At 61.6% G+C, this 57,671-nt stretch carries 41 protein-coding genes (1 of these 41 running past the window's edge); 16 read left to right on the top strand and 25 right to left on the bottom strand.

The window, feature by feature from the left end:
* From ABAC460_RS50980 to ABAC460_RS46675, 5 genes are all read right to left on the bottom strand, one after another.
* A protein-coding gene (locus tag ABAC460_RS50980) for a beta strand repeat-containing protein (RefSeq protein ID WP_023455799.1) crosses the window boundary here: on the bottom strand, positions 1 to 1,732 show its 5' end (the start). The gene continues 3,596 nt to the left of window position 1, outside the view; 1,732 of the gene's 5,328 nt are visible here — the first part of the coding sequence; it begins with the start codon at positions 1,730 to 1,732; the stop codon falls past the left edge of the window.
* Between the two features lie 203 nt (positions 1,733 to 1,935).
* The gene (locus tag ABAC460_RS50975; protein ID WP_023455798.1) at positions 1,936 to 6,861 is read right to left on the bottom strand and encodes a calcium-binding protein; all 4,926 of its coding nucleotides are present in this window, start codon (positions 6,859 to 6,861) and stop codon (positions 1,936 to 1,938) included.
* Positions 6,862 to 7,233: 372 nt separating this feature from the next.
* Positions 7,234 to 10,959 (bottom strand): beta strand repeat-containing protein, encoded by a 3,726-nt coding sequence (locus tag ABAC460_RS50035; RefSeq protein ID WP_162150355.1) that lies wholly within the window; start codon positions 10,957 to 10,959, stop codon positions 7,234 to 7,236.
* Between the two features lie 252 nt (positions 10,960 to 11,211).
* Positions 11,212 to 12,327 carry a flavodoxin-dependent (E)-4-hydroxy-3-methylbut-2-enyl-diphosphate synthase gene (gene ispG / locus ABAC460_RS46680; protein ID WP_023455796.1) on the bottom strand — a complete coding sequence of 372 codons (1,116 nt, stop codon included), beginning with the start codon at positions 12,325 to 12,327 and terminating at the stop codon, positions 11,212 to 11,214.
* Positions 12,328 to 12,411: 84 nt separating this feature from the next.
* The gene (locus ABAC460_RS46675) at positions 12,412 to 13,644 is read right to left on the bottom strand and encodes a helix-turn-helix domain-containing protein (RefSeq protein ID WP_023455795.1); all 1,233 of its coding nucleotides are present in this window, start codon (positions 13,642 to 13,644) and stop codon (positions 12,412 to 12,414) included.
* Positions 13,645 to 13,809: 165 nt separating this feature from the next.
* On the opposite strand from ABAC460_RS46675, the gene ABAC460_RS50260 reads away from it, so the two are divergent.
* The 3 genes from ABAC460_RS50260 (at position 13,810) to ABAC460_RS46660 (ending at position 16,576) form a co-directional block, all read left to right on the top strand.
* On the top strand, positions 13,810 to 14,223 hold the full coding sequence (locus ABAC460_RS50260) for an acyl dehydratase (protein WP_023455794.1): 414 nt from the start codon (positions 13,810 to 13,812) through the stop codon (positions 14,221 to 14,223).
* 32 nt (positions 14,224 to 14,255) lie between these two features.
* Positions 14,256 to 14,732 (top strand): hypothetical protein, encoded by a 477-nt coding sequence (locus ABAC460_RS46665; protein ID WP_023455793.1) that lies wholly within the window; start codon positions 14,256 to 14,258, stop codon positions 14,730 to 14,732.
* A gap of 188 nt (positions 14,733 to 14,920) precedes the next feature.
* Positions 14,921 to 16,576 (top strand): GmrSD restriction endonuclease domain-containing protein, encoded by a 1,656-nt coding sequence (locus ABAC460_RS46660; protein WP_031237540.1) that lies wholly within the window; start codon positions 14,921 to 14,923, stop codon positions 16,574 to 16,576.
* 284 nt (positions 16,577 to 16,860) lie between these two features.
* Here the strand turns inward: ABAC460_RS46660 and ABAC460_RS46655 are convergent, their stop codons facing one another.
* The 5 genes from ABAC460_RS46655 to ABAC460_RS46635 form a co-directional block, all read right to left on the bottom strand.
* Complete coding sequence (locus ABAC460_RS46655; protein WP_023455791.1) at positions 16,861 to 17,055, bottom strand: LacI family DNA-binding transcriptional regulator; 195 nt, start codon at positions 17,053 to 17,055, stop codon at positions 16,861 to 16,863.
* Between the two features lie 72 nt (positions 17,056 to 17,127).
* Positions 17,128 to 18,468 carry a gluconate:H+ symporter gene (locus ABAC460_RS46650; RefSeq protein WP_023455790.1) on the bottom strand — a complete coding sequence of 447 codons (1,341 nt, stop codon included), beginning with the start codon at positions 18,466 to 18,468 and terminating at the stop codon, positions 17,128 to 17,130.
* Positions 18,468 to 21,503, bottom strand: coding sequence for a glycosyl hydrolase family 28-related protein (locus ABAC460_RS46645; protein WP_023455789.1), 3,036 nt, complete (start codon positions 21,501 to 21,503; stop codon positions 18,468 to 18,470). Before ABAC460_RS46645 ends, ABAC460_RS46650 begins: the two co-directional genes overlap by 1 nt.
* Before the next feature lie 16 nt (positions 21,504 to 21,519).
* Positions 21,520 to 22,065, bottom strand: coding sequence for a gluconokinase (locus ABAC460_RS46640; RefSeq protein ID WP_023455788.1), 546 nt, complete (start codon positions 22,063 to 22,065; stop codon positions 21,520 to 21,522).
* A 305-nt stretch (positions 22,066 to 22,370) separates the two neighbouring features.
* The gene (locus tag ABAC460_RS46635; protein ID WP_023455787.1) at positions 22,371 to 25,313 is read right to left on the bottom strand and encodes a TonB-dependent receptor plug domain-containing protein; all 2,943 of its coding nucleotides are present in this window, start codon (positions 25,311 to 25,313) and stop codon (positions 22,371 to 22,373) included.
* Between the two features lie 643 nt (positions 25,314 to 25,956).
* Between ABAC460_RS46635 and ABAC460_RS46630 the strand changes: the two genes are divergently transcribed.
* Positions 25,957 to 26,991, top strand: coding sequence for a LacI family DNA-binding transcriptional regulator (locus ABAC460_RS46630; protein WP_023455786.1), 1,035 nt, complete (start codon positions 25,957 to 25,959; stop codon positions 26,989 to 26,991).
* 22 nt (positions 26,992 to 27,013) lie between these two features.
* Here the strand turns inward: ABAC460_RS46630 and ABAC460_RS50970 are convergent, their stop codons facing one another.
* Together ABAC460_RS50970 and ABAC460_RS46625 are read right to left on the bottom strand one after the other, a co-directional pair.
* On the bottom strand, positions 27,014 to 28,738 hold the full coding sequence (locus ABAC460_RS50970) for a cellulase family glycosylhydrolase (protein ID WP_023455785.1): 1,725 nt from the start codon (positions 28,736 to 28,738) through the stop codon (positions 27,014 to 27,016).
* 19 nt (positions 28,739 to 28,757) lie between these two features.
* A complete protein-coding gene (locus tag ABAC460_RS46625; RefSeq protein ID WP_023455784.1) occupies positions 28,758 to 31,250 on the bottom strand; it encodes a glycoside hydrolase family 3 protein in 2,493 nt (830 codons plus the stop codon).
* Positions 31,251 to 31,473: 223 nt separating this feature from the next.
* Between ABAC460_RS46625 and mgrA the strand changes: the two genes are divergently transcribed.
* Positions 31,474 to 32,502: an L-glyceraldehyde 3-phosphate reductase gene (mgrA, locus tag ABAC460_RS46620; RefSeq protein ID WP_023455783.1), complete on the top strand. Its 1,029-nt coding sequence runs from the start codon at positions 31,474 to 31,476 to the stop codon at positions 32,500 to 32,502.
* A gap of 209 nt (positions 32,503 to 32,711) precedes the next feature.
* Here the strand turns inward: mgrA and ABAC460_RS46615 are convergent, their stop codons facing one another.
* The 4 genes from ABAC460_RS46615 to ABAC460_RS48680 form a co-directional block, all read right to left on the bottom strand.
* Entirely contained in the window at positions 32,712 to 33,731 is a 1,020-nt protein-coding gene (locus ABAC460_RS46615) for a LacI family DNA-binding transcriptional regulator (RefSeq protein ID WP_023455782.1), read from the bottom strand.
* Positions 33,732 to 33,923: 192 nt separating this feature from the next.
* Positions 33,924 to 34,712 carry a SapC family protein gene (locus ABAC460_RS46610; RefSeq protein ID WP_023455781.1) on the bottom strand — a complete coding sequence of 263 codons (789 nt, stop codon included), beginning with the start codon at positions 34,710 to 34,712 and terminating at the stop codon, positions 33,924 to 33,926.
* A gap of 136 nt (positions 34,713 to 34,848) precedes the next feature.
* Positions 34,849 to 36,819: a TonB-dependent receptor gene (locus tag ABAC460_RS46605; protein WP_031237538.1), complete on the bottom strand. Its 1,971-nt coding sequence runs from the start codon at positions 36,817 to 36,819 to the stop codon at positions 34,849 to 34,851.
* Between the two features lie 212 nt (positions 36,820 to 37,031).
* Positions 37,032 to 37,574, bottom strand: coding sequence for a response regulator (locus ABAC460_RS48680; RefSeq protein ID WP_023455779.1), 543 nt, complete (start codon positions 37,572 to 37,574; stop codon positions 37,032 to 37,034).
* 459 nt (positions 37,575 to 38,033) lie between these two features.
* On the opposite strand from ABAC460_RS48680, the gene ABAC460_RS46600 reads away from it, so the two are divergent.
* Positions 38,034 to 38,516: a Fur family transcriptional regulator gene (locus ABAC460_RS46600; protein WP_023455778.1), complete on the top strand. Its 483-nt coding sequence runs from the start codon at positions 38,034 to 38,036 to the stop codon at positions 38,514 to 38,516.
* A gap of 134 nt (positions 38,517 to 38,650) precedes the next feature.
* Positions 38,651 to 39,847, top strand: coding sequence for a pentapeptide repeat-containing protein (locus ABAC460_RS46595; RefSeq protein ID WP_031237536.1), 1,197 nt, complete (start codon positions 38,651 to 38,653; stop codon positions 39,845 to 39,847).
* Positions 39,848 to 39,954: 107 nt separating this feature from the next.
* Here ABAC460_RS46595 and ABAC460_RS46590 read toward each other — a convergent pair whose 3' ends face one another.
* Complete coding sequence (locus tag ABAC460_RS46590; RefSeq protein WP_162150354.1) at positions 39,955 to 41,106, bottom strand: glycoside hydrolase family 88/105 protein; 1,152 nt, start codon at positions 41,104 to 41,106, stop codon at positions 39,955 to 39,957.
* Positions 41,107 to 41,283: 177 nt separating this feature from the next.
* Here ABAC460_RS46590 and ABAC460_RS46585 point away from each other — a divergent pair, with 177 nt between their 5' ends.
* The 3 genes from ABAC460_RS46585 to ABAC460_RS46575 are packed head-to-tail and all read left to right on the top strand — an operon-like array spanning position 41,284 to position 42,670.
* Positions 41,284 to 41,598 carry an ArsR/SmtB family transcription factor gene (locus tag ABAC460_RS46585; RefSeq protein WP_023455775.1) on the top strand — a complete coding sequence of 105 codons (315 nt, stop codon included), beginning with the start codon at positions 41,284 to 41,286 and terminating at the stop codon, positions 41,596 to 41,598.
* On the top strand, positions 41,595 to 42,035 hold the full coding sequence (locus ABAC460_RS46580; RefSeq protein WP_023455774.1) for an SRPBCC family protein: 441 nt from the start codon (positions 41,595 to 41,597) through the stop codon (positions 42,033 to 42,035). The genes ABAC460_RS46585 and ABAC460_RS46580 overlap by 4 nt, the downstream gene beginning before the upstream one ends.
* Positions 42,032 to 42,670, top strand: coding sequence for a glutathione S-transferase family protein (locus tag ABAC460_RS46575; RefSeq protein WP_023455773.1), 639 nt, complete (start codon positions 42,032 to 42,034; stop codon positions 42,668 to 42,670). The genes ABAC460_RS46580 and ABAC460_RS46575 overlap by 4 nt, the downstream gene beginning before the upstream one ends.
* A gap of 19 nt (positions 42,671 to 42,689) precedes the next feature.
* Here the strand turns inward: ABAC460_RS46575 and ABAC460_RS46570 are convergent, their stop codons facing one another.
* Positions 42,690 to 44,042, bottom strand: a complete 1,353-nt coding sequence (locus ABAC460_RS46570) for a pyridoxal phosphate-dependent decarboxylase family protein (protein WP_031237533.1) — start codon at positions 44,040 to 44,042, stop codon at positions 42,690 to 42,692.
* A 185-nt stretch (positions 44,043 to 44,227) separates the two neighbouring features.
* Here ABAC460_RS46570 and ABAC460_RS46565 point away from each other — a divergent pair, with 185 nt between their 5' ends.
* Positions 44,228 to 45,091 (top strand): LysR substrate-binding domain-containing protein, encoded by an 864-nt coding sequence (locus ABAC460_RS46565; protein WP_023455771.1) that lies wholly within the window; start codon positions 44,228 to 44,230, stop codon positions 45,089 to 45,091.
* 139 nt (positions 45,092 to 45,230) lie between these two features.
* On the opposite strand, the gene ABAC460_RS46560 is transcribed toward ABAC460_RS46565, so the two are convergent.
* Together ABAC460_RS46560 and ABAC460_RS46555 are read right to left on the bottom strand one after the other, a co-directional pair.
* Positions 45,231 to 45,482: a hypothetical protein gene (locus ABAC460_RS46560; protein ID WP_023455770.1), complete on the bottom strand. Its 252-nt coding sequence runs from the start codon at positions 45,480 to 45,482 to the stop codon at positions 45,231 to 45,233.
* Between the two features lie 6 nt (positions 45,483 to 45,488).
* Positions 45,489 to 45,794 (bottom strand): helix-hairpin-helix domain-containing protein, encoded by a 306-nt coding sequence (locus tag ABAC460_RS46555; RefSeq protein WP_023455769.1) that lies wholly within the window; start codon positions 45,792 to 45,794, stop codon positions 45,489 to 45,491.
* 265 nt (positions 45,795 to 46,059) lie between these two features.
* Between ABAC460_RS46555 and nhaA the strand changes: the two genes are divergently transcribed.
* A complete protein-coding gene (nhaA, locus tag ABAC460_RS46550; RefSeq protein ID WP_023455768.1) occupies positions 46,060 to 47,268 on the top strand; it encodes a Na+/H+ antiporter NhaA in 1,209 nt (402 codons plus the stop codon).
* Positions 47,269 to 47,409: 141 nt separating this feature from the next.
* Here the strand turns inward: nhaA and ABAC460_RS46545 are convergent, their stop codons facing one another.
* Positions 47,410 to 48,312 (bottom strand): hydrogen peroxide-inducible genes activator, encoded by a 903-nt coding sequence (locus tag ABAC460_RS46545; protein ID WP_023455767.1) that lies wholly within the window; start codon positions 48,310 to 48,312, stop codon positions 47,410 to 47,412.
* Positions 48,313 to 48,457: 145 nt separating this feature from the next.
* Here ABAC460_RS46545 and ABAC460_RS46540 point away from each other — a divergent pair, with 145 nt between their 5' ends.
* Positions 48,458 to 49,408, top strand: a complete 951-nt coding sequence (locus tag ABAC460_RS46540; protein ID WP_023455766.1) for a calcium/sodium antiporter — start codon at positions 48,458 to 48,460, stop codon at positions 49,406 to 49,408.
* A gap of 17 nt (positions 49,409 to 49,425) precedes the next feature.
* Complete coding sequence (locus ABAC460_RS46535) at positions 49,426 to 49,764, top strand: hypothetical protein (protein WP_023455765.1); 339 nt, start codon at positions 49,426 to 49,428, stop codon at positions 49,762 to 49,764.
* A 177-nt stretch (positions 49,765 to 49,941) separates the two neighbouring features.
* On the opposite strand, the gene ABAC460_RS46530 is transcribed toward ABAC460_RS46535, so the two are convergent.
* A complete protein-coding gene (locus ABAC460_RS46530) occupies positions 49,942 to 50,328 on the bottom strand; it encodes a hypothetical protein (RefSeq protein ID WP_023455763.1) in 387 nt (128 codons plus the stop codon).
* A gap of 336 nt (positions 50,329 to 50,664) precedes the next feature.
* Here ABAC460_RS46530 and ABAC460_RS46525 point away from each other — a divergent pair, with 336 nt between their 5' ends.
* Positions 50,665 to 50,874: a cold-shock protein gene (locus ABAC460_RS46525; protein ID WP_023455762.1), complete on the top strand. Its 210-nt coding sequence runs from the start codon at positions 50,665 to 50,667 to the stop codon at positions 50,872 to 50,874.
* A gap of 206 nt (positions 50,875 to 51,080) precedes the next feature.
* Entirely contained in the window at positions 51,081 to 51,455 is a 375-nt protein-coding gene (locus ABAC460_RS46520; protein WP_023455761.1) for a hypothetical protein, read from the top strand.
* Between the two features lie 99 nt (positions 51,456 to 51,554).
* Here ABAC460_RS46520 and ABAC460_RS50965 read toward each other — a convergent pair whose 3' ends face one another.
* From ABAC460_RS50965 to ABAC460_RS46510, 3 genes are all read right to left on the bottom strand, one after another.
* Positions 51,555 to 53,510 (bottom strand): pectinesterase family protein, encoded by a 1,956-nt coding sequence (locus tag ABAC460_RS50965; RefSeq protein WP_023455760.1) that lies wholly within the window; start codon positions 53,508 to 53,510, stop codon positions 51,555 to 51,557.
* A gap of 247 nt (positions 53,511 to 53,757) precedes the next feature.
* Entirely contained in the window at positions 53,758 to 56,757 is a 3,000-nt protein-coding gene (locus ABAC460_RS46515) for a TonB-dependent receptor (protein WP_023455759.1), read from the bottom strand.
* A 69-nt stretch (positions 56,758 to 56,826) separates the two neighbouring features.
* A partial coding sequence (locus ABAC460_RS46510) for a FecR family protein (RefSeq protein ID WP_023455758.1) occupies positions 56,827 to 57,671 on the bottom strand: 845 nt, incomplete at its 5' end.

The raw sequence follows: 57,671 nt of genomic DNA, 5'->3' as shown, positions 1-57,671 counted from the left end.
AAGAGGTCGTGTCGAGCGTATCGGTACCGTCGCCGCCGGCAACCGAATCGGTCCCGTTGGCGGCATAGATATAGTCGTCACCGGCGCCGCCGGATTGGGTCGAGCCGCCCAACGCCGTCAGCGTATCATTGCCATCACCGCCGGAAAGCGAGGAGCTGAACCATGCCGTGATACTGTCATTGCCGGTGCCGCCGTCCAGCGTGGCATTCCCGTCCAAGCCGTTCAAGGTATCGTCGCCGCTGCCGCCGATGAGCGAATTGACACCCGCGCCACCCGTCAGGGAGTCGTTATCTTCCGCGCCATTCAGCGTGTCATTCCCGTCGCCACCGTTCAACGTGTCATTGCCGGTGCCACCGAAAAACTGGTCGAAGCCATTGACGCCATTGATCAGGTCGTTGCCGTCCTCGCCAAACCCTATCGCATGGTTATCTGTGCTGCCATTGAGCGTATCGTCGCCGGCACCGCCGACCAGCGAATTCAGACCGCTGTCGCCGTTGATCAGGTCATTGCCGCCGCTGCCGAGCAGTGTATCATTGCCGGCGCCTCCGTTCAGCGTATCATTGCCGTCACTGCCATCGACCGTGTCATTGCCGTCACCGCTGGTGATATGATTGGCCCCGACCGTCCCGGTCAGCGTATCGCTCCCGGCGCCCGAAACGAGATTTTCCATCTCCAGGAAGCTCTCATCGAAGAATTGCGACACCCCCGTCGTCAGGTTAATCGAATAATTGCCGTTGTAAGAGGTGGTATCCAAGGTATCGGTGCCATCACCGCCGACGATGGTATCGGCGCCAAACACGGCATAGATATAGTCGTTTCCGGCGCCCCCCAATTGCGTATCGTTGCCGCCACCGTCACCGTTCAGGGTGTCGTTCCCGTCGCCGCCGACCAGCGAGTCGCTGCCGCTCCCGCCATACAGCGTATCAGCCGCGCCGCCGCCTTCCAGCGTGTCATTGTCCGTGCCGCCTTCCAGGAAGTCGAACGACGCCCCGCCGACCAGGCTGTCTGCACCGCCCTCACCCAGGATGTGGTTGTAGAACTGATCGGGCGGATTCTGGAATTGCAGGACGGTCAGATCCGTATTGGCCGCAAAGACGGTGTCGTTGCCCAGCCCCGCGCTCAGCAGCCGAATCTCGGCCGGCAGATTGAACGTGGGCGAAAACATATTGAAGGGCCGGAAATCGTAGCTGTCGGCGCCTGCCGTGCCGACGAACTGGGTCAGGTAGCTGTCGATATTTTCGATGGCCACGAACGGCAGGCTGGTCCCCAGTTGCAGCACGCCCTGGATCAGGTCGATGCTGTCGGTGCCGGTACCGCCGTCGATGCTCCATCCGGCGATGTTGGTGACAGCGTTGAGATCGTATCCGTCATTGCCGTTCTCACCAGACATCGTGTCGGTGCCGCCAGCGCTGATCAGCAGATCGTCACCGTCATAGCCTAACAGGTAGTCGTTGCCTGCCCCCCCGGTCAGGGTGTCATTGCCATTCCATCCGTCGAGCGTGTCGTTGCCATCGCCGCCGTCGATGCTGTCATTGCCGTCACCGCCGAAAAGGTCGTCATCCCCGCCCAGCCCGGAAATCGTGTCGGGGTCCGCGCCGCCGTTGATCGTGTTGTTACCCCCGTCGCCGGTGAGCACGGCGCTGCCGGGTCCACTGTTGACCGCAGCCGAGGGCGCCAGGAATACGGCGGCCAGATCGGCGTCGAGGATGCTGTCGGCGATACGGGTCTTCATGGGGGCGGCTCCTGGCAGCAGGGATCAGGGCTCAGCCGGTCTGGCCGCTGCCCGTCCATGGAAAATGACGAAAAAGGAATAATAACAGCGGTACGAAACCACCCTACCGCAGCTTAGGAAAAAATTAACTACAAATTTGCGCGCACGACGAAATTTCTATCCGCAAGGCGCAGCGGCAGATGACCGCCACGCCTTGCTAAAGATTACCACACCATATGGCTGAGCACATCGGCCTGGGTCGCGCCCAGGACCGTCACCGTATTGCCGCCGCCCAGATTGATCAGCACGTTCGCGCCCGACTGCGTCACCATCCCGGCATTCGCCACACCGTTCGTAACGGCATGGATGTCGATGCTGTCGTTCTGCGCCGCGCTGAAGTCGGTCACCGTGTCCGCCCCGCTGCCAGTGGCAAACAGGAAGACATCTGCTCCCTGCCCCCCCGCCACTGTGTCGTTTCCAGCGCCTGCCTCCAGCATATTGTTACCGGAATTGCCGGTGATCATATTGTTCAAACCGTTACCGCCGCCGTTGGTATTGCCGTTTCCAGCAAGCAACAGGTTCTCGACATGCGCGGACAGATTATAAGTGCTGGTCGCTATAACCCAGTCAGTTCCCTGCCCCGCCATTTCGCTGACGACGTCACCGGCACTAACGAAAAAGCTGTCGTCACCGAACCCGCCATTCAGCGTATCATTGCCGCCGCCGCCATCCAGCCAGTTCCTGCCGGAATTACCAACGATGATATTGTCACTAACGTTACCGTTCCCTGTAAAATCGCCACTGCCCGACAGCAGCAGGTTCTCGACATTGGCCGAAAGGTTGTAACTACTGATCGCAACGACCCAGTCACCCCCCTGCCCTGCCGCCTCCACGACAACGTCACCGGCATTGACGAAAAAGCTGTCATTGCCCAGTCCGCCGTTCAGCGTATCGTTGCCGCCGCCGCCATCCAGCCAGTTATTGCCGGAATTGCCGCCGACGACATTGTCACTAACGTTACCATTCCCGGTAAAATCGCCACTACCCGACAGCAGCAGGTTTTCGACATTGGCCGAAAGGTTGTAACTGCTGGTCGCGACGACCCAGTCCACGCCCTGCCCCGCCGTCTCCACGACAAAGTCACCGGCATTGACGAAAAAGCTGTCATTCCCCAGACCGCCGTTCAGCGTATCGTTGCCGCCGCCGCCATCCAGCCAGTTGTTGCCGGAATTGCCACCGATCAGGTTGTCCAGGACGTTACCATTGCCAACAAAATGGCCACTGCCCGACAGCAGCAAGTTCTCCACATTGGTCGACAGGTTGTAGCTGCCAGTCGAAACGATCCAGTCGCTTCCCTGCCCGCCCGCTTCAACGACCACATCTCCGGCATTGACAAAGTAGCTGTCATTGCCTTGCCCGCCGCTCAGTGTGTCGTTGCCGCCGCCGCCATCCAGCCAGTTGTTGCCGGAATTGCCACCGATCAGGTTGTCCAGGACGTTACCGTTGCCAACGAAATGGCCGCTACCCGACAACAGCAGATTCTCGACATTGGCGAACAGGTTGTAACTGCTGGTCGCGACGACCCAGTCGCTCCCCTGCCCCGCCGTCTCCATGACAACGTCACCGGCGTTGACGAAGAAGCTGTCATTGCCCAGTCCGCCACTTAGCGTATCGTTACCGCCGCCGCCGTCCAGCCAGTTGTTGCCGGAATTGCCACCGACGACATTGTCACTAAGGTTGCCGTTCCCGGTAAAATCACCACTGCCCGACAGCAACAGGTTCTCGACATTGGCCGACAGGTTGTAACTGCTGGTCGCGACGACCCAGTCCACGCCCTGCCCTGCCGCCTCCACGACAACGTCCCCGGCATTGACGAAGAAGCTGTCATTGCCCAGTCCACCACTCAGCGTATCGTTACCGCCGCCGCCATCCAGCCAGTCGTTGCCGGAATTGCCGATAATGACGTTGTTACCACCATTGCCGTTGCCTGTAAGATGTCCACTGCCAGTCAGGGTCAGGTTTTCGACAAAAGGATTCAGGTTATAGCTGATGCTGGCCATTACCAGATCCACGGGACCGGAATCGGCATATTCCAGAATTCGGTCGCCGGCATTGTCGATGACATAGGTGTCGTTACCGTACTCACCGAACATCTGGTCCGCCCCGGAACCACCGTCGAGATAATCACTCCCCAAACCGTACAGGCGGTCGTCGCCGCCGAATCCGTAAATGTCACCGCTGGTTATAATCGTATCGGCGTATTCGCTGCCCCAAAAGACCTCAATGCTCGAATAACCATCAAACCAGGCGTAGCCGTAAAGTTCGGGATGGACGAGATCCGTCACCCCCACCTCCAGATAAATACCCCCGGGGGCAGCAAGATAGGACACAGTGTCCTTTCCCGCGCCGCCCACGATATTGTCACCGCCAACGCCAGCTTCGATAAAGTCGTCGCCATCGCCACCATAAAGCTCATAAAACAACGGACGGCCATACTGATCCACCGGTGTGTTATTCCCGCTCACGAGATGATCGTCACCCCCCTCTCCGTAAAGGTGACTTGCGACACCGGACGCATAGAGCGTATCGCTATAGGCGCCCCCACGGACGCCCTCCATGTTGAACAGGATGTCTCCTGCGGCCTCGCCCGTATTGCCGCCTGTGTTGTCGAGATGAACGACGACGCCCGTCAATGCGGTGCTGTAGTCGGCGATATCATAGATTTCTTCGCCGGCCCCACCGTCCAGAAAATCACTCCCGATTCCACCACGCAGCACGTCGGCGTCGCTGTCTCCCAGGAGCGTGTCGTTGCCATCAGCGCCGATCAGCACATCCTCACCGGCACCGCCGGCCAGGCTGTTATTGCCAGCATTGCCGACGATCAGATTATCCGACGCGTTGCCCGCGCCAGTGAGATGCCCCACCCCCATGAGTCGAAGATGCTCGACATAAACGTCCAGACTGTAATTCACCGAGGCGTAAACGACGTCATAGGCGCCGCCGTCATTAACACCCGCGGTCATTTGTTCGCTGACTACGTCACCCGTATTATCGACATTGTACACGTCATTACCGCCGCCGCCGTACATGGTATCGGCTCCGGCGCCACCGTTCAGCAGGTCGGCTCCGCTCCCGCCCAGCAGGGTTTCATTGCCACCCTGCCCTTCCAGCGTTTGGCCGGCGCCTTCGCTGCTAAAGGCAATGCGCTCGATCGGATTGAATAGGCCGCCGGCGATTCTGACACCGCCTTCCCACTCACCGAAATAACGGCCTATATTGACCACCAGGTCATCGCCCCTGACAACCATGTACAGGTCGCCGGGCAGGGCCGTTCCATCGATCAGCAAGGTGTCTGTGCCCCCCGTATCCACCAGCAGGTCATCCCCGCTGGATAATCCGAAGCCCATATTGTCGTGGATGCCTGACACAACATAGGTGTCATTGTCTTCACCGCCGATCAGCCGGTCGAAATCCGCGCCGCCGGTCAAGACGTCGTTGCCGCGACCGCCTTCCAGAACATCCCGTCCGCCCAAACCGGACAGGGTATCGTTGCCATCGCCGCCGACCAGCCGGTCATCGCCCCCTGTCGTGAACGGCGTGGCCATATCAAACACCAGAACCTCGGACAGGTTGTTGGTATCGCCACGGATGAGCGATCGTGGCAGGTTGTTGCTGTCGGAAAGGTTTACCGAAACGATTGCGCCGTCATCAGAAAAGGAAATGCCCCAGCCGCCTTGCGGCAGGCTTTGCGAACTGGTGAGGTCGTAAAGGATCGTTCGCGTCTGCCCCGTAGCGGGGTTGTAGATCATCAGGTCATAAGACCCGGTATTGGCACCAGACACCGTACCATCCCGGTCCACAAAAGCGACCAGATTGGTAGCGCCGACGAAAACCGGCGGATTGATCTCGAGATTGAAATTGTCGATACCCGATCGAATCCGGGTGATGGCGCCTGTCGCCACGTCCATAATAAAGATGTTTGCGTCGCCGAAAGGATCATCAGGGGTCAGGTTCGGCGTCTCCGTCACAAAGAGAACCTTGGTCCCATCGGAGGAAATCTGCGGCGGCGCCGGAGCCCAAGACAGGCTGAAATAGTCATCGCTGTGGCCGATTAAACGGACCTCGCCCGTCCGCAAATTCTTGAGAAACATGTCGGTGCGCGTGCTGGAAAGTCCCTCACCTGTCAGGTTCGGTGTCACACCGACGTAGGTCATCCATTGTCCGTCGGCCGACAAGGTATAGGAGGTTCCACCGAAAATTCCGTACTCACCTGGCGGCGTCAGCAGCGTCCTCTCACCGCTGGCTACATTCTGCGAAAAGACTCCGTAATCCCAGTAGAGTCCATGCTCGTAAAGGCCTTCGTAATACAGCGTGCCGCCATCGGCCGAAATACTGATATTGCGATAGGTAGCGCCATGCGGATCCGTTCCGGGCGCATACGCCGACACGGTTGTCAGGGCGCCGCTGATCAGGTCTTTGCGGCATACCGAATAGACCGCATCCATGTTGGGATCCGACGGCCAGTCGACACGAATGAAATAGGCGGCCTGACCGTCAGCCGAAAACACATAGGATTTTCCGGCATTCAGCGGAGTATCCGTCAGGATGCCGACACGGTTGCCGTCAACGTCCGCATTGAGCCGGACAATCTGTCCGGTCGCCATGTTGCGAATGAACAGATCTTCCGCGGCCGTCAGGTTCAAACCCGTGTCTGCGATGTCACCGGGGACAATGTCGGACGCCGCGCTGCGGAAAATAATGTAGCTGCCGTCCGGCGAAACAGAGGGTCTGGAGGCGCTGCCGTTGGCGAAACCGCCGTTCGTGGCCGAACTGACGAGGCGGGTATGTTCCTGGTACGAATTGTCGCCGGTCAGGGCGTCGTCAAAGGCGGATCCGATAATGACTTCGATCGAACTGAGCTGGTCGTTTCCGGCGGCACCTGAGCTGTTGGGAACAGTTGCGCTCAGATCGACAGTTACGCCACCGGATGACGTCGAATAGTCCGCTGTGTCCGTTCCGGTTCCGCCTGACAAGGTGTCGTTACCGCCGTTGCCGGTCAGCCGGTCGTTACCCTCTTCACCCTGAAGCTGTTCAGCAGCGTCGTTTCCCCGCAGAACGTCGTCCGCCTTTGTACCTTTGATCAAGTTCATGGTCGCCCCCCGCTCCGAAATTAATACAACCCTTAGGTGGTAGCGCCTCTACCGACCGCTGTCGAGATCCTGCCTCTCAAAACCATGCAAATTACAGCTTCGCCGCATGGGCCTGGAACAGTTCGACAATGTGATCGATCATCCGGCATTGCCGGAAATGGAATCGACGCTGGCGGTGCCACCGTAGGTGACGTTACCTGATGCGCTATTATAATTGGCCTGGGTCATAGATCCCTGGACCGCCAGGGCGGAGCCCCCGACAACATACCCAGTTGCAGAGCCGATGCGTGCGCGTCATCGCGCCTGCCGGAAAGTACGGACATAGTGCAGTCCAGAGATTTGAAAACAGTGTTTCTGGGATATCCCGCCGACTTACCACACCATATGGCTGAGCACGTCGGCCTGGGTCGCGCCCATGACCGTCACCGTATTGCCGCCGCCCAGATTGATCAGCACGTTCGCGCCCGACTGCGTCACCATCCCGGCATTCGCCACACCGTTCGTAACGGCATGGATGTCGATGCTGTCATTCTGCGCCGCGCTGAAGTCGGTGACCGTGTCCTTCCAGGTGCCGGCCATGAACACGAACACATCCGATCCCAGCCCGCCGGCTAGGGTGTCGTTGCCAACGCCACCATCCAGCCGGTTGTTGCCGCTGTTGCCGGTCAGGATGTTGTTCAACGAATTGCCGGTGGCGTTGATGTTGCCCCCGCCCGTCAACGTCATGACCTCAACCGCACGCCCTAACAGCGAGTAGGTCACCGAGCTGAACACCGTATCGGTGCCCTGCAAATGCTGTTCCTGGACGTTGTCGCCGGCATTGTCGACATAGTAGGTATCGTCGCCAAAACCACCAACCAGCTTGTCAACGCCGGCGCCGCCGTCCAGCACATTGTTGCCGGCATTGCCGGTCAGCGTGTTGTTCAGCGAATTGCCGGTGCCGTTCAGATTGCCCGTCCCGGTCAGGGTCAGGACCTCGACCGCCCGTCCAAACAGCGAATAGCTCACCGACGAGATGATGGTGTCGGTGCCTTCGAGATGGTTCTCACCAACACTGTCAGCAGCATTGTCGACATAGTAGGTGTCGTCACCCAGCCCGCCCAGCAGGCGGTCGATGCCCGCGCCACCGTCCAGAACGTCATTGCCGGCCGCACCGTCCAGCGTGTTGTTGCCGCTGTTGCCAGTCATGACATTATTCAGCGAATTCCCGGTGCCGGTCAGGTTCCCCGCCCCCGTCAAGGTCAGTATCTCCACTGCCCGTCCGAAAAGAGAATAGCTGACCGACGAAATGATGGTGTCAGTACCTTCCAGATGGTTTTCACCGACGCTGTCGCCGGCATTGTCGACAATATAGGTGTCATTGCCCAGCCCGCCGATCATCCGGTCACTACCCGCGCCGCCATCGATGCGATTGGCATTGGCATCACCCGTCAGCCGATCGCTGAACCCCGAGCCGGTCAGGTTTTCGAAACCGCTGAGCGTGTCCCAGCCCGCACCAGTCACCTGCCCCGATGTGATGGCCAGGCTGACGGTAACGCTCGCTGCCGCATCGTTGAAGCTGACCGTATCGGTACCGTCCCCTCCGACCATCCCATCATTGCCGGCGCCGCCCAGCACCAGATCGTCCCCGCCATTGCCGACGAGGTAATCGCTCCCGCCTTCACCTCTCAGGGTATCGGCACCTGCCGCGCCGTCCAGATAGTTCCCGCCCGAGCCACCCGTCAGTTGGTTGGCCTGCGCGTTACCGGTGCCCGCATAGTCTCCGCCGACGACCAGATTCTCGACGAAGGGCATCATGGTCATGTCAAGACCGAACGAGCTGACAATCGTATCCACCCCTTCGTTTGCAGCTTCGGTAACCGGAACAGCATAGTTGTATCCCAGCCAGGACACGTTGTAGTAGGTGTCGTTACCGGTCCCTCCCGAAAGCCAGTTGCTGGATGCGTTCGCATAAAGAATATCGTCGCCGGCGCCCCCTTCCAGAGTGCTCGATACGCCGCGGCCGATCAGGACATTGTTGCCATCGTTGCCGATCAGATGATTCCAGCCGGCGCCGCCGGTGACATTTTCAATCCCGTCGACCGTGATCAGGTTGAAGCCTGTATTCTGCTGGACGGTAAGTGACAGGTCGATTGTCAACACCTGCCCGTAGGCCAGCCGGCTGAAGTCGAGCAGATCAATGCCCGCACCGCCATAAACAATGTCCTCGCCACCGCCGACGGCGTAAGCCGTGTTGAACGGCGAGCCGAACACGACCGTGTCGTTGCCCGCACCGCCGGAGAGAATTTCACGCCCCTGGCCGGTCTTGAAGAAGGTATCGTCGCCGTCGCCGCCGTCGACCACATTGTCGCCCTGCCCGGCCGACAACCAGTCATCACCGGCGCCCCCCCAAAAGGTGTCGGCGCCACCAAGGGCACCATCGGCTTCATACAGCTTGTCGCCGCCAGCCGTCCCGGTCAGACGGTCGCCGTAGGCGCTCCCGTAGATGGCGCCGATCGCTTCGAAGCCACTGCAACTGCCGCCTGTAGCGGCGGCGATACCGGCATAGGGATCGGCGCCCGAAAGGTCCAGAGTGACGCTCGCCGTTGCCCCATTCAGCAGGATGAACAGACGGTCGATCTCTCCAGCGCCCTGACCGCCGCCATGGGCGCTGTCACCGATGCCGGCATAGATATCGTCCGCCCCGGCCCCGCCGGTCAGGAGGTCCGCGTCAGTGTCACCTTCGGCGCCGACACCCTGTCCGGCGTGCCAAAGCTGGCCGCCACCGTCACCGGCGGTGACCGTGTCCGCGCCGAGCCCTCCGGCCAGTATGTCGCGTCCCGCCCCGCCGTTCAGTACGTCATCGCCGGCCTCACCGCTGAGCCGGTCATCTCCCGCCACGCCATTGAGCGTATCGGCAGCCCCGCCTCCGTGGATCTCGTCTGCGCCTGCCGCCCCGTCGATCGACTCCGCGGTTACGTCGCCCAGGATCACCATATCCTGCCCTTCCGTGCCGACAAGGCTGAAGTGGCGCTCGAAAACCTTAAGCCCGTTAGGGGTCGTCGACGTCCAGGTCGCAACAAAGCCCCCACCATCGAGCGGCGCCAGGTCGACGGCAAAGAAGCTGCCCTGGGTAAGACGGAAGGCATCCCCTATAGCGTTGCCCATCGCATCATAGTGCTGGGCCCATAGAACTACGGCGGCTCCGTCATCTGAGCTCCAGGTAACTACCAGACTTCCGTCGGTGAGCGTCGTTGCCTCGCCGACATAGGACGTCCCGTCGGTCACGGCACCAATCCGGAACTCATTTCCCAACCGCGTTCCGTCGGCGGCGAAGCGCTGTGCCCGTACCGAGTTACCGCCGAAGCTGACATTCCAGACATCCGCCGTCAGCCAGGTGACAACATACCCGCCATCATCCAGCGTGGTAATGCTCGGCGCATATTGATCCCCTGCCGTCTGCGCGTTCACCAGGAATTCCGTTCCCGCGGCCACGCCGTTGGCATCGAAGATCCGCGCCGTGATGCCCAGCCCGTCCCCGTCATGGGCATTGCTGGCCCACACGACGACAAACCCGCCATTGGCCAGTGCCGCAACCTTGGGCGCCACGATAGTAAAGCCCCGATAGAGTGGATCGAGAACAGCCAGAGACGCAACATCTATTCGCGTTTCGACACCGGACAGGGCGCCTGAAGCCGTATATCTCTGGAAAAGCAGCTTGGGCGCGCCGAGACCATCGTCCTTGGACACCCAGGCAATGACGACGTCACCATTGCTCAACTCTGCCATGGATGGATTGCCCTGGTCGCCGGGACGGGTGGTATTGACAATGAACTCGCCGCCAACAGCATTTCCGCTGGCGTCGTACCTTCGCGCAGCCACGTTGAACGTATAGTCGCTGACTGTCCAGTCGCTGGTACCGGAATACCAGCTCAACATGAAGCCGCCGTCACTCAGCCCGATAACAGTGCTGTTGAAGACCCAGTAGCCGGTTGTGTTTACGGTGATTTGTTCGCCGACCTCATTACCCTGGGCGTCATAGCGTTGAGCCAGGATAGTTGCGCCAGCAGCGGAGTCACTCCAAGTGATGATATAGCCACCGCCCTCCAATTGGGTCACCTGGCTAAACCATTGGTATGCCGATGTCCCATCCGGCAAGGGTTCAATCCAAGTGGCAGGATGTGTGTAATAAGCGGTCGCCATCGCAGTTTTCTCCTCCGTCTCGTCTGAGGATCAGGTGGAAAACCAGGAAGCGTCTGAATCCAACGCCCCAGAACGCCCCCCTTGGTGTCCCCCCTCTCCGCTTCAGGCGGCAGATTACCCCAACTCACACTGCTGGAAAACGGCTATTCGTCGACAGCCAGCAGGTTTCTACAACTTCGCCGCGTGCGCCTCGACCAGATCAACGATATGGTCGATCATGCCGTCATTGGACAGCTTATGGTCCGGCTTACCGCCCAGATAGACCATGCCCGACCCGGCCCCGCCGCCGGTGAAGCCAACATCGGTATACAGCGCCTCGCCCGGCCCGTTGACGACACAGCCGATGATCGACAACGACATCGGCTTGGCGATATGGGCCAGCCGCTCTTCCAGCTTCGCCACCGTCTCGATGACGTTGAACCCCTGGCGCGCACACGACGGGCAGGCGATGATGTTGACGCCGCGGTGGCGTAAGCCCAGCGACTTCAAAAGGTCGAACCCGACCTTGATCTCTTCGACCGGATCGGCCGCCAGGCTGACCCGCACCGTGTCGCCGATCCCGGCCCACAACAAATTCCCCAACCCGATCGCCGACTTGATCGTGCCGTTGCGCAAGGGCCCGGCCTCGGTGACCCCGATATGCAGCGGGCAGTCGATCGCGTCGGCCAGGGCGGTATAGGCGGCCACGGTCAGGAACACGTCCGACGCCTTCACTGAAATCTTGAACTCATGGAAGTCGTGATCGCGCAGGATATTGGCGTGGAACAGCGCGCTTTCGACCATGGCTTCAGGGCACGGCTCGCCGTACTTTTCCATCAGGTCCTTTTCCAGCGACCCGGCATTGACGCCGATGCGCATGGAGCAGCCATGATCCTTGGCCGCCTGGACGACTTCGCGCACCCGGTCGGCCGAACCGATATTGCCGGGATTGATGCGCAGGCAGGCTGCACCGGCCTGGGCGGCCTCGATGGCGCGCTTGTAGTGGAAATGGATGTCGGCGACGATCGGCACATTGGACTGCTGCACAATGGCCTTCAAGGCGGCGGTCGATTCAACATCGGGGCACGACACACGGACGATATCGGCGCCGGCCTCTTCCAAGGCACGGATCTGCGCCATGGTGGCTTCGACATCATGCGTCTTGGTATTGGTCATCGACTGGACGGTAATCGGGGCGTCGCCGCCGACGGCCACCTTGCCCACCATGATCTGGCGGCTCTTGCGCCGCTGTATCATCCGCCAGGGACGAACATGGGTATGGTCGGAAGGGTGGTAGCTGTCCATGAGAAATCCGGGTTACGCGCGAGCCCGCCTTATATCAGGCCTGACGCCGCCTGTAACAACCGCCGTCAGGAAAATTTGTCGCACCTACTGCGCAGCAGGGTTATCAACGGCTGGCAACACCGCCGGTGCCGCCGAACTGCTGGCCGGCGCCGTCTCGACCACAACCGGCTTGGGCCGCACGGACGGCAGGTACGGAATCGGATCGGTCGGCCGCGGCTCGACCTTTGGCGCTTCCGGCTTCGGCGACGTCTTGTAGACCACCGCCACCTGGCCTTCCTGGGCCTGACGCGCGTCCAGCACCGCGGACATCTGCGCCGCACGGCCATTCACCTTGCCGACCGTGGTGACTAGGCTGTCCATCTGGCCGGCATATTCGCCGTTATAATAGACCTCGATATATTTCAGGTCTGAAATCTGGATCACCTTTTCCTGCCAGTCGGTCGCCGGCACGCGATAAGCCTCGCCGGCATTGAGCTGGGTGGCGAAGGAAATGGCGCTGCCGCTGGCGTCACGCACGATCAGGTCAACGCTGCGCGTCGCCTGCAGCGTCACATTCGACGACTCCGGCGGCGCGCCATACACCGCGCCCTGCGGATTGAAGGCCTTGCGCGCCTGCAACACCTCGGTCACCGGCACCACCGCGGCGCTGGCATTGTCGGCGGCCATCATCGAGGAAAAGCCCTCTTCCAGGCCAGGCGTGACATAGGCCTGAGGCACGTCCTGATCTTGCGGCGCCGGCGCCGCGCGCGTCAACTGCATCTGGCCGTCGTGCAGATTGGGCACCGCCCACTTCCACTTCGCGTTTTCGTTCAGCGCCTGGGCGTTGCGCCCGGCATGCGAGACGGGCCTGTGCTGGACGACGTTCCAGATGGCAACGGCGCCGACCACGCAGGCGGCGGCGATGATATAGGCGCGGTAATTCGGCTTGGTGTCCTCGACCGAGGCGCCGGACGGGGCGTGCAGCCGCACCGCCGGTTCCGTCGCCTCGCGCTTGTACATCTCGGCCAGGCTCTCCTCGTCCAGGCCCAGGGCCTTGGCATAGGCCTTGATATAGCCGATGGCGAACGCCCGCGGCGGCAGCACATCATAGGCGACCTGTTCGAAGGCTTCGAGATAGGCCCGGCGCACCCGCGTGATCTCCGAAACCTCCTCCAGGCTCAGCCCCAGCTGCGCCCGCCGGCTCTTCAGCAGTTCCGCCAGGTCGAATCGATCCGGCAGACGGCCGTCGTTCTGCATCGCGTGGGGCTGGTTGCCGCCGCTATACAGGCCCTGATAGGGTTCGTCTTCGATGATGGGGGGATGGTCGCTGGTACTCATGGGATTCGCGGTTTACTCCGTCGGGACAGAACCATAACGGGCGGGAATAATCAATCGGCCCGCGCATGGCAGTTGCGGCGGCAACGCAAATTTTACCGCCAGTTGCGCAACCGCGGAACTCGGTTTATGACGGCCCCCTGTTCGCCACTCAACCCAGGACCTGCCATGCCCGCCGCCTTCGATGACCTCTGGATCGGTCAGGTCGCTTCCATCGGCGCCGGCGTCATTTCCGACGAGGAACTGGCCAGCTTCTGCAAGAGCTATGCGCCGACGTGGAATCCGGCCGACGGCGTGCCGGATGCGCTGATCTTCACCCTGTGGTCGCGCTTGGAAACCGAAGCGGCCTTGCAATGGCCGCAAACCAAGCGCCTGGCGGTCGACGCCCTGCGCTGGTCGCGCAACCCGCCGCCGGGCGAGCTGCTGCGCGGCCGCATGACGGTGATGGGCAAGGACGCGGTGGGCGACACCAAGGGCGTGGTAATCGCCCAGCACGACATGCTGGACGAAGCTGGCCGCCTGGTCTTTTCGTGCCTGACCCGCTCTGTCTTCCAGCGCAACCCCAAGGCGCCGTCGAATTGACATAACGCGCCGTATGCCATGGTACTTGCCAAATGAACGAGGACCAATACAGGCTGATTTTTAATCGCCGGGGCGCCCAAAATCAACTTCTGTGGCAAGTGCCGACGATATGCACCGCCTCCGAGGCACTGCTGCTTACGACAGCTTTTAATCCGCTTACGACGCCGACCACAGCGCTCATTTTCTCCATTTTCGCCCTATTAGTCAGCTTTTCGGCCATTCACCTGATGACAAAACACCGTCATCTAGAAGTCGCAGACTCCCACGCCTTGATCGACTTTGAAAAGTCGAATTCGGACAAGGGGTACTCCGTCGTGCATGGAAATTACAAAAACACGGGATGGGCTCCGGGCAATGGGTTCGCCAAACTTTCCGCATTCTGGATGTGGATGATTGTCCTGTTAGGCTTCCTGGGCGTTTCCACCTATGCTGTTTACATAAGTGCCGAAAGAACATTTTCGCCAACTCGGCTTGAAGGCAAAAGTTCTATCTCAATTCAGTTTAATTAATAACGAAATTTTTTCTATTATATTGCCATCATAACAATAAATCCAGACTCCATATATCAATAGCATAAATCCAATGCTATTTGAGAAATACGCAATGCTATTGCATCACCAAATTTTCATGCATTTTTTGGTTGCCTCGATTAAGCGCTCGCACTACCATCAGTTGTTGCAAATTTCGAGGTCACTTGATGCCTTCTTTACGTCCACAGCCAAAACCAGACTCACGTAAATATAGCGATCTTATTGGAGATATTGAGAAAGGTGTCATCAAAATTCCCAAATTTCAGCGCGAATTTGTATGGCCTATTGAAAAAACTGCGATACTCTTGGACAGCATTCTTAAGGGGTATCCAATCGGAACTTTTATACTTTGGCGAACAAACCAACGCATGTCTGATGTGAAGAACATCGGAAATATTTCGCTTCCTGAAACACCCGAGGGGCGCCAAGTTGAGTACGTATTGGATGGTCAGCAGCGTCTTACCTCTCTCTTCGCCGCCTACATGGGCGCAAAAATTCGAAGAGGGGGCGATGCAAACGAGACAGACTACCGCGAAATCTATGTTAGCCTTACGCCCAACCCGGGGGATGAAGACCAACTAGTTACAGTTTGCCGCAACAATGACTCTACCTCCGCCTCTCACCTCATGCCCCTTACAGATGTCCTGAGCTTGACACGAAGCAGCGGCACCGCGCTCCAGAAACAGTTCGGATATACCAACGCTCAGCTAGATCTTGCGGACATATACCGCCAGGCATTTACGACCTACGAATTCTCAACGGTGACGCTGACACGCGAGGATATAGACAGCGCGATCGAAGTTTTCACGCGCATTAACACCGGCGGCTCCATACTTACGCTCTTTGAAATTATGGTTGCAAAGACTTACGATGAAGAGCAAAAATTTGACATGCAAGTAAAATGGGCGAGCGTCGAAACAACCTTGAGTAAGGTTGGATATGACGGCATTCCTCAATCGCTGATCCTTTCTCTATTGTCGCTTATACTAAGCCCAACTAAGGAATGCAAAAGGAAGACTATTCTCGACCTTGAAAAACAAAGAATCATTGACACTTGGCCGCTTGCAGTGGAATCCATTAAGAGTGCGGTAGACTATTTTCGAACAACTTTTAATATTCCTGTATCTGCTCTATTACCTTATGACGTCATGATCGTTCCATTTGCATATTGGTTTTATAAGAAGAAACATGCCCCCACAAACAGGGCAAAAGTTCGAATGCAGGAGCTTTTCTGGCGTTCGGCCCTTTCGATGCGCTACTCATCAGGCAGTGAATCTAAATTAGCTGCTGACATCAAAAATGTAGAAAATATTATTGACGGGAAGAAGTCTTCTTCGACCGATCTTTCTGACGACTTCCTTTACATCGACAACGCAGAATCGCTAATAAATACAAATTTTTCGACTGGAAATGCTCTCTGCAAAGCGATCTTGTGCCTCCTTGCTTATCAGGAACCCAGAAATTTTGATGACAATGGCAAAGTGTTGCTCGACAACAGTTATCTCAAAATCGCGTCATCGAAGAACTTTCACCATTTTTTCCCAAAAGCTCATCTCGCGAAGCAAGGGATCGACAATGCGAATTCGATCGTCAACATTACTCTAATTGGTGCAGATCTGAACAAGCGAAAAATTAGTGCTCGGCCGCCAAAAGATTATATTTCTGAATTTGAGGTTGCGAATCAAAATATAAAAAAATCGTTGGCAACACATTTCATTGATCGCGACAAAATGGGCATCGATGAAGACGATTATAATAAATTCTTGAAAAGCCGGGCCAAGAAGCTTTGGGCACAAATCGAAGAACGCATATATCCCGAGTGAGTATTGCGAAATTGAGCCATTCAAAGTCAAGAAGAACTCCAATGGTGCAATATTTCTAGGTGACGTCCCATGGCGTTGCGTAACTCATCGTCCGTGAGGAAGTGGTATTAAGCTTCGTTAATCCGCGTCCAGGTATAGATCGGCCAGGCGTGCGGGTGACCGCAATAGAGCGCATCCCAAAAAGTGTGACGCACTTTTTGGATAAAGATGCGCGTCAAAACAGAAACTTAGAGCGCCGATCCGATTCTTCCGGATCGAAACGCGCTCTAGGAGGCGAACGTCGCCTAAAGCCCCGTCCAGTAGCCGGGATAGTGCCGGGCAAAATTGTCGAAGGTCGGCATCCGCAGGGGGTTCAGCGCCGCCGCCTTGAGGATGGCCTGCAGGGTGTCTTCGCGGACACCGGGACGGTTGTTCAAAACACGGTCCACGGTGGCTGTCGAATGACGCGTCGCCCGGGCAATATCGGCAATCGTAACCATCACGAATCCCGGCCCGATTGTCTCCGCCGGAATTTCTTTATGCGTTTACCACCAGGCCGACACGCCCAGGAACTATGAAACCACCTGGCTGAGCAGCAGGGTAAAGATCAGTCCGCAGATACCGACCAGACCTTCCATCAGGGTCCATGACCGCAGCGTATCCTTCACCGACAGCCCGAAATACTCCTTGAACATCCAGAAGCCCGAGTCGTTGACGTGGCTGAACATCAGGCTTCCGGCGCCGATAGCCAGCACCATCAGGTTGGGATCGACCCCACTGGCCGCCACCAGGGGCGCGACCAGGCCGGCTGCGGTCAAACCTGCCACGGTCGCCGACCCCAGCGCCAGGCGAATGACACCGGCGATCAACCAACCCAGCACCAGCGGCGGCACCGGCAGGCTCTTGAGCATATGCCCGAGTTGGTCATTGACGCCGCCATCGACGAAGATCTGCTTCAACGCCCCCGCCCCGGCAATGATCAGCAGGATCGGCGCGATTTCACGCAAAGCCGTGCCTGAGCCGGCCATCAGGTCGCCCAGCCGCATCCCTCGCCCAAGGCCCAGGGTCACCACGGCCACCACCACGGACACCAGCATGACGATCATCGGGTGGCCGAGAAAGGCGATCAGTCCCTTTGCCTGAGCGTCCAGACCGTCGTAATAGCCCAGCAGAGTAAAGGCGCTCAGCAGGATGACCGGCAAAAGCGCCGTCAGAAAGCTGTTGGCCGCCGACGGCAGCTTGTCGTCGGCCACCTCGTCCACCACGAACAACTGGGGCGGATTGGCCACGATGTGTTTGGCGCTCAGGGCGAACACCGGGCCGGCGACCAGGGCGGTCGGGATACCGACAATCAGACCATAGATCAGGGTCAGCCCCATATCGGCGCCGAACATCGGCACGATGGCCGCCGGCGACGGATGCGGCGGCAGGAAACCGTGCGAGATCGACAGTCCCGCCATGACCGGCAGCGCCAGGTAGACGATGGGCTTGCCCGACTGGCGCGCTACCGAAAAGATCAGCGGCACCAGCAGCACGAAACCGACATTGTAGAACAGCGGAATCCCGACGATGAACCCGGTCAGACACAGCGCCAGGGCGATGCGCTTGTCGCCGAAGGCCTTGATCAGCACGATCGAGATCTTCTTGGCCGCGCCGCTGTCGGCGACGATCTTGCCGAAAATCGCCCCGAACGCCAGCAACACGGCCAACGACCCGATCATACTGCCTATGCCGGTCTCGATCGACTTGGCGACCTTCTCGAGCGACATCTGCAGCAACAGGGCCGCCAGGATCGACGCCACCACAAAGGCCAGCAGCGGCTGGACCTTCGCCCAGGCAATCATGGCGATCAGCGACAGGACTGCAATCAGCACCACGGCCAGGACGGCCGTCTCGGCAGACAAAACCGGCATCAGAAGCCCTTCACGCTCAGGCTGTACAGGCTGTGGTGCGTCAGGATGAACAGCGTTTCCTGGTTTTCACCGCCGAAGATGAGTTGCAGCGGCCGTTCCGGCGTATCGATGCGGCCCAGGGCCTTGCCGTCGGCGTCATAGACGAAGACCTGCCCGTTGGCGACGAAGAGCCGCCCCTTGGCATCGACGGCGACGCTCTCGCCACCGCGATCGGTCAGGGCCTTCACGTCGGTGATGCTGCCGCCCGGTCCGACCAATCCGCTGTAGATGCGCTGTTCCGATCCGTTGCTGACCGTCACCCGGTCGCCCACCTTGGCTGTCACGAAACCGTAGGTATCAAGCGTGTCGGAAAACCGCCAGCCCTGGAAGTTGGTCTTGCCCTGCTTGTAGACACGGAAGGCCGGCAGAACCAGGCTGCCGTCCGGCGAGACATATTCCTGCGCCTTGGGCACGGCGACGTCGCGGGCAAACATCTGCGCCAGGGTGGTGAATTCGTAGGTCTTCGGATCGAGCTGGTCGCGGAATTCGCCGTTGTTCCAGAAATGCCCCGGAAATGCGACGACGGCGCCCGGACGCGCCACCACCGGGGTCGGCGCGATGCGCGTGATCGGCGCCGTCGCTACCCACGGATCGAAACTGTAGACCGAGGCCTCAGGCCCGTCCGACGACAGCACCATCAGATGCCCGGACTTATCGACGGCCAGGTTGACGGGATCCAGCCCCTCGTCGCTGACGACCTCCAGGCCGCGCGCCTTCGACCAGCGATAGATGCGGTGGAAATGCTTGTCGACGAAGTAGAGATTGCCCTTGGCGTCGACCGCCCCACCGCTGATCGAATAGAAATCGCCTTCCAGCTTCTCGACCTTCGCCGCTTCCAGACCGGCCGGCACGGGCGTTGGCGGCACGGCCGGCGGCGTGGCGGTGACGTCCAGCACGGCGAACTGGCGCTCGCGCAGTTCCAGCTTGTGCGTCATGTCGGTGATGGCGTTTTCGAACGGGAACTTGCTGGCGCGCAGATAGGTCCCGCAGCCATTGTTGTCGCAGGTGGCGTAACCGCTTTCGGCATTGGTCGACATGTTGCGGAAGCGGATATTGTCGACGTTGTAGAGCTTCACCGCCGTCGTCGCCGGCTTCAGGCTGCGCGTCACACGATAGGCGTGATAGTTGGCGAACAGGATGTTCTTGGAGTTGCGCACCTCAAGCGGCATCGATTCCAGCCCGTCGATCACCTCCTGCTCGGTCTGCGGCGCCAGAAACTCCCAGTTTTCGACGCCATCCAGAACGATCTCGTGACGGTTATGGTGCTCGGCCGACAGCTCATAGACATGACCGGGCGTCTTGGTGTTGCTGACGTAGAAGCCGGTGTCGGACATGGTATTCGGCGTCCAGTTGGCGACGAAATAGCCGCCGCCGCCATCGGTCACCCAGATGCCGGGATGCTGGCCGTCCATGCGGAACTTCGGATCGGAAAAATCGACGCGCTTGCCGTCGGGCAAAAGCGTGCCATGGCCGCCATGGATGCGGACATCCTCGACCAGAGAGCGCTCACCGGCCTTCCACAACAGCACCGTCGCCCGCGGATTGACCCCGCCGGTAAACAGCCCCAGGCCGAAGACGATGGCGTCGCCGCCCTTGTCGCTTTCGATCAGAGCCTTGGCGCTACCGACGCCCTGAAAGGCCGGTGTTTCCTCGGCCAGGGTGATTTGCGTCACGCTGGGGTGCAGTCCGATCAGCACCGTGTCCTTGCGCAGCCGCAAGGTATCGCTGACCAGGTAATGCCCGGTCGGGAGGTAGATGACCCGGTGCGTATCGATCGCCTTCTGCAACGCCGCCGTATCGTCGGCCACGCCGTCCCCCACGACACCCAGCGTATGCACATCGACCCAATCACTGACCGGCGGCAGTGCCGGCAGCACCGGCCCGCCCCATTTCGGCATCTGCGCTAAAGCCTCGGCTTTGAAATTCGTATCGAAGTGGCCGATCTGGCCCAGCCCGTCGATCTTCAGACCGTAATTGAATTCCCGGACACGATAGTTCGCCCCCGGCGCCTTCAGCGTCTTCCCGGAATCCCGAAACCTAGCGAACACCGGCGTGCCGGTGGCGACGGCGTTGTCGAAACCGATCTGGGTGAAGGGGCTGTTTTCGTTGCTGATGACCACGGCCGCCTTCGACACATTCTCGAAGCGGACATCCTTGCCCCAAAGGCTGTCGCTGTAGCCGCGGTCGATATCGATACCGGTCGGCGTATTTTTAATGGTGATGTTGATCAGCGTCAGGTCGACCTCATGCTCGCGGATCGCAGCCTCGCGCTGGCCCTCGAAGGTCGAGTCGATCAGGGTAAACTGCCAGGCGGGCGAGGTCTTTTCGGTCACGATGCCATAGCGGCCGCCATAGAAATGCAGGTCCTCGGCCTCGTTGCCGGCCTGATAAATCCCGGCAAACCCCGAATCGAGATGGAAGTCGATATGGCTCAGAAAGGCGTGCTGGGCGATGCGCATGCGCACCCCGGCCGCGGCCGGATTGCCCTTGCCCATCTCGAAATCGACATTGGACAGCGCCGAATAAAACGTTCCGGAATTGGCGTCGCGGACAATGGCGCTGTACGGCCGCGCCGACGGAACCGGCACAGGCACCGGTCCGGTCGAATACTGATCGGCGCCGCTGAAGATGACCATGGTCGCCACGCCCTTGTCGAAGCCCGGCGTATGGTCGGCCAGCAGCAGGACGGGCCGCGTCGGGCCGACCCCGAACAGGCGCACGGCCGGCGGGATGACCAGGGTTTTGGTGATGCGGTAGCGCCCGGATGGCAGCCAGACGATACCGCCGGCGCCGGATTTGGCCGCGGAATCGATGGCGGCCTGGATTTCGGCGGTGTCGTCGGCCTTGCCGTCGCCGACGCCCTTGACCGTTATGGCCCTGGGGTCGCTGGGCGCGGTCAGGAAGACGGAGCCCCGTCCCTCGCCGGCCCAGGCAAACGAGGTGCCGAACGCCATGGCCGCCAGGCAGGCGGCGATCATCAAGGTCTTACGTGCCATCGGATTAGGCCTCCGGTCAGATGTGGCTGAATGTGGGTCTGGGCGTTTCGGGAACGGTCGACAGATAGCTCATAACCAGGTCGACGCAGCGCGCCGGATCGGCATCGCCATCGATGGTCAGGACGTGCTCGTCCGGCCGGGGCAGTTCCAGCGTCGCCATCTGGCTGTCGACCAGGCTGGGCGGCATATAGTGATTGGGCCGGTTGCGCAGACGCGCCCGCACGATATCGGCCGAAAGCTTGGGAAAGACGAACAGGATCGGTCCGCCCGACCGGGTCCGCAACAGTTGGCGGTAGGCATAGCGCAGGGCGGAACAGGACACGACGCGGCCGTCGCCTTCCCTGGCCGTTTTCAGTTCTTCGGCGATCCGTTCCAGCCACGGCCAGCGGTCGTCGTCGGTCAGGGCGATTCCGGCCGACATCCGGGCGACGTTCTCGGCGGTATGCAGGTCGTCGCCTTCGACGAACCGGTAGCCCGTCGCCTCGGCCAGGCCCTTGCCCAGCGTGGTCTTGCCGCAGCCGCTGATACCCATGATGACGATCGCATGTGCCGAAAAGGTCAAGGTCTGGCCTCTGGAGCCTCATACCCAAAAGTGGACGCCACTTTTTGGATAAACATGAGGCGTTGCAAAAAATGAGAGCAACGAAGCACGTCTGCTCGGCGCACGGTGCTCTAACGGAAAAAAGAAAACATGCTTCCAGGTCGCGCTCGGGAGAAGGCTTTTAAGCCTGGAAGCATGCGGCCGGGACGTCACTGCACGTGTCAACAGCGCCGCCGGGCCAAGTCAGGTATATCCGCCGCCAGGTGCGGCGGATATCCGGGGTACGAAACTCAAAGACTGCTTGGAAATCCGTTTCCAACAAGCCCTTAGTAGTTGAAGCGAACACCAACCCGATAGAAGCGGCCGAGGGTGTCGTAGAGGGCCGGGTTCACGTCGAGACCGGTATTGGTCTGGGGCGACGGTTCCGGATCGGCATTGAGCAGGTTGTCGACCTTGAAGTAGGCCTGCACGCCCGGACGGACATTATAGGTGCCGCCGATGTCGATATAGGTCATGCCCTTCATGGTGTTGTTATCCAGGGTCGGACGGTTGCCGGTCGAAGCCGGGCAGCCGGAGCTGCAGACCACGTACTGGTTGCCGATGACGCCGTCGCTGAACCAGCGTTCCTGGATCAGGAAGCTGAACTTGTCGTTCGAATAGGTCTGGACGAACAGCACCTTCCAGTCGGGCGTAGCGCCCGAGTTCTGGCCGGCGGTCTGCGACGGCACCGTGCCCGGCAGGCCCGGGGTCGTGGTGAAGTCCTGGACGTTGGTGGCCAGGCCACGCAGCACCAGGTTGCCCGGCAGGCCGAACGGCTTGGACGCCTGATAGCTGAACTCGTAGTCGACGCCGTGGGTCTTGATCGAGGCGGCATTGATATTGCCGACGTTCACATAGGGGTTGGCGCCGGTCAGGTTGAAGGCGTTACAGGCCGACGGCACCGATCCGTCGAAGCAGTACTGCACCAGTTGCGTGGCGTTCGGACCGCCGGCGATCGCATCCTCCATCTCGATGCTGTAGTAATCGACCGAGGCGTTGAAGCCCGGCAGCCAGTCGGGATTGGCCAGGACCACGCCAAACGAGAAGTTCTGCGCGATTTCCGGCACCAGGCCCGGGTTGGAACCCTGGTTCTGCGACACGGTCAGGGTCGTGTTGGTGAACGGGTTGGTGAAGTTCGGCAGGTTGGTCGAAACGATCGGACCGAACAGGTCGTTCAGGTTCGGTGCGCGCACGTCCTGCGACCGGACCGTGCGGATACGGATGCCGTCCAGCGGCGTATCCCAGGTCAGGCCGACCTTCCAGGCTTCGACGCCGCCCGACGTGCTGTAGTTGGTGGAACGGCCGGCGGTGTTCAGGTTGACCTGCCCCAGTTGCTCGCTGTTGAGCAGCGGCACGTTGAATTCCAGGAAGGCTTCCGCCACCGTATAGCTGCCGCGGCCGTTGCGGTAGTTGCCGGCGTAGAAGTTGCCACCGCCGGTGCTGAGCAGCGGATCGGCCGGATACTCAGCCGTATAGGGGCTGCTGATGCCATTGCCGTACGGGTCGGCGACCGCGCGATAGGTTTCACGGCGGTATTCGGCGCCGAAGGCCATGGAAACCGGACCGGCCCACAGCGAGAAAGGCTCGCCCGAGAAGCCGACGCTGGCCACATTCTGGGTCTGGATGGTGTGCTGGAAGGCGCCCACGGCCGGTTGCAGATAGGCCAGGGCGGCGGCGCTGGGGGTCTGGTTGCCGATGACATTGACGGGCACGCATCCATTGGCGCGGGCGACCGGGTCCGCGCAGACGATGACGTTGTTGATCGTCGTCGCGTTGATCGCCGCCGTGAAGCGTGCCTTCAGAAGCAGGTTATGGACGTTGATGTCCGAGGTTTCCTTGCCGGCCTGGTAGTAGGCGTTGTAGCTCCAGTCCGTACCGAAGGCGTTGAACCTGCCGTTCGAACCGACGACGAAGCGCTCCTGCTTGCGTTGCGTGTTGACGCGGATATTGGGCAGCCACGGCGTCACCGTCCCGAAGCGGAAGCTGGTGATGTTGTTGTCGGTACAGGCCTGCTTGATCGCGCCCGGCACATAGGGATTGGCGCATTGGATGGTCAGGCCGGCCTGGGTGGTGCCCGGGTTCGGCTGGTTATGGGTGTCGACCTTGGCCAGGTTGACGGTGAAATAGATTTCGCTGTCCTCGTTCAGGTCGAAGGAGGTGCGGTTGTAGAAGTTGGTTCGGGTGATGCCCGACTGAAGCGTGGCGCCGACACCGACATTGGCTGAGGTGTCGCCGCCAATGCAGAAGCCGGTGTAGCAGCCGGCGACCGTGCCATTGGCATCCTTCTGCGGCACACCGGCGGGGCCACCCAGACCATTGGAGCCGTAGACGAATTGATAAGGGTTGCCGCTCTGGTCGAAGGCGATGCCCTGCAGCGGGCCCGCCGTGATCAGACCGTACTTGCCATAGGTATAGGACTGGGCATGGTCGAGATAGCGGAACTGCGGCGAGCCGTTATTGGTCTGGCCGGTATTGACCAGAGTCGACGAACGGTACCAGTCGCGGCCATTGGCGGCCTTTTCACCGAAGTCGCCGGGCCCGACGCCGTCTTCCTTGTGATATTCCAGCGCAAAGGCCGTATGCAGCTTGTCATCCAGGAAGGCCTTGCCGAAGGCCACCTGGGCCACGCCGGTCTTGTCGTCGCCATAGGTGGTCTCACCCAGCGAGAAATTGGCCTTGAAACCTTCGAAGCGGGTATCGGTGACGAAGTTGATCACCCCGCCGACGGCATCCGAGCCCCACGACGCCGAGGCGCCGCCATTGACCACGTCAACGCGCTTGATCAGCAGTTGCGGGAACAGGCTGATGTCGGCGGCCCCCGTGCCGATATTGGCCGGGACGACGCGCTGGCCGTCCAGCAAAGTCAGGGTACGGCTGACGCCGAGGCCGCGCAGCGCGAACGAGCTGAGGCCCTGCTGGCCGCTCGAGGTGCTGAAGGTGTTGGTCGTCGTGCCGCTGGAGCCCTGCAGCGACGGCAGCTGGGCGACCGTGGTGAAGATGTTCGGCTGGGCATTGTTGGCGATGTCATTGGCCCCCAGCGAGCTGGTCGGCGTCGGCGCCTTGAACCCGCGTGTGGTGATGCGCGACGCGGTGATGATCACGGCGCCGTCGTCGGCCGTCGTGGCTTCCGGAGCGGCCGCAGTCGTGTCCTGCGCATAGGCGCCGGTGGCGAGAACGCCCAGCACAAGTGCGGAAACCGAACAAACGATCTGACGTTTGAATCTAAGCATGTGTCTTTCCCTTCACGATCGGCAAATGACAGCGCTAACATTCAACAATCCAGCAAAACGCACACAGGCCGGCCCTTGCAAGGCTCATGCTCTACATTCGTCCCGATCGCGATGACAGCGCTAACACAAAACCGTCAATATGAGCGTCCTGACTTCGTACCAGGCACCCGGCGTTATTCCCAATTCATTATTTTTGCCGATGACAGCGCTAACATTTAGCCATGCGCCTATCGGTCAGACTAGACCTAGGTCCAAACCGCCGATATGTCAAGCCCGCATCATAAGTACGACACGCCGGGACAACGCCTTCCGCCCACCACCGCCCCGTCCGGCGGATACTGGAACCACGCCCCCGTGACGGAATGCGCCGGAGCATTGGCAGAAATTTTCCACTAATATATTGAATAATATGTAAAAAACTTTAACCACTCCACGCCCCTGGCAAGCCGGAAACCCAAAGAGCACACCCACACCGCCACATCCACCTTCGCGCATCACCCCGAATTTTCTCGCGCCCAATCATCAGACCGTATGCGATATATATCCAAAGCGATAATGACAGCGCTATCATTGCATTTTCCCAGGATTCGGTACAAGAAGGGATAAGGGACTTCGGGGCGAGCAAAGGTCGGGTACGCACATCTTGGACAGGGCATCAAAACTGGCGTCGCGCGCCTCCAGCACCGGCCGGGCGACCCTTGACGACGTTGCGAAACAGGTGGGCGTGTCGACGATCACGGTGTCGCGCGCCTTCCGCTGGCCCGACAAGGTGTCCGAAGACCTGCGCAAACGAATCCATCAGGCAGCCGACGACCTGGGCTATGTCCGCAACCGGGCGGCCAGCGCCCTGGCCTCGAACCGCTCGATGAACATCGCGGTCCTGGTCCCCTCGCTCAGCAACTCAGTGTTCGTCGATACGGTCACCGGCATCGAAAAGGTCTTCCGCACCCACGGTTACCAGATGCTGATGGGGGTCAACCACTACAACTCGGAAGAAGAAGAAGCCCTGGTCCGCGCCTACCTGGCCTTTGCGCCCGACGGCATGCTGGTGACCGGCTTCAATTACCGCGAAGCGACGCGGCAGCTTCTGGACCAGGCCGGCATCCCCATCGTGCACATGATGGAGCTGGCCGACCGTGAGGGCGCCTACAGCGTCGGCTTCTCGCAGGAGGCGGCGGCCCAGGCCATGACCGAACACCTGCTGTCAAAGGGCCACCGCCGCATCGCCTTTGTGGCGTCTCAGCTCGACCCGCGGACCCTGGCGCGGAACCGCGGCTACCGCGACACGGTGATCAAGGCCGGGCTCTATGAGTCTCACCGCGAAGTCCTGGTCCCGGACCAGTCCTCGGTCGCCCTGGGCGGCGCGCTGCTGAGGCGGCTATTGGAACAGGCGCCCGATACCGACGCGGTCTTTTTCTGTAACGACGACCTGGCGCAGGGGGCTTTGTTTGAATGCCTGCGCCGCGGCATCCAGGTGCCGGAGCAGCTGGCGGTGGCCGGTTTCAACGACCTGCCGATGTCGGAATGCACGGTGCCGTCCCTGACGACGATCGCGACGCCACGTTACGAGATCGGCGTCCAGGCAGCGCATATGCTTTTGTCGCTGATCGAGGGCCAGACGGTGCCGCGCAACATGATCGACCTGGGCTTCCAGCTTCGCGCCCGCGAAAGCGCCTGACCCGGTTGGCGCGTCCCGGCCGTCACTGACAATCCGGCTTGAAGCGCTCGGGCGGGGCGACGACGCAGCCATCGTCCATGCAATCGATCAGATCATTGCCGAACCGGTCCGTGGCGTGGTCGTAGACCTGAAACCAGCCGCCGTCGTCCCATACGGCGGTCGGCATGGCCATCGTCGCGGCGTGGCGCGGAAACTGCGCATACCACTGACGGATATTGTTGCAGTTCATGGTGGCGTAGCGGCTTTTCCAGCCGACACCCCACTCACCGATAAAGACAGGCATGCCGCCGCCGACCGTGCCCGCCCAATCCGCCATGGCCTGCATCGGCCGGGCTATATCGGCCGCGGTCCACGCGTCGGCATAGTCGCCCTGGTTGTCGCCGCTGAAGGTCCAGGGATCATAGTGATGAAAGGTCGCCATCACATAAGCGTCCCTGCCGCCGCCAACGGCTTCCAGATCCGGCCAGGTACGCGCCATCTCCGCCGCGGCGAACCACTGGTTGCCGCCGATGATCACGATGCGCCGGGCATCCGCCGCGCGAATCCGGCGATAAGCCAGGCCGGTCATGTGACGCAGGCGCTCCGGCGGCATCGCATCCCGGTTGCTCAAATGCGGCTCATTGAGGATTTCAAACAGCAGGCGATGGTCGCGATCGCCGAAAATCTCGCTGATATCGGACCACAGGGCTTCCAGCACAGCAGCGCGGTCGAAATCCTTCAGATCCGTCTCATGGTGGGCGTTGAGAACGACATACAGACCCGGCTTGCTGAGGGCATAGTCGACAACGGCCTTCAGCGCGGCCAGCCGGCCAGACCCGCGATCCACCCTGCCCGTCAATGGGTCTGCCATCACGACGCCGCCAACCGGTTCCGTCCAGGTCACCGGGATGCGGACAACCCGAAAGCCCCGTTCGTAATAGGCGTCGATCTTCGGTTTGGCCGCCGCCAGGGTCGGCGGATGCTGGCTGTTGTCAAACATCTGGCCCAGATTGAAGCCCATCCCCATCGCCGCCGCGGCCTGACGGGCGTCCGGCGCCACCGACGCCTCGCGAAAGGTCAGGGTCGCGAAGTTCATATTGCCGCCGGACCGGACGTGCACGGTCAGCCGGTGTGCGCCTGCCGTCAGTCTGAGCCGGATCAGACCCTTCGCTTCATCCCAATGGTGCCAGTGCCGCCAGGCCACCGCATCCGCCGTATCGGCCGTGACCGACAACGTCAGGTCCCCCGTCGCCGGCGCGCCATCGACGTCGATGGCAATCGTGCCGCCACGCTGGGACGTGTACAAAAGGTCGCCGACATAGTCGCCGTCGTGCGCCACATCGACCGTCAGGTTGAACCACTCGCCGGGCTCGGTCCAGCCGACATACAGCTGATCGGCGGGCGGGACGACGCGGTTGAACGGACTGTCATCGACGGCGACGGACGGATTACCGAACTTGGTGAACGAGATATCGACGCCTTCGCCCGCCCGAAAGGCATGCAGATAGCTGCCATCGAGCGGATTGAGCGCCCCGCTGCCGTGATTCACACTGTCCGTGTCGTGATAGGCGACGCCTTCCCCCCCGGCGTCATAGTAGGCGGCATGCACCGTTCCGGGGATCTCCTGCGCCCCGCCGGTGTAACGGCTGTCACCAAAGGCTATGCCGGCCCTGTCCGCCCCGACCGCAAACCCCGGCGCCGCAAAAGCGGACATCACGGCAACAAGAAGCCAGGCGAGCCGCCGGCCGTGAAAAAGCATCGCCTTCATGTCCAAACCTTTCCTGGGATCATTGCGTCGGGCAGGTGGCGCCGGGCCTCGTCTCGGCCAGGCGGATATCCTGGATGGAAATATCGAGCGCGCCTTCGGTCGTCAGTTGCATCACGGTCGGGGTCACCGCCAGGTCCTGACTCACGAAACATGTCAAGGGCACCGACAAGACCCGGTAGGCGGACGATGCCTCCGCCAGCCACGCCGTGACCGGCACGGAGGCACTGCCGACACCCAGGCGGACCGCGTTCGTCGGCGCCGCATTGACCCGCAGGGTGATGGACAGGACCATCGCCCCGTTGGCCTCGCGGGCGATGTCGGACGGCGTCGCAGCTCCAACGGCCAGGGAGGCCTGCGTCTTGCCATTCCACACAGCCCGCAACCCGGCGTCATCCTGCGGCGAAACCGTCAGGGCCGCGGTGCCGTAAAGCGTCGCCTGGGTGCCGACATAGTCCATGCGATGGTTGTCGTTGTCGCTCAGCGTGACGCCGTAGCCGTTCCACACCGTGCCCTTGCTGAAATAGACGTTCTTCTCGCCGTATTTGGTGGAGCTGGCCACCTCGGGCAGTTGCGCCGTCTGCGCCGGCCGGGCGTAGCTCAGCCCGAACCCGTAAGCGAACTGCGGATCGTAATTGGCATCGCCGACGTTCAGCGGCGTCTGGTCCGGCCGCTTCGGCCACGAAAAGCTGAGCCGTCCCTGGAAGTCCTTGTCGCCGACCAGAACATCGGCGACACCGGCGCCCTCCGACCCGGGCAGCCAGGCGGCGACAAAGGCATCGGCGGCATTGATGTGCGGATTGACGTACAGCGGCCGTCCGGACAGCAGAACCGCCACCACCGGAATGCCCCTCGCCTTCAGAGACCTGAGCAAGTCCAGCGACTCGGTGTTGCCATAGTGCAGGGCGACGTCGGACTGATCGCCCATGAATTCGGCATAGGGCGTTTCGCCGAAGACCACGATGGCGACATCCGGTTTTTGCGGCGCGGTTGCGTCCGGGCTGAACAGCACCTGCCCGCCCTTCGCCTCGACCTGGGCCTTCAGGCCCTCATAGATCGAGGTGGCGCCGGGAAAATCATTGTTGCTGTTGTCCGCCCCCTGCCAGCTCAGGGTCCAGCCGCCTGACTGCATGGCGATATTGTCGGCCCCGTTTCCGGCAATCAATACCGTTGCACCCGGCTTCAGTGGTAGCACGCCGTTATTCTTCAGCAGGACCATAGATTTTGCCACGGCTTCGCGGGCGATGGCGCGATGCTGCGGCGTGCCGATCGGCTGAAGGGTGGCGGGACGGTTGGCCGGCGAAGGCTGATCGAACACCCCCATGCGGAACTTGACCCGCAGGATGCGCCGTACCGCATCGTCCAGACGGGCCATCGGAATGGTGCCGTTGCTCACGTCGCGCACCAGGTTGGCATGGAGCAGCTTCCAGTCCTGGGGCTGGTTATAGATATCGAGGCCGGCATTGAAAGCGGCGGCACAGTCGGACTTGGTGCAGCCGGGTATCTGACCATGGGCCAGCCAGTCGCCCATGATGAAGCCGTCGAAACCCATGCGGCCTTTCAGGACACCGGTCAGTAGCGGCTTGCTGGCGTGCATCTTGACGCCATGCCACGAATTATAGGAGGCCATGACCGACTGGGCGCCGCTGTTGAGGGCGTCGACATAGGGCGCCCCGTGATGGCGAATGAGGTCGGCTTCGGAGACCGACGACTCGCCCTGATCGCGCCCGCCATCGGTACTGCCGTCGCCGAGGAAGTGCTTGGCGGTGGCCACAACATGCCGGCCATCCAGGAAGGTCTCGCCCGATCCCTGCAGGCCGGCCACCATGGCGGCGGCATACTGGCTGACGATGGCCGGGTCTTCCGAATAGCTTTCATAGGTCCGCCCCCAGCGGTCGTCGCGCGCCACCGCGATGGTCGGCGCAAACGACCAGTCCATGCCGGTCGCGCGCACCTCAGCCGCCGTCGCCTCACCGATGCGCCGCAGCAGATCGGGATCGCGCGCGGCGCCCAGGCCGATATTGTGGGGAAACAGGGTGGCGCCATAGACATTGTTGTGTCCGTGCACGGCATCCGACGCCCAGATCAGCGGTATGGTCACCGTCTGACCGGGCGCGACCGAGGCCTGGTAATAGGGTTCGATCAGGTCGACCCAGTCCTTGACCGTGGCGTGCTTGTTGCCGCCCGGCACGGCGCCGCCGCCGTTTTCGATCGACCCGATGTGATACTGAGCAACCTCTTCCGGCCGGATCGTTTTCCATTCCGGCTGGATGACCTGTCCCACCTTCTGTTCGACGCTCATCTGCGCCAGCATGGCGGTGATTTTGGCCTCGGTCGCCGCATCGAGGCCGACCGGCGACCGGGCGGCCGGCCATTTTGCCGGATGGACGGCCGGACGGACAGCTATCTGGGCAGCCTTCGGCGGCGTTGCGGCCCACGCGGGAGATGCCGCGACCATCAGGGCCAGTCCTGACACCACAAAGGGATTGCGGCAGATTTTCGGGTCGATCGTCACGGGCCATCCTCCAGAATAATGGTAACGTTTTCATAAAAGATATCATCGATCCAAGGCCACATGCAAACGACATTTAGCCAAGCTTGGAAAATTTGACCAATACTCCAGCTCACAAATTGACAACGTTACCATTTTCAATAACAAGGACTTCACCGCGTCGCGGCTGCGTCAGGCCAGCGGCGACCTGGCCGACCTGAACATCCCCCTGCCCACGAGTTGACCCATGGCCTTTCCTGTTCCCTATAGCGCCGCCCCCACGCGGTACGACACCATGCCCTATCGCCGCTGCGGCAACAGCGGTCTGAAGCTGCCGGCGATTTCACTGGGGCTTTGGCAGAACTTCGGTGGTGACGATGTGTTCGAAACCGGCCGGGCGATCCTCCACCACGCGTTCGACAACGGCATCACCCATTTCGACCTGGCCAACAACTACGGCCCCCCGTTCGGTTCGGCCGAAGAGACGTTCGGCCGCGTGATGGCCGGCGACTTCAAAAGCCATCGCGATGAACTGATCATCTCGACCAAGGCGGGCTGGGACATGTGGCCCGGCCCCTATGGCGATGTCGGCGGATCGCGCAAATACCTGATCGCCTCCTGCGACCAGAGCCTGAAGCGGATGGGCGTCGACTATGTCGACATCTTCTATTCGCATCGCATGGACGCGGAAACGCCCCTCGAAGAAACCATGGGCGCCCTGGCCAGCCTGCATCAGCAGGGCAAGGCGCTGTATGTCGGCATTTCATCCTACTCGGCAGAGGTAACGGCCAGGGCGGCAGAAATCCTGGAATGGTGGCAGGTCCCCCTGCTGATCCATCAGCCGTCCTATTCGATGCTGAACCGCTGGATCGAACGCGACCTGCTGGCGACGCTGGATGTGATCGGCGCCGGCTGCATCGCCTTTTCGCCGCTCGCCCAGGGCCTGTTGACCGACCGATACCTGGACGGGATCCCGGCCGACGCCCGCGGGGCAAAAGGCGGATCGTTCCGCAAGGAATGGGTGACGCCGGACACGCTGCGCCGCGTACATGCGCTGAACGACATCGCCCGCCGGCGCGGCCAGAGCCTGGCCCAGATGGCCATCGCCTGGGTCCTGCGCCATCCGGGCGTGACCTCGGCCCTGGTGGGCGCGCGCACCGTCGCCCAGTTGGCCGACACACTGAAGGCGCTGGACAACCTGGCCTTCAGCCGCGAGGAGCTGGACGCCATCGATGGTTACGCCGGCCACGATGTCGACATCTGGCAGGCGCCCTGACGGGGCTTAAGCGCAATCCGATAAGGTGTGCCGCACTTTTCGGATAATTTGCGCGTCAAAACAGAGATCTGGAGCGGCGTTTTGACTCTAGCAAAACGCATCTCGCTCCAGAGCGCAATCCGATAAAGTGTGCAGCACTTTTCGGATAAATTGCGCGTCAAAACAAAGATCTAGAGCGGCGTTTTGACTCTACCAAAACGCATCTCGCTCTAGCGCCGAAGCGCGGTCGAATCGCGAACAACGATGCGGTGGGGCAGGATTTCTGTTCTGGGCGCATCGTCGTCGGGCCGCTCGATCGCCTGCAGCAGCTTCTGTGCGGCCTTCACCCCGATATCGCGCGCCGGCTGCAACACGGTGGACAGGGCCGGATTGGTCAGAGCGGCGTAGCGCGTGTCATCGAACCCCATGACCGACAGGTCTTCGGGCACGCGAAGCCCGCGCTTTGCGGCGACACTCATCACCCCCATGGCGACATCATCATTGGCGCAGAAGATGGCCGACGGCCGCGTCGGACGCGCCAGGATTTCAATGGCGCTGTTGATGCCGCCGTTCGCGCTGAGATCGGAATGGATCACCCGGTCGCCGTCCATACCAAGCCCGGCATCGCGCATCGCCGCAATGAACCCCAGTTCCCGATCCTTGGTGACGTAGGAATTCTTCGGGCCGGACACAAACAGGATCTCAACATGGCCCAGGCGGATCAGATACTGGGTGGCATCGTAGGCGGCCTGGTGATTGTCGATGTGCACGCTTGGGAACTGCCCCAGGTCGTCGCTGACCGGCTCCAGACCGATGACGATCGGCAGGGGTTTCGACTTGGCGAGTTCGATCAGTTTGCGGCTGAACGGCAGCGGTGAGCACAGCAGAATCACGCCCTCGACCTGCCTGGCCACCAGCATGTCGATGAAGGTGCCGTTTTCCGTCACGTCCGGACGCGACTCGGTCAGGATGATCGAATAGCGCCCGTCGACGACAGCGCGGATCCCTTCCAGAATGTCGGCAAACAGCCAGCTCCCGATCTCATGGACGACGACCAGGATGATATTGGTCCGCCCGCGGCGAAAACTCTGGGCCAGGACATTGGGGCTGAAATTGATGTCATGAATGACTTTTCGCACCTTGGCGAGGGTCTTCTTGCCGACCTTGTCGGGAGCATTCAGGCATCGGGACACCGTAGTGATCGAAACACCGGCAAGCCTGGCCACTTCGACGATCGTAGGATTTGTCAAACAGGTCTCCGATAGCGGCTGGCTCTTTCGTTCGGCTTAAACCAACTTGGAGGCCTTTAAAACCCCCGAGTTTGCCGTGTGCGGAACGGATAAGGAGGCCAGGCGTCGCGACAGCCATGATGACACCACACCGCCAGCAAAAAAGCCCCGGATCGCTCCGGGGCTTTTCTTCATCTCAAACCGTCGCCAACCTTAGTTGACGGCAACCGGCGCCTGGTTGCGCTCGATGGTCAGGGCGATCAGCTTGTCCCAGGCCAGCAGCGAGTTCAGGTGTGCATAGATATGTGTCAGGGCGCCGTTGTCGCGCAGCTCGGCCAGCTTTTCGGGCGACAGCTCGTTCAGAACCTTGTCGTCGACGGCGAAATATTCGGCGATCTTCTGCGGCTCGCCCGGGGTGCCGTCCGAATTTTGCGGGCGGTACAGGGTTTCGCGCGGCGCCAGCAGGTTCAGCTCGCGCAGCAGGCCGACAAAGCTCTCGGTACGGCGACGCTCGGTTTCGAAGTCCGAGCAGAACTGCATGGCGTTTTCGACGTACGGCGTGGCCTTGCCGTTTTCGAAGAACGGCACATCCGGATTGGAAGCCTTGACCATCGGCGCCGAGGTATCGACGCACAGGATCATGCGCTCCTGGCCTTCGTCATTGGCGAAGACGAACGGATAGCGGCGGGCGAACGCGGGCAGGTAGCTGTCCGACTTGAAGACGCCTTCCGGCGACACGAACACGTTCTGGCCGGCCGACAGGCCCATGGCGGCCACCGGCATGTAGTTCTCACCGATGAACACGATCGGGTAGCTCAGCGACGCGGCCGGGAATTCCGACACGGTCAGCGGCACCACATTGGTTTCGGCGACGAAGCTGTGCGGCGACGGGATCGCGCTGATGCCCAGCGCGCCGTGAACGTCCGGGTTCAGCGGTTCGGGCGACTTGTAGAAAAGGACGTTTCCGGTCAGTACGGCGTCGTTGTTTTGTTGTTCGGCCATGGTTACCAAGTAGGCTGGGTTAAAAAATGAGCCTCGCTTCTAGCCTAAGCGCCAGCCATGGGCAAGTCGCGTAACACAATAAGCGAACCCGTCGCGATTTTGTGTATGGGCCAAGCGAAAACCGTGCCGGAATGGCTCAAAAGTTCCACACCAGCCCCGCCCGCACATTCCGTCCCGGCCCAACCACCAGGTCCTTGGTCGCCGAGGTCGCCTCGCGCATTTCGGCGTCGGTCAAGTTGCGCACCTCGGCATAGACCGTGGCGCCCGACAGCGACGACAGCTTGTACGAGGTGAACAGGTTGACGGTAACATACCCCTGTGTCGCCGTCTCGAAATCGCCCAGCTCAGCGTCACGATCGGCGACGCCGCGGACCTCGAGATGCGACTTCCACCGCGGCCCGGCGCTTTCCAGCTTCACGGTCAGGGCCTGTGGCGGCAACCGCACCACCGGCCCCAGACCGGTTTCGCCGTGGACATAGTCATAGGCCGCCTCCATCCGCACCGTCTGGCCGCGCCAGTCGAACAGCCGCGTCGACGCCTCCAGCTCCAGCCCGTACAGATCGGCATCGGTCTGCACATACTGGAATACCGGCAAGCCATCTTCTTCCGCACCCGTCGGGCGCAGGTCGATAAAGTGATCAAACCGGCTGGCGAAAACGTGGGCATCGACCGCGAACCGGTTGTCGTGATCGATCAGCCAGTGCCCGGTCAGCTCCAGCGACGAACCCGTCTCGATGCGGAAACCGGCATCGCCGATCACATATTCGCCCGTCCCTTCGTGCGGCCCGTCGGCCAGAAGTTCGACTTCCGACGGCGCCCGCTCGGCCCGTGTCAGAGCCAGGCCGATAAAGCCATGATCGTTGGGCCGGTAGAACCCGCCAACCGAAGCCGACACAGCATCGAAATCGCGGTCGAAGCCATCGGCGCTAATCGACGTCCGGTCCACCCTCACCCCGCCCTCGATGCCCCAGACGCCGGCGTCGTAACGATACTGCGTAAAGAGCCCGGCCTGCGATGTCCGGGTCGACGGCACGAAGGCCTCGCCCCCCACCGCCTGGAAGTCGCGGTCGAAGCCCGACACGCCCAAGGTGCCGCTGACCTTGCCGACACTGTCGCGGACCAGGGCGAAGCGCGCCTCGCTGCCCTTCGAAAAGAACTGCGTGCCGATCTCGCCGTCCTCGATCTCGGCGTGGTGATAATCGGAATAGCCGACCGCCGCATCCAGCCGGTTGAACCCGGCCAGGTTTACCGCCACCTGGCCGCGCGCGTCCCACCGCGCCTGGTGCAGGTCGATCTCGACCGCGTCATTGACCGCCACGCCGTAGGTGTAATCCGTGGTCTTGTAGCTCAAGCCGCCATAGCCCTTATCGCCGATATAGCTGACGCCAGCGCCCAGATTGCGCATGTCGGTGGCCGAATTGGTCTGGCGCGTGCGCGTGTCGGCCGGATCCAGCGACGGCGCCACCGGCGTGTCGTAATCCTCCGACGTACGCTTGAAGGCATCCACGGTAAAGACCCACGGCCCCGTCCCGGTCTTGAGGTTCAACGATCCCTGCAAACCCTGATCGACGCTGGACGCCTGGGCGGTCAACGTGCCTTCGACGGGCTTCAGCGCCGCCTGGCTGGGGATACGGTCGTCGACAATATTGACCACCCCGCCGATGGCATTGCCGCCATAGGCCAGGGCCGACGGCCCGCGCAGCACCTCGATGCGTTTGGCCTCGGTCGGCGAGGTCGCAACCGCATGATCGGGCGACAGCGACGACACGTCGACCGCCCCCATGCCGTTGTTCAGGACCAGAACCCGAAACCCTTCCAACCCGCGGATAACGGGCCGGCTGGCGCCGGGCGCGAACCCGGACGAGCGGATACCGGGACGGTAAGCCAGTGTGTCACCGATCCCGCCGGCGGGCTTTTGCCCCAGCTCGGCGCGGGTCATGACATCGACGTGCGACATGACGGCGTCCTTGGTGACGCGGTAGCCGCTACCGGTGATGACGACCTCTTCCTGGCTGTCCTGCGGCGCTTCAGCCAAATCTTCAGCATGAACGGCGGTAGCCAGGGCCAGGAGGGACAGGCTGGAAAACAAAAGGGTTCGGAAGTGCATGGCGGCCTCGAATGCTGCGATGCACATGTGTTATGTAATAACATCCACGCCGTCAAGCGCTTTTGTTATAATATTACATATCGCAAAAATTCTCCAAAAACGCGGCACTTACTTCTCCTCCCCACTCTGTGGGGAGGGGGACCGCGGAGCGGTGGAGGGGTATTCTTGCTGTCAGAGCCAAGTCGACTAATTCGTCCGGACTGCCGGTAACGTCAAGCGGGCCAGTAGTCCGGCGCTATGGTCATCAGCCTCAGCCCGTCCTCATCCTCTTCAACATCGAACAACGGCAGGCTTTCCAGCACGCCGCGGATACCTTCCAGCGACGCCGGCTTGACGATATAGCCCACAGCCCCCAGCAGCCGGGCATGGCTGCGGTCGAGGTCGTGGGTCGAGCCGGTGCACATGATGGCGGGGGTCCGCCTCAGACTGACATGACCGCGAATATGATCCAGCAGCACGAAACCGTCATGCTGCGGCATGTTGATGTCCAGCAGGACCAGGTCGATCGGCTGGGCGCGGGCGTGGGCGCGCAACATGATATCCAGCGCCTCGTCGCTGGACTGGGCCGTCACCAGTTCGCAGCCCAGGCCTGAGCGGCCCAGAAGGCACCGCTTGGCCAGCAGAAGGTCGCCGCGTGAATCGTCGACTAGAAGTACGCGCGCCGGTCGCAGGGGGCTGGCGCGCCTGGCAAAACCGGCCGCCGGATGAAAACTCGGCATGGCCTGCCTCACCGAATAGGAAAGATCGTCTCCCATGGGGTCCTCCACTTATAGGTGTTACCCCGGCCGACGGCGGCATTCTTCCATCTCGTGGATGGCCCGGACAACGTGTTGTAGCTGCAACCTTCGATATATATTTAACAAAAGGTTAACGCTATCTCGACTCACCGATACATGTCTTAATTCTATAAGACGTTTTATTTAGGAATTTATCCCTGTTATACTTCCCAATGTAATCGCAAAACAAAAATACAGCAATATACTTTCACGTGATGCCGCAACTGCGTTAGGTCGGACAATTGCAATCGATCACTACCCGTAAATCTCCTTCGACAATTTATAAATATGCCATAAGAGCCATGCACCAACTGGCCCGAAACGTGTTACCGTTAACATAACGCAGTTACAACGATGTCAGCGTTGTCATTATCACTCGCGCTACGGTATAGTTTGCCATCGGTTGCGCAAACGCTCAAGTCATCCTACCTTGTGCACATGAGTCACGCCTGCGACCACCACGATCATCACCACGGCCTGACGGCCGACACCAAGGCCTCGCGCCTGGCCGAAGCCGAGGCTCTGTGCGCCGACGCCGGCGAGCGCATGACCACGTCGCGCCTGCGCACCTACGAACTGATTCTCGAGGCCAGCGGCCCGATCAAGGCCTATGACGTCATCGACCGCTTTCATCCGGAAGGCGCCGCCAAACCGCCCACGGTTTATCGCGCGCTCGGCTTCCTGGAGCAGATGGGCCTGATCCACCGCATCGAAAGCCTGAACGCCTTTGTCGCCTGCCACACCCGCGACCACGCCCACACGGCAGGCTTCCTGCTCTGCGAATGCTGCGGCCAGAGCGTCGAGATCGCCATCCCCAACACCGCCGACATCGAGGCCAGCGCGGCGCGGTCGCATTTCCAGATCAAGCACATCACCCTGGAAGCCCGCGGACTGTGCGGCGCCTGTCGCGGCCATAACTGACCTCTACTTTCCAAGGCAAACGTTTTCACAAACGCTTGCAACCATATTGCAGTGCACCTATACCAGCGGGATAGTTTGTTAAGCCTGTTTCTGTTTCCGTGCATTTGACTCTAACCCGCCCTGGTCGCGCGCCCATGACAGCCGCTACACTTCAGATGCTCGACAAGACGTCGCTGCACAACATCCTGAACCTGCATGTCTGGTTCAAGATGGGCAAGCCCGGCGGCCGCCTGGCCAATCTCAGCTATATCGACCTGACCGACATGAAGCTGGAAGGCATCGACCTGTCGGACGCCAACCTGACCGGTGCCCGCCTGTACGGCGCCTCCCTGCGCGACGCCAACTTTACCCGCGCCAACCTGTTCGGTTCCGACCTGCGCAATGCCGATCTGCGCTTTGCCCGCCTCGACCGGGCCGACCTGCGCGGCGCCTGCCTGCGCGGCGCCAACCTGACGGCCGCCTCGCTGATCGGCGCCGACCTGCGCGAGGGCCAGATCGCTTTCAAGGACGAGGACCGCGGCCTGCGCCTGATGAAGCACGAACGCCGCCCGGGCGAGCTGGACTACGCCATCCTCAGCGGCGCCGACCTGTCGGGCGCACGCCTGACCGGCGCCATGGCAATGTCGACCGACTTCCGCAATGCCAACCTGGCTGGGGCGATCATGTCCCAGGCCAAGCTGCGCAACGCCCATATGGACGGCGCCATCTTGACCGGCGCCGACCTGTCCTCGGCCGACGTCACCGGAGCTTCGATGCGCGGCGCGGTCATGGTCGAAACCAAGCTGGTCGGTGTCGACCTCAAATCCGCCGACACCACCGGCGCGCTAAATGGACCGATCAGCGTCTTCATCGACGACCAGCCTCTCGAAGAGGTTCTGGCCACGCATGAAACCTGGGTGAAGACGAACGGCGCTTCGGGTGCCCGCCAAAAGCTGTCCGACGCCGACTTCCGCTTGGTGCGCGAGCTGCGCCGGCGCCTCCTGACCACGCTGGATGCCGAAGGCTCGTGCTTCTACGGCCTCGACATGGAAGGCGTCCAGCTCCAGGGCGCCAACCTGGTCAATGCCGATTTCCGCCGCTGCAACCTGAAAGGCGCCGACATGCGCGGCGCCCGCCTGATCGGGGCGCAACTGACTCATGCCTGCCTGGAAGGCGCGAAACTGGGGCCGCTGGATCTGGGCGGCGGGCGGCTGATGCGCTCGGACCTGTCGCGGGCGGTGCTGGCCTATGCCGATCTGCGCGGCGCGGACCTGACACGGGCGCGGATGCTGGAAGCCGACACCGACCACGTCCAGGACAAGGGCGCGAACTACACCCTGGTCGAACGCTAAGCAGCAAAGCAGCGCTGTTCATCCTCCTCTCCACGAAGTGGGGAGGTGCCGGCGAAGCCGGCGGAGGGGTACAGGTAAGACCAGTCGCCGCTTGCCTGCCCAACCTCTCACCCCACCTCTAACCTTAACGCTTCCCCCAGAGACATAAACAACGGCCCCACGCCCTTGGGATCATTGGCCACGACTTTTTCCGACAGATAATACTCGTAACTGCCATCCCGGTAGGGCGTCCCGCCCAACCCAGCCACACGGCAGATCCCATTTAACGCGTCAGGCCCCAGAAACCGCCCGACACAGGCCGCCAAACTCTCCATCCCGGCCGCCCGCGTATCCGCCACCCCCAGCCTGGCCGCCTTCAACAGCGCATAACTCGCCATCAGCGACGCCGACGCCTCTTCATAATTGCCGTCACGCCCGCCTTGGTCGACGACCTGATACCACAGCCCGTCGCGCGACCGCACGGCCAGCATAGCCTCCAGCGCCGCACGGGTGATCCGGCCGATCTCCGCCCGCCCCTGCGGATCAAACCCCTCCGACGCCTCATAACAATCCACCAAAGCACACAGCCACCACCCCATCCCCCGGCCCCAGATGTTCGGCGACAACCCGGTGTCCGGCTGCGCCCAGCGCTGTTGCCGGCTCTCGTCCCAGCCATGATAGTACAGCCCCGTCCCCGGCTGACGCATCACCTTCTCCACCGTGCGGATCTGCTGCAGCGTATCGGCAAACAGCGCCGCTTCCCCCGTCACCCTGGCATAGTCCAACTGAAACGGCTGGCCCATATACAGCCCGTCCAGCCACACCTGCCACGGATAGCGCCCCTTATGCCAATAGCTGCCCGACCGCGTGCGCGGATGAAACCGCAACGGCGCGAACTGGGTATCCATGGCCTTGCGGTAGCGGACCTCACCGGTCTCGCGAAACAGCGGCAACAGAATGCTGCCGGCCCGGATCATGTCGATATTGTGCGGCACGGGCTGAAAGTGCGGCAAACGCCCGTCGGCCGCCACCCGCGTCTGCATATGCTCCAGGACCACCTTCAGAAACGCCCTGTCCCCGGTGGCGTCATACAACGCCAGCAGGCCACTCCAGATCACGCCGTCCTCATACCCCCAGATCTTGGTGGACGGCCGGAACCCTGACACATAAGCACCGACGAACGCCGGCACATCCGCCCCGACCGCGGCCAGCCTTTCCACCGTATGGTCCTGCATGCGGAACGCCGTCCGCGCCGCGGCCGGCAACGGCGCGAAAGCCATGACCGCAGCCGCGCCCGCGCAAAACCTCCGTCGGTCCATGGTACAGGCCCTTCCCTTCGACTGCGTCGTCTGTAAGCGATAATCCCGCCCCCGGCATCCGGTCAAGGCTACCCCGGCTTGACTCCGCCGCAGCGCGATGCAATACTTCGCTACATGGTGAAGTATCAAGCCTCAGCAATGGACCGGACCTTCTTCGCGCTTGCCGACCCCACGCGGCGCGACCTGCTACTGCGGCTGAAGTCGGAACCCGGCCTGTCGGTGACCGAACTGGCGCGCCCGGCGTCCCTCAAACTGCCGGGCCTGATGAAGCACCTCGATGTTCTGTCCGACGCCGGACTGATCACCCGCACCAAGACCGGCCGCACTGTATCGGTGTCCCTGTCGCCCGGCCCGATGCGTGAGGCCATGCAATGGCTCGAACGCTACGAAAGCCTGTGGACGGTCAGCCTGGACCGTCTCACCGCCTTTGTCGAAGAGGATAAGACGCCATGACGCCCACCCTGCCCAGCGTGACCATCGTCCGCCGGATCAAGGCCTCGCCCGCCCGGGTCTATGCCGCCATCACCGAGCCGGGCCAGATGCTGCACTGGTGGGGCCCCGATGCCGGCCCGACCTTGCGCGCCCAGGCCGATGTCCGGCCGGGCGGCCGCTTCAGCATCGTCTTTCGCCTGCTGAACGGCACCGAGCACAACCCCACAGGGGTCTACCGCGAAGTCGTCCCCGACCGGAAGCTGGTCTTCACCTGGGAATGGCCGGGCATGCCCGAACGCGAGTCCCTGGTGACCTTCCTGCTGGAGCCGACCGACGAAGGCACCGAACTGACCCTGCGCCACGAACAGCTTCCCGACGAAGCGGCGTGCGAAAGCCACGAACGCGGCTGGAGCGGCCTGCTCGACAAACTGCCGGTATATCTCGGAGAGACCTCATGACCGATCTGATCCTGACCACCTTCGACTGGGTTCCCGATGGGCCGCGGGGCTATGTCCGCGACCTGCGGCTGCGCTGGGCGCTGGAAGAGGCCGGCCTACCCTATCGCGTCGAAAGCGTACCCTTCGACGACCGCGCGCCCGAACATTTCGCGCATCAGCCTTTCGGCCAGGTGCCGTGGCTGGCCGACGGCGACCTCTCGCTGTTTGAATCCGGCGCCATGCTGCTGCACGTCGCCGAACGCAGCGAAATCCTGATGCCCGCCGACCGGCGCGGCCGTGCCGCGGTGTCGCAATGGCTGTTCGCGGCGCTCAACTCGGTCGAAATGGCCAGCCTGCCGTGGACCATCATGATCTTTTCCGGCGCGACCGGCGACACGCCCGCCTGGAAGCTGCTGGACGGCTTCCTGACCCTGCGGCTCCAGCGCCTGGAGCCGGTCCTGGCCGGCCGCGAATGGCTGGCCGGCGGGTTTTCGGTCACCGACATCGCGATGGCGGACGTGCTGCGCCTGGTCGACCGTTTCGACGGCCTGGCGAACTATCCCGCCTGCCGCGCCTATGTGCAGCGCGCGACCGCCCGTCCGGCCTTTGCGAAGGCCCATGCCGACCAGATGGCGCATTTCGCGGCGGCGGACTGAACCGGAAGAAGGCCCCAATTCACCCCACCTCCCTTAACGCCGCTTCCAACAACGCGATCAACCGATCCGCCTCAGCCTCCCCGGTCCGCCACGACGACACACTGATCCGGAAGGCTGGCCGCCCTTCCCATACCGCCGGCCCGAACCACGCCCGCCCCGACGCCTGGACATAGGCCGTGACCGCCTGGGTCCGCTGGTCATCGCCCGCGCGAACCAACACCTGGTTCAACACCACCCGGTTCAACACCTCGAGCCCAGCAGCCTGGGCGCCCTCGGCAATCCGCCGCGCCAGACGGCAGTGACGATCCACCATCTCACGCACACCGTCGCGCCCTAACCCTTTCAAGGCGGCCCAGATGGCGATCCCGCGCGCCCGCCGCGAAAACTCAAGCGTCAGGTTCTTCTGCGCATCCCACACCGCCGGCACATAGGGCGCATCGCTTTGCATGGCGTCGGCCAAAACCCGCCCGTCACGGCAGATCGCCATGGCGCCGTCATAGGGCGTATTGAGCCACTTGTGCCCGTCGGTCGTCCAACTGTCGGCCAATTCGATCCCCTCAGTCCTCCCCCGATCCGATCCGGCCCGCGCCCACAAACCGAAGGCGCCGTCGACATGCACCCACGCTCCGGCCGCCTTCGCCGCCGGAATGATCTCCGCGAAAGGATCAAACTCGCCGGTATTGACCTCACCGGCCTGCAGACACAGGATGGTCATGTCGTCCAAAGCCGGCATCCGCGCCGGGTCGACCCGCGCCTCGCCGTCGCATGGCGCGAAGACGACATGGTCCATCCCGAACCCCAAGACCCGCGCCGTGCGCTTCAGCGTGATATGAATGGCCTGCGACACGACGATCCGCACCCTGGGCGCGCCTTCCAGACCCTGGGCGTCGAAATCCCACCCCTTGCGCCGCAACAGCTCACGCCGCGCCGCCGTCAGACAGGCCAGCGAACAGGCCGTGGCGCTGGTCCCGAAGCCGACCGAACTCTCACGCGGTAAATCCAAAATCTCAAGCAGCCACCGCGCCGCGGTCCGCTCCAGCGTGTCGGCGACGGGCGACCCGTCCCACGACGAGGCGCACTGATCCCACGCCAACGCCAACCGGTCAGCCGCGGCCGCCACGGGCAAGGCCGCCCCCAGCACAAAACCGAAATAGTTGGGTCCGTTGCTGACGACGGTATTGGGCGACCCCAGCCGATCGAGCTGCGCGATCACCTCAACGGCATCGACACCCGATTGCGGCAAGGCCTCATCAAACCCATCAAGCAGCCGTAACGCCTCAGCATCGGGAAACACCCTCCGCGTCCCCACGCTCGCAACATACTCCACCGCAGCCCTGTCTGCCGCCTGCATCAAAACCAATTCGTCGTTCATATCCATCTTTCGAGTATCGCAAACGGGGTATTCAGACTCCCTCCTCTCCACGAAGTGGGGAGGTGCCGGCGAAGCCGGCGGAGGGGTATACCTCCCCTTCCGCCACGCCACAGCTTCCGAAATACATTGCAAAATCATCAATATAAAACGACAATTCCGCCACATCATTTTGAGCATAACACAATATGAAACACCTCCCGCCCCTGGCCGTGCTCCAGGCCTTCGAAGCCGCCGCCCGCCTGAACAGCTTCAGCCGCGCCGCAGCGGAACGCCACCTGACTCCGGGCGCGATCAGCCGGCATATCCAGACCCTGACCCACTGGTACGGCGCCCCGCTCTTCACACGACACGGTCCTCAAGTAACCCTCACCCCCGAAGGCCGAGACCTCCAAAGCCGCCTGGGCGCTCCGATGCAGGCGCTCTACGAAGCCCTGTCCCACGATACCCAACCCGACCGCGAAACCCCGCTTACCCTCCTGACCCTGCCGTCAATCGCCGAAAGCCTGATCCTGCCCAACCTGGCGGCGTTCCACGACCGGCACCCGCATATCCGCCTGTCGATCCAGACCCAGTACGCGATGATGAGCCTGCCGCCGGCCCTTCCGGTGGTGGCGGTGCGCTACGGCGCCTTCGACGAAGCCGGCCTGAGCGTGCATCGCTCGCCGGAGGAAACCCACCTGGCGGTCGCAGCACCCGACTGGATTTCACGCCACGGCTCCGATCCGACAAACTGGCCCCCGCACTCCATGCTTCGCCACACCGATACAGCCTGGCCGGCGCGCCTGGGCAAACTGCGCCTGCCACGTCCCGAGGGTTTGGAGATCAACGACGCCGCGCTGTTACTATCCGCCGCCCGCAAGGGCCTTGGGGTGATTTGGACGCGCCAGCGCCTGGCGCAGGCCGACCTGCACGCCGGAACCTTACAGAGCATCTCCGACTGCCATGCCCCGAGCGGCCGCTTCTACGCCCTGGTCTACCGCTCGGAGCTGAGCCAGCACCCGGCGATCGCTGCCTTCCGCGACTGGCTGCTGCCGCACCTCTCCGCTTAACCGGCTAGGGAATGGCACCACAGGTAGTTAAACTTGACCTTTCTTTGCCCACCCCGTTTACGGGGAGGGTGGCGCGAAGCGCCGGGCGGGGCTCTTCACTTAAGAGTCAAAATCAACGCCTTTGGTATAAGTAGCAGCGTCATCTTTCACCCGACGACGGCTCACACATAGCGACGAAACGATCGATTTCCTCGTCCGTCGCCTCCCAGGCTTCTCCACGAATCTCGATCATCGAGATCAGGCCCAGGAGCGCGACCGGACCATCGGCTGCAAAGCGTCTGTCTCCACACTGCGCGATCATCACATCGCCCTTGATCAGGACATCATAACCCTTCGACAGAATCGCCAGATAGGCTGGCGTCATCATTTTGGCTGCATCGGCAAGAAACATTCGGCCCTATCCGCGCGAAGCCGGAAACTCACCCTTGAGCTGGCGCGCTTTCCGTATCGGGGTAAAGGCCCACCAATTCAGGGCCTCTCCGGTTTTGGCCTGATGAATCGCCGCGGCAAACACGTCCCATACGCAGGGGTCATGCGATGTCCCGGTTTCGATCTGAAGGCGACGATAAAGCTCATCCGGATCGCTTTCGGCCAGCGCCTGGAGGCTATCGATCCTCAGGACTGCGAAATCCTTCCGCGTGGCGGGGCCAACGTTTCTTAGCCCCGCGAAGGGATTCGGTGTCCGGGCTTTCAAGTTCGGCATATCATCTCCAGTGTACTCCGGTCAGCAAAGAAACTACACGGGGTTTTACAGGCTTGAGGCGCCGCAGGCATCAGACGTTTTCTGCGATCCGTGCAAGCCCCGCAATTCCGTCGCCCCGGAAACCGTCCGGCAAACGCAACGCCTCCCGCACTGCCAGCCGATGCTCTTATAGTTTTTTCCTATAAGCCCCCATGAAATTTCCAATTTAGCGCTCGTCCGGGGCTGCTGTACCGCTACCGCTGATCCATTCAGAACAAGGCGATCCATGTCGACGAAAGCACCACCGCGCGTTTCCCTGTTCCACGCCTTCGTCAACAGCAATGTCTCCGGCGGCCTCGTCCTGATCCTGGCCGCCGTCCTGGCCCTGATCGTCGCCAACTCGCCGCTATCGGAAACCTATTTCCACACCCTGCACCATAAGCTAGCCGGCCTGAGCGTCCTGCACTGGATCAACGACGCCCTGATGGCGCTGTTTTTCCTGCTGGTCGGGCTGGAAATCAAACGCGAGATGCTGACGGGCCAGCTTTCCGACTGGCCGCGCCGCGCCTTGCCGGGAATAGCGGCGGCGGGCGGCGTGATCGTTCCCGCGGTCATCTATGTGCTGTGCAATCAGACAACACCGCAAACCCTGCGCGGCTGGGCCATCCCGACGGCCACCGACATAGCCTTCGCGCTCGGCGTCCTGGCCCTGCTGGGCTCACGCGTACCCCCGGCTTTGAAAGTCTTTCTCACCGCCCTCGCCATTATCGACGACCTGGTCGCCGTGATCGTCATCGCCATCTTCTATACGTCGGGCCTGTCCCTGCTCTGGCTGGCGGCCGCCGTCGCCGGGCTCTGCCTTCTGTGGCTGTTCAACCGCCTGAAGGTCAAAACCCTATGGCTCTATCTCGCCGTCGGCGTGATCATCTGGTTCTTCGTGCTGAAATCCGGCATCCACGCCACCCTCGCCGGTGTCGCGGTCGCCCTGCTCATCCCCCTGCACACGCATCACAAGGAGGGGGGCGACGACCACCATTCCCCCCTGATCCGCCTGGAACATGCCCTGCATAAGCCGGTGGCCTTCCTGATCGTGCCGATCTTCGGCTTTGCCAATGCCGGTGTCTCCCTGGCCGGCTTTACCCCCGCCGCCTTGCTGGCCCCCATTCCCCTGGGGATCGCCCTGGGCCTGTTTCTCGGCAAACAACTGGGCGTATTTTCGGCCTCATGGCTGGCCATCAAGCTGCGCCTGGCGCGCCTGCCGGACAACACCAGCTGGTTTCAGCTCTACGGCGTTTCGGTTGTCACCGGCATCGGCTTTACCATGAGCCTGTTCATTGGGCTCCTGGCGTTTCCGACCCACCCGGAGGCTCAGGACTCGGTCAAGATCGGCGTGCTGGCCGGATCCCTGCTATCCGGTCTGATCGGTTACGCCCTGTTGTCGGCCTCCGCCACCCAGCCGGTGCCCCCCTCCTCTTCCGAGGCGTCAGACGACTAAAGCGATAGGACTTTGAGATCGTCCTTACTTCTCCTCCCCATTTTATGGGGAGGGGGACCGCGAAGCGGTGGAGGGGTATCTTACAAGCCGCGACGGCGTGTTTCCAGCCAAAGCCAATTGCTCCAAAATCAAAGACCAACCCTATTCCCATGGCGCGAGGCTTGTGCCGATCGTCTCGGCTAAAGCCTGGAAAACGGCCTGGCGCGGCGAGCTTGTCCGCCAGGCAAGCGTCAATTCCCGCACCGGCGCCGCGTGCGTCAACGGCCTCGCCACCACCAGTTTTTCCCGCAGCACATCTGACCGCACATACAAGGCCGGCAACAAGGCCAGGCCCATCCCCGCCGCCACCATCTGCCGCAGCGTATCCAGCGTCGTCCCGGCATAATCCTGAACATCGACCGCGCCGACATCGGCGCATAGCCGCGCAACCTGATCGTGCAGGCGCGTCCCGCGATCCATCGACAACAGGCTCTCGCCGCGCAACTGCGCCGGATCGATGGCCGCCATCCCGGCCAGACGATGATCGGACGGCAGCACCAGATGCAGCGGTTCGCGCATCAGCCGCACCCGCTCAAAGTCCGGATGGACCGCATCGTCGGGCATCAGCAACACATCATGCGTGCCGTCGGACAGCTTCTGCGGCAGGTTATCCAGCCGGTCCTCGCGGACATGGATACGCAACTCCGGAAAGGCCTCCCGCATCTTCGGCATGGCCAGCGACAGCACATAGGCTCCGACCGTCTGGACCACCCCCATCCGCACCGTGCCCTTGAAGCCGGCGGGATCGTCCCGCCGCGCGATATCGCGAATGTCTTCGACCTCGGCCAGGATTGTCCGCGCCCGCCGGGCAATCTCCTCACCGACCGGCGTCAGGAGAACCCTGGCCCGCGTCCGCTCGACCAGCTGGACGTTAAGCCGCCCCTCAAGCTCCTTAAGCTGCATGCTCAAGGTCGGCTGGGTGACGTGACAGGCCTCCGCCGCCCGGCTGAAGTTCAGCGCATCGGCCACGGCGACCAGATATCGGAGTTGCTGAAGTCTGGGCATGCGCCCTTCTTATAGAGAACAACTATAAGTATCAACGAATATTCCGATTTTTCTTTATATCTGAGATCGTCTATCAAAAAGACCTGCGGCCGCGGGCGACGCAGTTTCAAATCCGTTCGAGGCGACGGAGTTCTGGAGGGGACACATGGACTTCGTCACCACAAACCTCGACTGGGTCTTGTTCTGCGGTGGGCTTGTCGGACTGTTTCTGGGCGGTGACGCCCTGATCAGGGGGTCGGTCGCGGTCGCAGACCACTTACGCATGCCGAAACTGCTCGTGGGGCTGACCCTTGTCGGCTTCGGAACCTCGGCGCCGGAGCTGCTCGTGTCATTGAACGCCGCGCAGGCCGGCGCACCGGACGTAGCGGTCGGCAATATTGTCGGCTCCAATATCGCCAACATCCTGCTGATCGCCGCCATAGGTGCCCTGATCCGTCCGACAGCAACGCAGACGCCTGGCGTCCGCCGCGATGCCACGGTCATGCTGCTGGCAACCCTGGCCTTCGCCGGACTCGCCTGGCGCGGGAGCATTACGCAACTGGAGGGCCTGCTCATGGTAAAGTCCCTCGCAGTCTTCCTGCTGGTCGTCTTTCTGATGGGCCGTAAGGCCGCCCCTGTGCCGGCGGAAACGGCCAAACCAATGGCCATTCCGCTTGCCTTGGTCTTTATCGCCGGCGGCCTGACGGCCCTGGTCATGGGCGCCGACGCCCTCGTGCACGGCGCTACCCGCCTCGCCACCCAGTTCGGCGTCCCCCAGGCCGTGATCGGCCTGACCCTGGTCGCTGTCGGCACCTCCCTGCCGGAACTGACTGTGAGCGTCATCAGTGCCATCAGAGGACAAAACGAACTGGCGCTGGGCAACGTGATTGGCAGCAATCTGTTCAACATTCTGGCCGTCCTGGGCCTTACCGCTGCCCTGTCGCCCCTGCCCGTCTCCCCGGCATTCCTGCGGGTCGATCTGCCCGTCATGGTCGGCGCGGCCCTACTTCTGTGGCTGCTGACGATCGCCACGCCGCGCCTCGGCCGTCTGCCAGCCCTGGCGGGGCTTCTCGGCTATGGCGGCTACATAACCTGGCTCGCCACGAATGCAACCTAACGAAAGGGATCGTCTCCATGTCCAAGCTTATAGACCGCCAAGGTCGCAAGGTGCCGTTCCTGAAAATTGCGATCCCATGCTGGATCGACTCGCTATTCGCGTTCAGCATGATCGGACACACCCTTTACCTCGAAGCCAACCGGCCGCTCGCCCCCGATTCGGCGCAGGGTTTCGTTATCGCCCAGACGGTGAATCGCACCACGCACTATCTCAGCCAGACCGATCAGATCATCAACGCCGCCCTATGGATTATGCTTTTTATGTCGACGGCAGCCCTGATCCTTTACTTCTGGCGTCTCGGAATCTTTCCGCCGCGGCGCAGCGCCTCCCACCCTAGTCAGGATCGCACGTCATGAAGCGAAAGAGGTTCGATGGTTTCGATGACTGGCGCGATTGGTTCGGCCCGCGCGCTTGGGGCATGGGCTGGACCGCGAAAACATGGAAAGGCGCCGTCGCAGCCGGTGTGGTCGTGTGCCTTGTCATAACGATAAGCCTTGTGCTGACACACATCGTCTCGTAGTCCGTCCGCCCGCTCAAGACATCCCGAACCGCTTGCGCAGTTCCGCCTCACCATCAACCTCGCCCTCCTCGACGATGGAGGTGTCATACTCCCCCTCGCCCAACGGCGGTGGCTCTCCGGTAATAACATACTGGATGACCGGTATATGTGGCGTCTTCTTTTCCGCTTTGCGCATAGCCTCGTCCCTGTCCAGGAAATACTTGGCCGCGACCATGCGCCCCTTTTCCGACCCATAGGCCATGATGAAGGCCATGGTCCTCTCGGCAAGCGAAGCATAGTTGATATCCGCCGGCAAAGGCGCCTCACCGTCGCGCCCCTTCGACCGGGCCTCACCGGTTTTCCTCGCCCTGCGCAAAGGCTTGGCAACCACCCGTATCGCAACCGGCCGTATCCGCCGCATGTTCCCGCCTCCTCTGTGGATAAGATGGGCTCATCTGAATCGGCGAAGAGGTCAATCCGGACGTTTGGGTACGAAACGCCAGCACCCAGCCCCCACTCAGATCGCAGCTATCGACCTCCATAAAATAATACGAAACGCATATAGAATATAAATCTGTAATCGCAGCTTGATCGATAAAATAAATTCATGTATAAATCCGGCATCGACTTTTGCTTGTATGCTGATTTGTTGAACGCTTTACACGCGCTCGTGGCGAACCTTCCATTCAAAATTTATTCGAGAGGCGCCTGTGTCTGTGCACGGGCGCGTATAACATTGCCATGGAAAGGCTTCATTATGAGCGTTGGTACAGTCAAGTGGTTCAACTCCACCAAGGGTTTCGGTTTCATCGCGCCGTCGGACGGCGGCCAGGACGTGTTCGTTCACGTCAGCGCGGTTGAACGCGCCGGCATGAACGGCCTGAACGAAGGCCAGCAGATCTCCTACGAACTGCAACGGGATGCAAAGTCCGGCAAGATGTCGGCCGAGCAACTCGAAAACGCATAAATTACGGTTCAAAGCCGCAATTGACGAAAGGCCGGCCCTCTGGGTCGGCCTTTTTTATGCGCTATGACCGCCACGGACCGGCCGTCGCTACGCGCAAACCGGCGTGTTTTTCGAATTATCGGCGTGATCAGCGTCTGACGACTAAACCCCATCTCATCCTGATGAAACTAGGCCTAAGGCTTGGCTACGTTTTACAGGAACCTTTCATGTCTTCAGAACCGGCCTATATCCGCGCCGTCATCACCGTCGATCCGCACAAAGCCCAAATCACGCGCATCAATGCCGAAGCGCATCACTCCCGCTTTCTCAAGGCCAGCGGCAAATCCACGCCCCAGCACAACAGCGATGTCCGCCATGCCCATGAATTCTTCGCTGCGGTCTGCGATGACCTGGCCGGACTGGAACAGGTTCTTGTGACAGGCGGTCACACGGGTTTGAGCGAATTCAAACATTACGTCACCAGCCACCGCCCGGCCTTGGTCAACCACATTGTCGGCTATGAAACCATCAACGATCCGACGGAAGGCCAACTCGTCGCCTATGGCCGCGAATATTTCGACAAGATCAAAGGCGCCGCGTAGGTATCTAAACAAAAAAAGGACTGCCTGGTCGGGGCGACCAAGGCAGTCCAGGTACAAAGCACGTCCACGGGGAGCGGAAGCGCTAGGGAAGAACAAAACCTAAGGCTGCGGCCAGCCCTCGAAGAAAGCCTCGCGAACGGTATCGATCCCGACGCCCCCCTGCCAGACAATACCGATATCGTTGTGGCGCGCACCGGGCCCATGCGAACCCATTTCGAAGAAACGGGAATCCTGCGGCTTGAACACCGCGGTCTTGGTGCCGTCGCGCGCCGTGCCATTCATGACGGTCCAATGGTCCGGATGGATATGCGCATCCATCCAGCAATCCAGAAATGACGCCTGGCCCACGGCATTCGGGTCAGCATACCGCCCGTCGGCAAAGGTGGTGGTCGGATGCCATGGCCGGCCCAAGGCGATCGAAGCGTCGGGCACACCCGGCTCCCGCGTCAGCCGCGAGCGATAAATCACAATCCCCATGGCCTGGCTCAACTGGGTCGACGGAGCAGTCAGGAACGACTGATACTCCCCGGCAGGCGGCACCACCGCACGGCGGCGGGTGATGATTTCGCTGTCCTCGATCAGCACCCGGCCATTGCCGAAGATGAAGTCGATATTGCCCGACACCGAACTGTCGCGGATCCACACCCGCCCGCCATTGGCAAACAGCGTGTCTTGATACCCGACCAGGGCCGACTTCGTCACCGTCACCCGATCGCTGTGAATGTCTAGCAACAAAGCCACACCCTGGCTGTTGCCGATCTTCGACGGATCACCTTCCGGCCGCGCATCGTTGGCCAGGTAGTCGAAGGTGTTCTCGACGGTCAAACCCTCGACCTCGACCTGATCGCCATCGATGGTCAGGGTCGCCGAACCCGGCGTGCCCCAGTTGTTGCGATGGTACTTGCCGGCGGTCTGGGCCACGGCGTCGAAATGCAGCCGCGTCGTGCCGGCACCCTGGCCGCGCAGACGGACCTGGCTACGGCTCACCGTCACCTTTTCGTAATAGTCACCGGCCGCGATATCGACAACTGCCCACGGACCGCCGCGATCCTGTGCGGCGGCATCGACCGCCGCCTGGATCGAGGCGAAACATTTCGGCCGCGCCCCGCAACTGCCGCTGACCTCGTAACGCACCTCGCCCGCCTGCAGGAAGGCATCCATCTGGTCGACGATCTGGCTGAACCAGGGATCGAACAGCCAGACATCATGTGGCGCGTTGGAAAACGCAAAATAATCATGCCGGATACCGAACCCATCCAGCTTCGCCGCCACGTCCTCGTGCCCGGCGGTAAACCGCGGCAATCCGGAACTGATGATCAGGGTCGGCGGCGAACTGGCGCTGACATGGCTGGCGGCGCTGGCCTGGCGCCAGATGTCCGGCGCCTGCTCAAACGATCCGCCCAGCCATTGCGACGCCACAGAATTGGGCTTGTTCTCGTTCTGCAGAGCCAACGGCGTGGTAAAATCCAGCACCCCATCCAGATCGATCAGGGCATTGACGCTCGTATCGCCGGCCTGCCCCTTGAACAGGTCCTGCTCGGCCGTATAGGCCAGCAACGACGCCATCTGGCCGCCCGACGACGCCCCGCCGATGGCCAGCCGGTCGATACCCGGATACGCCTTGGCCCACACAATAGCGTCATTGACATCCTGCAACCCGGCCGGATAGCGCGCTTCGGGCGACAGCCGGAACTCGGGCAGGAAGACGGTATAGCCACGCTGGGCCAGCCGGCTGGCCATGACATAGAAGTGCGACTTGTCGCCCGACCGCCAGCCGCCGCCGTGGACCAGGAGGATACCCTGGCCATTGGCCTTGACGGGCAGGAACACATCGACATGCAGCTCGCGGCTGCCGTCCTTCTTGTATAACTGATCGAACAAGACCTTCTGCCCGGCCTGGAACTCGGCGGCCGGCCGGCTGATGCCGGGATACTTGTCCTTATAGCCGTCCCACCTTTGCGAGACGGTATAGCTGTCATCGACCGGCCGCGTCTCCCCGGCCAGGGCGGGAACCGCAGCAAACAAAAGACCAGCAAGGACAAGCAGCTTTTTCATGTATCCCACCGACGGCACTGTAAACTCCCTCTCCCCACTTGAGGGGAGAGGGTGGGGGTGAGGGGTTGGTTCAGCCTCCACAACACGACGCCGAACCAGCAGAAAAGACTGTTTGGAAAGCCGTCAGGCTGAGCCGAAAAGGGCTGGTTTCGAGAACCGGAGCGGAGCGTACTTAAGTACGTGAGCACCGGAAGCGCAGAAAACGGCACTTTGCAGGCCAGCCGGACGGAGTTTCCAACAGTCTTGATCAATACCGATACCTTACGCCCAATATCCACTGGCTGCCGGTATGGGTATATTCCCGCGTCAGATCCATGGTGCCGCTGTCACCGGTGCCGTAGATCCGTTCGACCTCATCGGTAATATTGATCCCCTCGAAGGTCACGGTCAAATTATCGCTGACCTTATAGAACGAGGCGAAGTCGACATGGGTCGGCCCGTACTTGCGTTCCTGGACGTGACCGTTACCGCCAGGCTGGCTCAGCAGATAATCGTCGCGCTTGTTGACCGATACCCGCGCCCCGAACGCCTCCGTATCATAATAGACCGTCAGGTTGTACGAATTGGGCGACAGGCCGGTCGAGTCCTCGGCCGACACGTGGGTATAGTTCGACGCCACACCGAAGTTCGACCACGGCCCGGGCAGGAAGGTGAAGGGCTGGTTGTAGGTGACTTCGAAGCCCTTGACGCTGTTGCCATTGTCGCTGTTGACCGGAATGGTGAAGGTGTAGGGCACCTTGGCCGGATCGGCATTGTACGACTCGTCATACTGCGGGTCGGCGTACATGGCCGGCCAGAAGGACGGATCGACCATCTTGGTCACCACGTCGGTCTTCAACGACCGCACGATGTCCTTGTTGAACACCGCCACCGACAGCAACCCTTCCTTGCCGAAATACCATTCCAGGCTCAGATCGACATCGTTGGACTCATACGGCTTCAGCTCGGGGTTGCCGACATTGCCGACGGTGCGCGTCGTATAACCAAACACCGGCCCGGCGATGTTCAAGGTGCTCAACCCCGGCCGCGTCATGCTGCGGCCATAGGCGGCACGCACCACCAGGTCCGAACGAACGTCCAGCGCCAGGTTGATCGACGGCAGATAGTTCTGATACGACACCTTGTCCTCGACCCGCGTACCGGCGATCAGCGCGATCGACCGGACATTGGTCTTGACGTAGCGCAGGCCCGTATTGGTCCGCAGCCGCATCCCGGCCAGGTCGTACTCGCCGTTCAGCTCGACATAGCCGCCCATGGTCTCTTCGCCGACCGTCCAGCCGGCACCGGCATTGTTGGTATAGCCCGGCGTGATGATCCCGGCCGCGGCGATGGCGTCGAAGTCGGCGACGCGGAACTTGACCAGATCCCCATCCAGACCGCTGCCGAAATTGTCAATCGGGAAAGGCATGGTATAGCTGGACGGATTGAAACTGGGGCTGGCGCCATAGCCTTCGGAATACTGCACCGTGCGGTCGTTATAGTTCAGACCCGCCCGGATGTAGAAACCGTCGCCATTATAGGTGCCGTCGAACTTGGTCGAGAAGTTCTCCTTCTTGACGTTGTTGACGCGATTGGCGGCCGTCAGGGCGTTGACATAGTTGCTCGCCAGATTCGGATCGTAACTGCCGAAACTGACTTTCGGGATGTAGGCATTGTCGCTGTAGTCGTATGCATAGGCGTGCGGCACCGATCGGAAGTAGAACCGCAGCTCGGTCCGGTCGGCGTCATCGGTCGCCTGGCCGATCAGTCCGTCAAAGCTCAGACGGTCGGACACTCGCCATTTTCCGGAAATCACGAATTGATCGAATGTCGACTTGGATTCCTGGTGCCGGCTCTCATACCACGACGTCACATCGTTGAAGCTGGCGGCCACTAAGGTTTTACCGTCCGGGCCGACCTTGAACGACACCGGCGTCTGGCCGGTATAGTTGCCGGCCGTGCCGTGGGTCAGCAGCCACTCCATCGAGTTATAGCTGTAGCGATCGTTGTTCAGCTCCGAATGCAGGGCATCGAAGGTGATCAGCAGATCGTCGGAAGGCTTGTACTGCAAGGATCCGGTGATCCCGACCCGCTTCTGGTCGTTGCCGAAGAAGTCGGCCCGCGGCAACCGCGGCGCCCACAGACAGTCCAGCGGATCGGCGGCGCCGCACGACGCCGGCGTCCCGCTGACGGTCGGATTGGAATCCGCCCACGAGTCCCCGTTCACATAGGGCGAGGTCCAGCGCACGCTGGAATAGCCTTCCTGGTGCACCGTCCGGTTCGACACCGCCGCCGAGACCAGGGCGCCCAACTTGCCGTCGAGAAACTTCTTGCTGACCAGCACGGCAACGCGCGGATCCGCCTTTTCCGTCAAGGGGTTATAGTTGGCCTGCGCCGAGGCCGAGACGGTAAAATCTTCCCGGAAATCGAACGGCCGCGCCGAATACAAACCGACCGTCCCGGCGATCCCACCCTCTTCCGTAGACGCCTTCTGGGTCTTTTCGATATCGATCCGGTTGAACAGTTCCGAGGCGAACAGGTGGAAATCGAAGGCCCGCCCGGCATTGATCGTCACCCCACCGGTGTCCAGCCCGTCAGAACTGGCCGGTACCTCCATGCCGTTCAAGGTTGTGCGGGTAAAGTCCGGCCCGAAGCCGCGCAGCGTAATATTCCGCCCTTCCCCGCCTTCGCGCGACATGGCCACGCCGGGGATGCGCTGGATCGACTCGGCCAGGTTCAGATCGGGCATCTTGCCGATGTCTTCGGCGACGATGCTTTCCACGGAGTTGGACGCCCGGCGCTTGATGTCGCGTGCCTTGTTCAGCGAGCCGCGTATCCCCTTGACCACCACTTCGGAGGCCGGTTCCACAACGGCTTGCGGCTCGACCGGCTCAGCGGCGGACACCGCCGCCGTCGGGGTGTAGCGCGCCTGGGCCGAGGCCGGCGCGGCCGCCAGGACGATAGCGCCACTGGATTGGGTAACCGGTGTCAAATTTGTACCCGCCAACAGCCGCGACAGCCCGTCCTTGACCGGCATCGTCCCTTGTACCGCAGCGGTCTTCTGGCCGGCGACCAGGCGTTCCGGCGCCACCAACTGGATATCCGCCTGTTCGGCAAACTGGGTGATGCCCTGCTGCGCCGGTTGCGCCGGGACGTTGAAGGTCCTGACCTGGTTTTGCGCAAAAGCCGGGGCGGCCGACACCATCAGCAGGGTGGTTCCCGCCAACAGAAAATGGGGATTCAGCAGGCGCACGCATGCCTTTTTCATTTTTGTCCTCCTGTTATATGCCGGCGCCTTTGACGGCGCCTTTTTATGTGAGACGGATTTTTCCGCCTCTTAGGGAACGATGCCCGGATTACGCAGTTCCGTAGCCGCCGTTTCACTTTTTTTCGTATCGATATAGATGACCGAGCCTGTACGGGTGATTTCCGCCCCAAAAGCCTGGGCCACAGCCGTCGAAAAGCCTTCCGGATCGTCGGTGCTGAACCGCCCCAGCAGGCGCTCACTGCCCAGTCGCGGATCGCGGATGACGATCTTGACCTGGTTGTAGCGGTTATAGTCGTCGGCCACGGCGCTCAGCGTCTTGCCGGCCAGGGCGATCTTGCCTTCGCGCCATGCCAACGCGTTATCCACCGCCTCCGGCGCATGGTCGACGCCGGCGGCACGGGCGCCGATAAAGGTGCGGTCACCGGCCTTCAGCCACACGGCCGGACGGTCATCGCCCTCCAGCCAGGCCTTGACCGTGCCTTCGGTGACCAGAACCTCAGCGCCACCCTCCAGCCGCCGCACGGAAAAAGCCGTGCCGACCGCCTGGACCCGGGCATCGCCGGCGGCAACCACGAACGGCCGCTCCTTGTTCTTGGCGACCTTGAACCACACCTCGCCCTCGACCAGGTCGACCTTGCGCGTCTTTTCCGACATCTCGATGCGAATACGGCTTTGGGTATTAATGGCGGCGATCGAGCCGTCGCTCATCGGCAACCGGCGGATTTCCCCTGTCGCCGTAATGGCCTCCTCCTTGTGGCGGAAGACAAACAGCCCGCCGACAACGGCGGCGGCCAGTCCCGCCGCGATCCCGCCGCCGGCCAGAAGCCCGCGCCGCGACACGGCCTGCGGCGTTTTCCGCCGGGCACCTTGCCAGTCCTCGGACGGCCCCAGCGCCTTGGCGCGCGACAGGGACG

Origin of the sequence: Asticcacaulis sp. AC460, from assembly GCF_000495795.1 — a bacterium.
In the GTDB taxonomy this organism is placed as follows: domain Bacteria; phylum Pseudomonadota; class Alphaproteobacteria; order Caulobacterales; family Caulobacteraceae; genus Asticcacaulis.
The sequence above is the reverse complement of the archived record's forward strand: the minus strand, read 5'-3'. Positions and strand labels throughout refer to the sequence as shown.

What these genes read in the sequence shown, in the direction of transcription:
- ABAC460_RS50975 (WP_023455798.1), bottom strand. Translation starts at nt 6,861, where the DNA reads ATGAACTTGATCAAAGGTACAAAGGCGGACGACGTTCTGCGGGGAAAC.
- ispG (WP_023455796.1), bottom strand. Translation starts at nt 12,327, where the DNA reads ATGGACAGCTACCACCCTTCCGACCATACCCATGTTCGTCCCTGGCGG.
- ABAC460_RS46675 (WP_023455795.1), bottom strand. Translation starts at nt 13,644, where the DNA reads ATGAGTACCAGCGACCATCCCCCCATCATCGAAGACGAACCCTATCAG.
- ABAC460_RS50260 (WP_023455794.1), top strand. Translation starts at nt 13,810, where the DNA reads ATGCCCGCCGCCTTCGATGACCTCTGGATCGGTCAGGTCGCTTCCATC.
- ABAC460_RS46665 (WP_023455793.1), top strand. Translation starts at nt 14,256, where the DNA reads ATGAACGAGGACCAATACAGGCTGATTTTTAATCGCCGGGGCGCCCAA.
- ABAC460_RS46660 (WP_031237540.1), top strand. Translation starts at nt 14,921, where the DNA reads ATGCCTTCTTTACGTCCACAGCCAAAACCAGACTCACGTAAATATAGC.
- ABAC460_RS46655 (WP_023455791.1), bottom strand. Translation starts at nt 17,055, where the DNA reads ATGGTTACGATTGCCGATATTGCCCGGGCGACGCGTCATTCGACAGCC.
- ABAC460_RS46650 (WP_023455790.1), bottom strand. Translation starts at nt 18,468, where the DNA reads ATGCCGGTTTTGTCTGCCGAGACGGCCGTCCTGGCCGTGGTGCTGATT.
- ABAC460_RS46645 (WP_023455789.1), bottom strand. Translation starts at nt 21,503, where the DNA reads ATGGCACGTAAGACCTTGATGATCGCCGCCTGCCTGGCGGCCATGGCG.
- ABAC460_RS46635 (WP_023455787.1), bottom strand. Translation starts at nt 25,313, where the DNA reads ATGCTTAGATTCAAACGTCAGATCGTTTGTTCGGTTTCCGCACTTGTG.
- ABAC460_RS50970 (WP_023455785.1), bottom strand. Translation starts at nt 28,738, where the DNA reads ATGAAGGCGATGCTTTTTCACGGCCGGCGGCTCGCCTGGCTTCTTGTT.
- mgrA (WP_023455783.1), top strand. Translation starts at nt 31,474, where the DNA reads ATGGCCTTTCCTGTTCCCTATAGCGCCGCCCCCACGCGGTACGACACC.
- ABAC460_RS46610 (WP_023455781.1), bottom strand. Translation starts at nt 34,712, where the DNA reads ATGGCCGAACAACAAAACAACGACGCCGTACTGACCGGAAACGTCCTT.
- ABAC460_RS46605 (WP_031237538.1), bottom strand. Translation starts at nt 36,819, where the DNA reads ATGCACTTCCGAACCCTTTTGTTTTCCAGCCTGTCCCTCCTGGCCCTG.
- ABAC460_RS48680 (WP_023455779.1), bottom strand. Translation starts at nt 37,574, where the DNA reads ATGGGAGACGATCTTTCCTATTCGGTGAGGCAGGCCATGCCGAGTTTT.
- ABAC460_RS46600 (WP_023455778.1), top strand. Translation starts at nt 38,034, where the DNA reads ATGAGTCACGCCTGCGACCACCACGATCATCACCACGGCCTGACGGCC.
- ABAC460_RS46595 (WP_031237536.1), top strand. Translation starts at nt 38,651, where the DNA reads ATGACAGCCGCTACACTTCAGATGCTCGACAAGACGTCGCTGCACAAC.
- ABAC460_RS46590 (WP_162150354.1), bottom strand. Translation starts at nt 41,106, where the DNA reads ATGGCTTTCGCGCCGTTGCCGGCCGCGGCGCGGACGGCGTTCCGCATG.
- ABAC460_RS46585 (WP_023455775.1), top strand. Translation starts at nt 41,284, where the DNA reads ATGGACCGGACCTTCTTCGCGCTTGCCGACCCCACGCGGCGCGACCTG.
- ABAC460_RS46580 (WP_023455774.1), top strand. Translation starts at nt 41,595, where the DNA reads ATGACGCCCACCCTGCCCAGCGTGACCATCGTCCGCCGGATCAAGGCC.
- ABAC460_RS46575 (WP_023455773.1), top strand. Translation starts at nt 42,032, where the DNA reads ATGACCGATCTGATCCTGACCACCTTCGACTGGGTTCCCGATGGGCCG.
- ABAC460_RS46570 (WP_031237533.1), bottom strand. Translation starts at nt 44,042, where the DNA reads ATGAACGACGAATTGGTTTTGATGCAGGCGGCAGACAGGGCTGCGGTG.
- ABAC460_RS46565 (WP_023455771.1), top strand. Translation starts at nt 44,228, where the DNA reads ATGAAACACCTCCCGCCCCTGGCCGTGCTCCAGGCCTTCGAAGCCGCC.
- ABAC460_RS46560 (WP_023455770.1), bottom strand. Translation starts at nt 45,482, where the DNA reads ATGTTTCTTGCCGATGCAGCCAAAATGATGACGCCAGCCTATCTGGCG.
- ABAC460_RS46555 (WP_023455769.1), bottom strand. Translation starts at nt 45,794, where the DNA reads ATGCCGAACTTGAAAGCCCGGACACCGAATCCCTTCGCGGGGCTAAGA.
- nhaA (WP_023455768.1), top strand. Translation starts at nt 46,060, where the DNA reads ATGTCGACGAAAGCACCACCGCGCGTTTCCCTGTTCCACGCCTTCGTC.
- ABAC460_RS46545 (WP_023455767.1), bottom strand. Translation starts at nt 48,312, where the DNA reads ATGCCCAGACTTCAGCAACTCCGATATCTGGTCGCCGTGGCCGATGCG.
- ABAC460_RS46540 (WP_023455766.1), top strand. Translation starts at nt 48,458, where the DNA reads ATGGACTTCGTCACCACAAACCTCGACTGGGTCTTGTTCTGCGGTGGG.
- ABAC460_RS46535 (WP_023455765.1), top strand. Translation starts at nt 49,426, where the DNA reads ATGTCCAAGCTTATAGACCGCCAAGGTCGCAAGGTGCCGTTCCTGAAA.
- ABAC460_RS46530 (WP_023455763.1), bottom strand. Translation starts at nt 50,328, where the DNA reads ATGCGGCGGATACGGCCGGTTGCGATACGGGTGGTTGCCAAGCCTTTG.
- ABAC460_RS46525 (WP_023455762.1), top strand. Translation starts at nt 50,665, where the DNA reads ATGAGCGTTGGTACAGTCAAGTGGTTCAACTCCACCAAGGGTTTCGGT.
- ABAC460_RS46520 (WP_023455761.1), top strand. Translation starts at nt 51,081, where the DNA reads ATGTCTTCAGAACCGGCCTATATCCGCGCCGTCATCACCGTCGATCCG.
- ABAC460_RS50965 (WP_023455760.1), bottom strand. Translation starts at nt 53,510, where the DNA reads ATGAAAAAGCTGCTTGTCCTTGCTGGTCTTTTGTTTGCTGCGGTTCCC.
- ABAC460_RS46515 (WP_023455759.1), bottom strand. Translation starts at nt 56,757, where the DNA reads ATGAAAAAGGCATGCGTGCGCCTGCTGAATCCCCATTTTCTGTTGGCG.